Annotated in this window: 45 protein-coding genes, 1 tRNA gene and 1 pseudogene; 30 read left to right on the forward strand and 17 right to left on the reverse strand. The window is 59.8% G+C overall.

Annotation, left to right across the window (positions count from 1 at the left end; genetic code table 11):
* The 3 genes from H7F49_RS13745 to H7F49_RS13755 all read right to left on the reverse strand — a co-directional run.
* Positions 1 to 336, reverse strand: a 336-nt coding sequence (locus H7F49_RS13745) for a transposase (protein WP_407940313.1), incomplete at its 3' end; no start/stop codon positions are given.
* Positions 337 to 398: 62 nt separating this feature from the next.
* Positions 399 to 1,043 carry a thiolase family protein gene (locus H7F49_RS13750; RefSeq protein ID WP_235982167.1) on the reverse strand — a complete coding sequence of 215 codons (645 nt, stop codon included), beginning with the start codon at positions 1,041 to 1,043 and terminating at the stop codon, positions 399 to 401.
* Positions 1,044 to 1,161: 118 nt separating this feature from the next.
* Positions 1,162 to 1,662, reverse strand: a complete 501-nt coding sequence (locus tag H7F49_RS13755) for a TonB-dependent receptor domain-containing protein (protein ID WP_185684156.1) — start codon at positions 1,660 to 1,662, stop codon at positions 1,162 to 1,164.
* Between the two features lie 25 nt (positions 1,663 to 1,687).
* Between H7F49_RS13755 and H7F49_RS13760 the strand changes: the two genes are divergently transcribed.
* Positions 1,688 to 2,065: an AMP-binding enzyme gene (locus H7F49_RS13760; RefSeq protein WP_214647826.1), complete on the forward strand. Its 378-nt coding sequence runs from the start codon at positions 1,688 to 1,690 to the stop codon at positions 2,063 to 2,065.
* 129 nt (positions 2,066 to 2,194) lie between these two features.
* Positions 2,195 to 2,329 (forward strand): annotated as a pseudogene (locus H7F49_RS19975) (cytochrome P450); the annotation flags it as partial.
* A 48-nt stretch (positions 2,330 to 2,377) separates the two neighbouring features.
* Here H7F49_RS19975 and H7F49_RS13765 read toward each other — a convergent pair.
* Positions 2,378 to 2,824 (reverse strand): helix-turn-helix domain-containing protein, encoded by a 447-nt coding sequence (locus H7F49_RS13765; protein WP_185684157.1) that lies wholly within the window; start codon positions 2,822 to 2,824, stop codon positions 2,378 to 2,380.
* Between the two features lie 357 nt (positions 2,825 to 3,181).
* Between H7F49_RS13765 and H7F49_RS13770 the strand changes: the two genes are divergently transcribed.
* From H7F49_RS13770 to fdhA, 8 genes are all read left to right on the forward strand, one after another.
* Entirely contained in the window at positions 3,182 to 3,667 is a 486-nt protein-coding gene (locus tag H7F49_RS13770; RefSeq protein WP_185684158.1) for a prolyl-tRNA synthetase associated domain-containing protein, read from the forward strand.
* 346 nt (positions 3,668 to 4,013) lie between these two features.
* The gene (locus H7F49_RS13775) at positions 4,014 to 5,267 is read left to right on the forward strand and encodes a sarcosine oxidase subunit beta family protein (RefSeq protein WP_185684159.1); all 1,254 of its coding nucleotides are present in this window, start codon (positions 4,014 to 4,016) and stop codon (positions 5,265 to 5,267) included.
* Positions 5,268 to 5,279: 12 nt separating this feature from the next.
* Complete coding sequence (locus H7F49_RS13780) at positions 5,280 to 5,579, forward strand: sarcosine oxidase subunit delta (RefSeq protein WP_185684160.1); 300 nt, start codon at positions 5,280 to 5,282, stop codon at positions 5,577 to 5,579.
* Complete coding sequence (locus tag H7F49_RS13785; protein ID WP_185684161.1) at positions 5,576 to 8,569, forward strand: sarcosine oxidase subunit alpha; 2,994 nt, start codon at positions 5,576 to 5,578, stop codon at positions 8,567 to 8,569. Before H7F49_RS13780 ends, H7F49_RS13785 begins: the two co-directional genes overlap by 4 nt.
* Positions 8,570 to 8,580: 11 nt before the next feature.
* On the forward strand, positions 8,581 to 9,141 hold the full coding sequence (locus H7F49_RS13790) for a sarcosine oxidase subunit gamma family protein (RefSeq protein WP_185684162.1): 561 nt from the start codon (positions 8,581 to 8,583) through the stop codon (positions 9,139 to 9,141).
* 26 nt (positions 9,142 to 9,167) lie between these two features.
* Positions 9,168 to 10,436 (forward strand): serine hydroxymethyltransferase, encoded by a 1,269-nt coding sequence (glyA, locus tag H7F49_RS13795; RefSeq protein ID WP_214647827.1) that lies wholly within the window; start codon positions 9,168 to 9,170, stop codon positions 10,434 to 10,436.
* A gap of 56 nt (positions 10,437 to 10,492) precedes the next feature.
* On the forward strand, positions 10,493 to 11,878 hold the full coding sequence (locus H7F49_RS13800; protein ID WP_185684163.1) for an L-serine ammonia-lyase: 1,386 nt from the start codon (positions 10,493 to 10,495) through the stop codon (positions 11,876 to 11,878).
* A gap of 161 nt (positions 11,879 to 12,039) precedes the next feature.
* Complete coding sequence (fdhA, locus tag H7F49_RS13805) at positions 12,040 to 13,227, forward strand: formaldehyde dehydrogenase, glutathione-independent (RefSeq protein WP_185684164.1); 1,188 nt, start codon at positions 12,040 to 12,042, stop codon at positions 13,225 to 13,227.
* Between the two features lie 72 nt (positions 13,228 to 13,299).
* On the opposite strand, the gene H7F49_RS13810 is transcribed toward fdhA, so the two are convergent.
* On the reverse strand, positions 13,300 to 14,388 hold the full coding sequence (locus H7F49_RS13810) for a GlxA family transcriptional regulator (RefSeq protein WP_185684165.1): 1,089 nt from the start codon (positions 14,386 to 14,388) through the stop codon (positions 13,300 to 13,302).
* Between the two features lie 196 nt (positions 14,389 to 14,584).
* Between H7F49_RS13810 and H7F49_RS13815 the strand changes: the two genes are divergently transcribed.
* The 5 genes from H7F49_RS13815 (at position 14,585) to H7F49_RS13835 (ending at position 21,601) form a co-directional block, all read left to right on the forward strand.
* Positions 14,585 to 15,334: an electron transfer flavoprotein subunit beta/FixA family protein gene (locus H7F49_RS13815; RefSeq protein WP_185684166.1), complete on the forward strand. Its 750-nt coding sequence runs from the start codon at positions 14,585 to 14,587 to the stop codon at positions 15,332 to 15,334.
* A gap of 19 nt (positions 15,335 to 15,353) precedes the next feature.
* Positions 15,354 to 16,283 (forward strand): electron transfer flavoprotein subunit alpha/FixB family protein, encoded by a 930-nt coding sequence (locus H7F49_RS13820; RefSeq protein WP_185684167.1) that lies wholly within the window; start codon positions 15,354 to 15,356, stop codon positions 16,281 to 16,283.
* Between the two features lie 126 nt (positions 16,284 to 16,409).
* Positions 16,410 to 18,971 (forward strand): GcvT family protein, encoded by a 2,562-nt coding sequence (locus H7F49_RS13825; protein ID WP_185684168.1) that lies wholly within the window; start codon positions 16,410 to 16,412, stop codon positions 18,969 to 18,971.
* A 306-nt stretch (positions 18,972 to 19,277) separates the two neighbouring features.
* Positions 19,278 to 20,507: an aromatic ring-hydroxylating oxygenase subunit alpha gene (locus tag H7F49_RS13830; protein ID WP_235982168.1), complete on the forward strand. Its 1,230-nt coding sequence runs from the start codon at positions 19,278 to 19,280 to the stop codon at positions 20,505 to 20,507.
* Complete coding sequence (locus H7F49_RS13835) at positions 20,507 to 21,601, forward strand: hybrid-cluster NAD(P)-dependent oxidoreductase (protein WP_328806760.1); 1,095 nt, start codon at positions 20,507 to 20,509, stop codon at positions 21,599 to 21,601. The genes H7F49_RS13830 and H7F49_RS13835 overlap by 1 nt, the downstream gene beginning before the upstream one ends.
* Positions 21,602 to 21,656: 55 nt before the next feature.
* On the opposite strand, the gene H7F49_RS13840 is transcribed toward H7F49_RS13835, so the two are convergent.
* The 3 genes from H7F49_RS13840 to H7F49_RS13850 form a co-directional block, all read right to left on the reverse strand.
* Entirely contained in the window at positions 21,657 to 23,321 is a 1,665-nt protein-coding gene (locus tag H7F49_RS13840; protein ID WP_185684170.1) for an APC family permease, read from the reverse strand.
* 169 nt (positions 23,322 to 23,490) lie between these two features.
* Complete coding sequence (locus H7F49_RS13845; RefSeq protein WP_185684171.1) at positions 23,491 to 25,122, reverse strand: carboxylesterase/lipase family protein; 1,632 nt, start codon at positions 25,120 to 25,122, stop codon at positions 23,491 to 23,493.
* 36 nt (positions 25,123 to 25,158) lie between these two features.
* The gene (locus H7F49_RS13850) at positions 25,159 to 27,459 is read right to left on the reverse strand and encodes a TonB-dependent receptor (protein ID WP_185684172.1); all 2,301 of its coding nucleotides are present in this window, start codon (positions 27,457 to 27,459) and stop codon (positions 25,159 to 25,161) included.
* Between the two features lie 430 nt (positions 27,460 to 27,889).
* Here H7F49_RS13850 and betI (H7F49_RS13855) point away from each other — a divergent pair, with 430 nt between their 5' ends.
* Both betI (H7F49_RS13855) and H7F49_RS13860 read left to right on the forward strand, forming a co-directional pair.
* Positions 27,890 to 28,483 carry a transcriptional regulator BetI gene (gene betI / locus H7F49_RS13855; protein WP_185684173.1) on the forward strand — a complete coding sequence of 198 codons (594 nt, stop codon included), beginning with the start codon at positions 27,890 to 27,892 and terminating at the stop codon, positions 28,481 to 28,483.
* 104 nt (positions 28,484 to 28,587) lie between these two features.
* Entirely contained in the window at positions 28,588 to 29,751 is a 1,164-nt protein-coding gene (locus tag H7F49_RS13860; protein ID WP_214647828.1) for a GlxA family transcriptional regulator, read from the forward strand.
* Positions 29,752 to 29,976: 225 nt separating this feature from the next.
* Here H7F49_RS13860 and betA read toward each other — a convergent pair whose 3' ends face one another.
* Genes betA through betI (H7F49_RS13875) form a run of 3 tightly spaced genes read right to left on the reverse strand, consistent with a single transcriptional unit; the run spans position 29,977 to position 33,764 of the window.
* The gene (gene betA / locus H7F49_RS13865) at positions 29,977 to 31,632 is read right to left on the reverse strand and encodes a choline dehydrogenase (protein WP_185684174.1); all 1,656 of its coding nucleotides are present in this window, start codon (positions 31,630 to 31,632) and stop codon (positions 29,977 to 29,979) included.
* A 39-nt stretch (positions 31,633 to 31,671) separates the two neighbouring features.
* Positions 31,672 to 33,138: a betaine-aldehyde dehydrogenase gene (gene betB / locus H7F49_RS13870; RefSeq protein ID WP_185684175.1), complete on the reverse strand. Its 1,467-nt coding sequence runs from the start codon at positions 33,136 to 33,138 to the stop codon at positions 31,672 to 31,674.
* A 35-nt stretch (positions 33,139 to 33,173) separates the two neighbouring features.
* Positions 33,174 to 33,764, reverse strand: coding sequence for a transcriptional regulator BetI (gene betI / locus H7F49_RS13875; RefSeq protein WP_185684176.1), 591 nt, complete (start codon positions 33,762 to 33,764; stop codon positions 33,174 to 33,176).
* Between the two features lie 628 nt (positions 33,765 to 34,392).
* Here betI (H7F49_RS13875) and H7F49_RS13880 point away from each other — a divergent pair.
* From H7F49_RS13880 to H7F49_RS13890, 3 genes are all read left to right on the forward strand, one after another.
* A complete protein-coding gene (locus H7F49_RS13880) occupies positions 34,393 to 36,237 on the forward strand; it encodes an AAA family ATPase (RefSeq protein ID WP_185684177.1) in 1,845 nt (614 codons plus the stop codon).
* The gene (locus H7F49_RS13885) at positions 36,230 to 36,874 is read left to right on the forward strand and encodes an ATP-binding protein (RefSeq protein ID WP_185684178.1); all 645 of its coding nucleotides are present in this window, start codon (positions 36,230 to 36,232) and stop codon (positions 36,872 to 36,874) included. Before H7F49_RS13880 ends, H7F49_RS13885 begins: the two co-directional genes overlap by 8 nt.
* A 354-nt stretch (positions 36,875 to 37,228) precedes the next feature.
* Positions 37,229 to 37,597 (forward strand): hypothetical protein, encoded by a 369-nt coding sequence (locus H7F49_RS13890; protein ID WP_214647829.1) that lies wholly within the window; start codon positions 37,229 to 37,231, stop codon positions 37,595 to 37,597.
* 234 nt (positions 37,598 to 37,831) lie between these two features.
* Here H7F49_RS13890 and H7F49_RS13895 read toward each other — a convergent pair whose 3' ends face one another.
* Positions 37,832 to 38,188 (reverse strand): CHC2 zinc finger domain-containing protein, encoded by a 357-nt coding sequence (locus H7F49_RS13895; protein ID WP_185684180.1) that lies wholly within the window; start codon positions 38,186 to 38,188, stop codon positions 37,832 to 37,834.
* Positions 38,189 to 38,692: 504 nt separating this feature from the next.
* Here H7F49_RS13895 and H7F49_RS13900 point away from each other — a divergent pair.
* Both H7F49_RS13900 and H7F49_RS13905 read left to right on the forward strand, forming a co-directional pair.
* Positions 38,693 to 39,418, forward strand: coding sequence for a S24 family peptidase (locus H7F49_RS13900; RefSeq protein ID WP_185684181.1), 726 nt, complete (start codon positions 38,693 to 38,695; stop codon positions 39,416 to 39,418).
* A gap of 119 nt (positions 39,419 to 39,537) precedes the next feature.
* Entirely contained in the window at positions 39,538 to 40,389 is an 852-nt protein-coding gene (locus H7F49_RS13905; RefSeq protein WP_185684182.1) for a CehA/McbA family metallohydrolase domain-containing protein, read from the forward strand.
* A gap of 432 nt (positions 40,390 to 40,821) precedes the next feature.
* Here H7F49_RS13905 and H7F49_RS13910 read toward each other — a convergent pair whose 3' ends face one another.
* Both H7F49_RS13910 and H7F49_RS13915 read right to left on the reverse strand, forming a co-directional pair.
* Entirely contained in the window at positions 40,822 to 41,058 is a 237-nt protein-coding gene (locus H7F49_RS13910) for a thioredoxin family protein (RefSeq protein ID WP_185684183.1), read from the reverse strand.
* 13 nt (positions 41,059 to 41,071) lie between these two features.
* Complete coding sequence (locus H7F49_RS13915; RefSeq protein ID WP_185684196.1) at positions 41,072 to 42,037, reverse strand: permease; 966 nt, start codon at positions 42,035 to 42,037, stop codon at positions 41,072 to 41,074.
* 192 nt (positions 42,038 to 42,229) lie between these two features.
* On the opposite strand from H7F49_RS13915, the gene H7F49_RS13920 reads away from it, so the two are divergent.
* The 6 genes from H7F49_RS13920 (at position 42,230) to arsH (ending at position 46,171) form a co-directional block, all read left to right on the forward strand.
* A complete protein-coding gene (locus H7F49_RS13920) occupies positions 42,230 to 42,901 on the forward strand; it encodes an NADPH-dependent FMN reductase (RefSeq protein ID WP_185684184.1) in 672 nt (223 codons plus the stop codon).
* A gap of 114 nt (positions 42,902 to 43,015) precedes the next feature.
* Positions 43,016 to 43,363: an ArsR/SmtB family transcription factor gene (locus H7F49_RS13925; protein WP_185684185.1), complete on the forward strand. Its 348-nt coding sequence runs from the start codon at positions 43,016 to 43,018 to the stop codon at positions 43,361 to 43,363.
* Positions 43,364 to 43,386: 23 nt separating this feature from the next.
* The gene (locus tag H7F49_RS13930; RefSeq protein ID WP_185684186.1) at positions 43,387 to 43,902 is read left to right on the forward strand and encodes an arsenate reductase ArsC; all 516 of its coding nucleotides are present in this window, start codon (positions 43,387 to 43,389) and stop codon (positions 43,900 to 43,902) included.
* Positions 43,899 to 44,330: an arsenate reductase (glutaredoxin) gene (arsC, locus tag H7F49_RS13935; RefSeq protein ID WP_185684187.1), complete on the forward strand. Its 432-nt coding sequence runs from the start codon at positions 43,899 to 43,901 to the stop codon at positions 44,328 to 44,330. The genes H7F49_RS13930 and arsC overlap by 4 nt, the downstream gene beginning before the upstream one ends.
* A 12-nt stretch (positions 44,331 to 44,342) precedes the next feature.
* The gene (gene arsB, locus H7F49_RS13940) at positions 44,343 to 45,416 is read left to right on the forward strand and encodes an ACR3 family arsenite efflux transporter (RefSeq protein ID WP_185684188.1); all 1,074 of its coding nucleotides are present in this window, start codon (positions 44,343 to 44,345) and stop codon (positions 45,414 to 45,416) included.
* Positions 45,413 to 46,171, forward strand: coding sequence for an arsenical resistance protein ArsH (arsH, locus tag H7F49_RS13945; RefSeq protein ID WP_185684189.1), 759 nt, complete (start codon positions 45,413 to 45,415; stop codon positions 46,169 to 46,171). The genes arsB and arsH overlap by 4 nt, the downstream gene beginning before the upstream one ends.
* Before the next feature lie 55 nt (positions 46,172 to 46,226).
* On the opposite strand, the gene H7F49_RS13950 is transcribed toward arsH, so the two are convergent.
* Both H7F49_RS13950 and H7F49_RS13955 read right to left on the reverse strand, forming a co-directional pair.
* Complete coding sequence (locus H7F49_RS13950) at positions 46,227 to 46,970, reverse strand: sulfite exporter TauE/SafE family protein (protein ID WP_185684190.1); 744 nt, start codon at positions 46,968 to 46,970, stop codon at positions 46,227 to 46,229.
* 341 nt (positions 46,971 to 47,311) lie between these two features.
* Positions 47,312 to 47,401 (reverse strand) — tRNA-Ser (locus H7F49_RS13955).
* A 166-nt stretch (positions 47,402 to 47,567) separates the two neighbouring features.
* Between H7F49_RS13955 and hspQ the strand changes: the two genes are divergently transcribed.
* Positions 47,568 to 47,957: a heat shock protein HspQ gene (hspQ, locus tag H7F49_RS13960; RefSeq protein WP_185684191.1), complete on the forward strand. Its 390-nt coding sequence runs from the start codon at positions 47,568 to 47,570 to the stop codon at positions 47,955 to 47,957.
* A 30-nt stretch (positions 47,958 to 47,987) separates the two neighbouring features.
* On the opposite strand, the gene H7F49_RS13965 is transcribed toward hspQ, so the two are convergent.
* A complete protein-coding gene (locus H7F49_RS13965) occupies positions 47,988 to 48,881 on the reverse strand; it encodes an ABC transporter permease (protein ID WP_185684192.1) in 894 nt (297 codons plus the stop codon).
* Between the two features lie 83 nt (positions 48,882 to 48,964).
* Between H7F49_RS13965 and H7F49_RS13970 the strand changes: the two genes are divergently transcribed.
* Positions 48,965 to 49,260: GcrA family cell cycle regulator (locus H7F49_RS13970; RefSeq protein ID WP_214647832.1), on the forward strand; the 296-nt coding region annotated here is incomplete at its 3' end.

Here is a 49,260-nt window from a genome sequence, read left to right on the forward strand (position 1 = left end):
TTTTTTCAGCAGACGGTTCTCGAGCGTCAGGTCGGCCACGCATTCCTTCAGGGCACGGGCCTCACGGCGCAGATCCTGCACTTCGCCGGTCGTTGCGGCACGGGCGGTGTCGCCGGCCAGGCGGCGCTTGCCGGCCTCCATGAACTCCTTCGACCACACGTAATACAGGCTCTGCGCAATGCCTTCCTTGCGGCACAGCTCGGCGATGCTGTCCTCGCCGCGCAGGCCATCCAGCACAATGCGGATCTTGTCCTCAGCTGAGAAGTGCCGCCGCGTCTGCCGCCGGATGTCCTTCACCACCCGCTCAGCAGGGGCCTTGGCGGGCGATTTTTTCATGGAGGGTTGGGGCTTCATCTTCGTTCCTTCGTCACTGCGACGAAGCCCCAACCCTCCTTAATTCACAACCTCAAATCTGTGCCATTGGTGCTGACGGGGGACACGAAAGTCTGGGCCAGTCCAGTCGCGCCGATCGGATGGCCCTTGCTTTCAAGACCCCCACTAGGGTTGACCGGCGTTCGGCCTCCCAACGCGGTGTGACCTTGTATGGCTGCTAGTCCACCCTCACCGCGAGGTGCCAGGCCAAGGTTCTCGACCTGGATGACTTCGCCGACAGCGGTTGCATCGTGAACTTCGGCCAGATCTATATCGCAAGGACCGATCGAAGCAGCCTCGAATGCTTTCAGGGCGGTAACCCGACCGATGTGCTGCTCAAGATCGTCGGGATGCCGGTGTACCGAGCTTCCAAGGGTACAGGCGCGCAGTTCTACGGCACGGGACTGAACGCCCAGCCGGCGTAGACCGGCCTCAGTGCAAAGTACTGCCGCCGCCGCCCCGTCACTGACCGGGGCGCACATTGGCAAGGTTAGTGGCCAGGCGATTGGGCGGTCGGCCAACACTTCCTCGATCGAATAGGCGCGGCGATACTGAGCGCGTTCATTATGAACCGAATGGGCATGGTTCTTGGCCGCGACAGCAGCAAAGTGCTGAGCAGTCGAGCCATATAGCCGCATGTGCTGACGCGCGAAAGCAGCGTAGATGTCCATGAAGACGCTGCGCCGGTCAGCCGGAGGAGGCAACGTTGTCTCGTCCATCCCTCCGAGTGCTAAAAGGGTGTCCCGGCTCTTTTCGGCTACCGCTACATCCCAGCCTGAATCGAATATGCTAGCCTAGCCGCGTCGAGAGCTCGCCCAAGCCCGTCTTAGTTTCGAAATTGAGTCCAAGCGACAAGGTGCTTTTTGGAGCGCGTTGCATGCGGTTGCCGCTGAAATCGAGCGTTGGGTTGAACACATAGTTTTTGAACTTCGCGTCAAGATAACCATAGCTGAAATCGAGCGACCAGTTGCTGTTGAAGACGGCCCGCCCTTCCATTTCGAAGCCTTTGATCCGGCTGTTCGCAGCATTTGCAGTCAGAACTGCAGTAACGCCGGGAGCGAACTGGATCACACGCAACTGCTGCAGATCACGATAGTTCATGCTGAAGACCGCGGCATTCAAGCGCAGGTGTCGATCAAGCAAAGTCGTGCGCAGGCCAGCTTCATACGAATCGACCGATTCCGGATTGGCAACTTGCTGGGCAACCACAGGCGAAACAGCGATGAACTGAAATGCGCCTGATTTGAAGCCCGAAGTATAAGACGCATACTGGAACAGGCCCGAACTCACCGCGGAGGCTCTGCGAGGTGGCTGGATGCATACTGGCGATGTGGGCTACCTGGATGATGATGGGTACCTTTTCGTCGTCGATCGCCTCAAAGACATGATTATCACCGGCGGGGAGAACGTGTGGTCTCAAGAAGTTGAGAATGCGCTTGCCTCGCATCCCGCTGTTTCCCTGTGCGCGGTTGTCGGCAAGCCCGACCCCCTCTGGGGTGAAACGGTCCATGCAATCGTAAACCTGCGCGAAAACGCCAGCGCCAGTGAAGCAGAGCTGATCGCCCACTGCCGCGACCTGATCGCGCACTACAAGTGTCCGCGCAGCGTCGACATTCGAGCAACACCTTTGCCGCTTAGCGGTGCCAACAAAGTCTTAAAGGCCGATTTGCGTGCCGAGTTCACTCAACCCTAAAGCTATACTGGGCGTCTGGTATCAAAAGCCTCGGCCCGCAAAGGCGGGGTATAGCGAATGCGACAGGAGAACCTGTAGCCCAGCTTCACGACCCGGTGGGGGGATATACCTGCCGCGAAGATGGGGTAAAACGCTCGGCGCCATTTGTCGTTCGGATATAGTATTCACCGCTGCGTGGGCGCGCGTCTCGCCGAATTGCAGATCCAGATCTTGCTAGAAGAGATGATCAAGCGGAACATGCGGGTAAGCTTGGCTGGACCGGTCGTGAACCGTACCCGTTTCTCGCAATTGTAAATTCCGCGCCCGTCGTTGTCAGCTAAAGCCTCGCCCACCTATTTTCGCCTGCAAGCGGGTTCGCGCAGTATTTAGAATTTGAAGTATCTCTGCCCATCTCGCTTCTGGCGTCATATCATCAGGATGCGGCCCGCCAGGCAGCCAGGCTCGATCCGGTTGCGGCTGATAGACATGACGGTTGGCAAAGAGATCCTTCACCAGCGACGGCTTCTTCGCGAGGATCGCCAAGAGGACTTGCGCCGGTCCCGACGGTTCACGGCGGCCCTGCTCCCAATTGAGCAAAGTGCCTTTTGGCACTCCAATGCTCTGGGCGAACTCGAACTGGGACAATCCGGTTTTCGAACGGAGAGCGGCGACATTCACAGGCGGGACTTTCACTCGAGGCTGTCTGCCTTCGCTGTTGCCAGATCCGACATAAGTCACGGTTACTTTCAGCCCATCGAGGGCGCTTTTTCTCTTTGTCATGGGGCTGGCTAAGTTCGGTGCCAAAGTGCGTCAATGGCGCACACTTGGGCCGTCGGCCGGCGGCAATGACAGGCGGCTCAAAAACCGTACTGAACGCAATTCAGTGGAGAGCTTTTTAGGCCTCAAAAATGGCGGATTTGAGCCATTCCGTTATGATTGCACGTTTTTTAGTTCGCGAAACGCTTTTGGGTAGGCGGACAATTTCGCGAAATTCCGAATGATCATCCGGGTGCGAGGCTATCCACTGAAACTACTCGAAAATATCGCAAAGCTACTGAAAGTGCGTCATTTTTTGTAACGTTTGAGTGTCGGGAGCAGTTTCGATGCCGGTCTCTTTCGGCAAATGGCGGAGCGAGAATGACCGAAGACGACATTTATCAGGATTTCACGCAGGCAGGGATCGCCTTCGAGTGCCTGGAGCATCCTGCTGTCCACACTGTGGAGGAAAGCGCCTCCATTCACGAGCAGCTTCCCGCAGCGCATACGAAAAACCTCTTCCTCAAGGACAAGAGCGGGCAATTCTGGCTCGTTACGCTGCCCAGTGACAAGCGCGCCGATTTAAAGGCGTTTGCCGCTCTGCTCGGAGCAGGCAAGTTCTCTTTTGCCAAACCGGACGATATGGAGCGCCTGCTCAAGGTGACGCCAGGATCGGTGACCCCATTAGCGGCGGCGAACGCCGAACCTGGCCATGTTACGCTCGTCTTTGACGCCAGTTTTCGCGAGGCTGAGCGGATCGCGATCCACCCGCTTCGCAATACGGCGACGATCGCCCTCCCCTTTGAGGCCTTGATGTCCTGGCTATCGGGACGAGGCGTCTCCACGGCGGTTGTCGAGCTGCCATGATCGAGAGGCCGCTCGAGGGTTGAATGGATGCCGGACGGGCGGTGAAGCAACGACCTGATCCAGAGAGAGCCTCGGTGAAGATTGCTCCGGCCGGGGAAGATTGGCGACGGAGATGGCGTCATAGACGCTTGCCGTCGAAGACCATGTTTCATGCAAGGGGACATCTGACGCGAGGGCCGGGCAAGCCATCCCGCCACCCTTTTCAGCCGCGCACGGCGCGTCGCTGCCTATCCGATCCGGCACGAACGAGAATATGTCGTTTCGCTGCACCCCTGATGGCGCAAATATCCTGTTCCGCCTTGCCGGTCTCGTCAATGATGAGGTTCGAACCATCGTAAGGCCTGCCATGACCCGTTTTTCCTTCCCGTCTTTGATTGCGAATGCGTTGACGGGGCACAAAAACTGGGAACAGCAGTGGCCAGATGCAGCGCCGAAAGCAGAATATGATGTCGTGATCGTCGGCGCCGGAGGCCATGGGTTGGGCGCCGGTTATTATTTGGCGAAAGAACATGGCATCACGAACGTAGCGGTGATCGACAAAGGTTGGCTTGGAGGCGGCAATACCGGGCGAAATACCACCATCATTCGATCGAATTACCTCTATGACGAGAGCGCAGCACTCTACGAGCATGCGCTGAAACTGTGGGAAGGCTTGTCACAGGAGCTCAATTATAACGTCATGTTTTCGCAGCGCGGCGTCATGATGCTTGCGCACTCGGTGCACGACGTTCAGATTTTCAAGCGCCACATCCATTCCAATCGCCTGAACGGGATCGACAATGAGTGGCTTACGCCGGAGCAGGCGCAGGCCTTCTGCCCACCGCTCAGCATTGCGGCTGACGCGCGCTATCCTGTCATGGGCGCTGCACTTCAGCGGCGCGGAGGCGTCGCCCGCCATGACGCGGTCGCATGGGGCTATGCGCGAGGCGCTGCGGCGCGTGGGGTCGACATCATTCAGAACTGCCCCGTCACGGCGATCCGACGTGATGCCAGCGGGAAAGTGATCGGCGTCGATACGGCGCGCGGCTTTATCAAGGCCAAGAAGGTCGCGGTCGCCGCTGCCGGCAATACGTCCGTCGTGATGGACACGGCGGGTGTCCGCCTGCCGCTTGAAAGCTATCCGCTGCAGGCCCTGGTGTCTGAGCCGGTCAAGCCCGTCTTCCCATGCGTGGTCATGTCCAACACGGTCCACGCCTATATTTCCCAGTCGGACAAGGGCGAGCTCGTCATCGGCTCGGGCACGGATCAATATGTGTCCTACAGTCAGCGCGGCGGGTTGCCGCTCATCGAGCATACTGTCGCCGCGATCTGCGAGATTTTCCCGATTTTCACGCGGATGCGCATGCTGCGAAAATGGGGCGGCATCGTGGATGTCACGCCTGATCGGTCCCCGATCATCGGCAAGACCCCCGTGCCTGGCCTTTACGTCAACTGCGGCTGGGGGACCGGTGGCTTCAAGGCGACGCCGGGTTCGGCACATGTCTTTGCGCACACCATTGCTCGGGGCGAGCCGCACCCGATCAACGCGCCCTTCACGTTGGACCGCTTTAAAACTGGCCGGTTGATCGATGAAGCTGCCGCTGCAGCCGTCGCGCACTGAAGGACTGACGCCATGCTTCTCATTCGTTGCCCCTATTGCAACGCCGAACGCCCTGAAGTCGAGTTTGTCTATGCCGGAGAAGCGCATATCGTCCGCCCGGTCGATCCATCTCAGACCGATGACGATCAGTGGCGGGACCATCTCTATGTGCGGAACAACGCGCGCGGTCTCCACTTCGAGCGGTGGCGTCATATCCATGGCTGCGCGCGCTTCTTCAACGCGCTGCGCGATACGGTCAGCGACAAGTTTGTGACCACATATAAAGCGGGGCTGCCTCGCCCGCGCATCGAAGATATCAAGGAAAGCATGTGACGAAGGCTCATCGCATCGTCGGACGTGGCCGGATCGACGCCAGCCGCCCCGTGCACTTCACCTTCAATGGTGTCGAGTATCAGGGTTATCGAGGAGACACGCTGGCATCCGCGCTGATGGCCAACGGCGTTCATCTCGTCGGGCGCTCATTCAAATATCACCGACCACGCGGCATTTTGGGCGCCGGCTCGGAAGAGCCAAATGCGCTCGTCGGTGTGACGCACGGCCAAGGGCGATTTGAGCCCAACACCCGCGCCACGATGCTGGAGATCTATCCTGGCCTGGCGACCAGGAGCCAGAACCACTGGCCCTCGCTGAAATGGGATGTCGGCGCAATCAATGACGCCCTTTACATGCTGTTCTCCGCGGGCTTCTACTACAAGACGTTCATGTGGCCGAAAGCGTTCTGGACCAAGGTCTATGAACCGTTCATCCGACGCGCAGCAGGACTTGGCACCGCGCCGTTCGAGCCGGATCCGGACAGTTATGCCAGCCGCTTCGCCCACTGCGACATATTGGTGGTCGGCGGCGGTCCCGCCGGCATCGCCGCTGCATTGGCGGCAGGCCGGGCCGGCGCTAAAGTGATCTTGGTCGACGAACATGCGGACCTAGGCGGCTCGCTACTGTCCGAAACCGACGCGACCATTGCCGGCCTGACCGGCCAGCAATGGCTTGACGAGGCCCTTGCCGCCCTTGCCGATCTGCCGAACGTAACCTTGCTGTCTCGCACGACGGCAATTGGCTATTATCACGAGAATTTTGTTGGATTGTGCGAGCGTATTACCGACCATCTGGAGCATAGTTCGGTCGGAACGCCGCGCGAACGGCTGTGGAAAGTTCGGGCCGGGCAAGTGGTGCTCGCCCAGGGATCGATCGAGCGGCCACTGGTGTTCGATGGGAATGATCGCCCCGGTGTCATGCTGGCAGGCGCGGCCCGGACATATCTCAATCGCTATGGCGTCACGGTTGGCGAGCGTGCTGTCGTCGTCACGTCCCATGACAGCGCCTGGCTTGCTGCGTTCGACATGGCGAAAGCCGGCGTCAAGGTGGAAGCCATCGTCGATCTGCGCTCAGACCCTTCGGTGGACCTGCAGGAGCGCGCCCGCGTTTTGGGCATCCAGATACTGGTGGGCTGGACGGTGACGGGAACCCGCGGCCGCTTGCGGATAAAGTCGGTGCGGGTCTGCCCTGTCGATCTGGGCGGAGATGCCCACATCCTGTCGTGCGACGTGCTCCTGATGTGCGGGGGCTGGACCCCGAGCCTTCATCTTTTCTCGCACTCCATGGGAAAATTGCGCTGGGATGAGAGCGAGCAGCGCTTTCTCCCCGGCGACCATGTCGAAGCAAGCCGCACCGTCGGGGCCGGAAACGGCAGCTTCGGGCTGGCAGCGGCCCTTGCGGAAGGCGATCAGGCGGGCGCCGCAGCCGCGCGGGAGCTTGGCTATGACAGCGCGCCAGCGACCTATCAGGTCAATGGTGAATTTGCGCTTTCCGGTCGCTATTTCAATGAATTGCCGACCGATCGCAACCCAGGCAAGGCCAAGGCCTTCGTCGACTTCCAGAATGATGTGACCGCGAAGGACATTCGCCTTGCCGTTCGGGAGGGGTTCCGCTCCATCGAGCATGTAAAGCGCTATACGACCAACGGCATGGCGACGGACCAGGGCAAGACCTCGAACATGAATGGTCTGGCGATCGCCGCAGATGCTGTCGGGCGGCCGATGCCGGAAGTGGGTCTCACGACGTTCAGGCCGCCTTATACGCCCACGACATTCGGTGCCTTTGCGGGCTATGCGCGCAACGGCCTGTTCGAGGTGACCCGCAAGACGCCGATCGATCAATGGGCAGAGAGCGAAGGCGCGATCTTTGAGCCCGTCTCGTTGTGGCGGCGCGCTTGGTATTTCCCCAAGGCCGGCGAGACCATGCATGCGGCCGTCGCCCGCGAGTGCGCAGCAGTGCGCAGCTCCATCGGCATGTTCGACGCGTCGACGCTCGGCAAGATCGAGGTGGTCGGCCCGGACGCGGCCGAATTCATGAACCGCCTCTATACAAATCCCTGGACCAAGCTGGCGCCAGGCCGCTGCAAATATGGCCTCCTGCTGGGTGAGGACGGGTTCATCCGTGACGATGGCGTCATAGGCCGCCTGGCGCAGGATCGCTTCCATGTCACCACCACGACCGGAGGCGCGGCGCGCGTCCTCAACATGATGGAGGATTATCTTCAGACGGAGTGGCCCGATCTGAAAGTCTGGCTCACATCGACGACGGAACAATGGGCGGTCATCGCACTCAATGGTCCCAACAGCCGCAAACTGCTCGAGCCTTTGGTGGAAGGCATTGACCTGTCGGACGAACAACTCCCGCACATGGCCGTTGCCGAAGGCAGCATCTGCGGCATCCCGACCCGCCTGTTCCGCGTCAGCTTCACCGGCGAGCGCGGCTATGAAGTCAATGTTCCTGCGCGTTACGGGCGCGCCGTCTGGGAGACGCTTTACGAGAGCGGCCAGGAGTACGGGATCGTAGCTTACGGCACGGAAACCATGCACGTCCTGCGTGCCGAGAAGGGCTATATCATCATCGGCCAGGATACGGACGGGACGCTGACGCCTAACGATGCCGGTTTGGGTTGGACGATCGGCAAGACGAAACCCGATTTCGTGGGTAAGCGCTCCCTCGCGCGACCGGACATGCTGAAGGATGATCGAAAGCAGCTGGTCGGGCTTCTCACGAGCGATCCCACGGTCATTCTGGAGGAGGGAGCCCAGATCGTTTTCGATCCGGATCAGCCAATCCCCATGAGAATGGTTGGCCATGTCACCTCTTCCTATTGGAGCGAGAGCCTTGGGCGATCAATTGCCTTGGCCGTGATCGAAGCAGGCAGTCGGCGCATTGGCGAGGTCGTTCACATTCCGATGCCAGATCGCACCCATGCGGCCGTGATCAGCCAGACGGTTTTCTTCGATCCGCAAAATTCGCGCATTAACGCATAGGAGCCGGGACGATGACGCAAGCCCGATACCCGCTCAGCGGCGACAAGATCATTTTGACCGGCGAACACCCTGTGACGATCGACGGGCTGGACGATTGTGCCCGATTCAGTCTTCGGATCGCCCCCTCCCAGTCGGCGGCCGCGAGCGCCGCTCTCGGGCTCGATCTCCCTGTCGAGATTGGCGGCATCGCGTCTTCGACCGGCCGCCTCGCACTTTGCCTCGGCCCCGATGAATGGTTCGTTCTTGCCGCCAAAGCCGATGGCGCCGCAATCGTGTCCGCCTTTGCGGAGATTTATGGGCAAGCGCCGCACAGCCTGGTCGATGTGAGTCACCGTGAAACCGGCATCGTGATCGACGGCCCCCTTTCTGCGCTCGTCCTGCAATCCGGCATTGCTTTTGATTTGGCGGCGATGCCTGTCGGCACCGGTTGCCGAACGCTGTTGGACAAGGCGCAGATCATCCTGATGCGAGAGACTGCCAATCGGTTCCGGATCGAGGTCTGGCACTCCTTCTCCGAACATATCTGGAATTTTCTGGCGGCGGTGCGCCGCGAACCAGAATTCAACATCTGACATCACCTTGAAGGAGACCGGTTATCATGTGGCAGGGCGAGTCTTATGCTGCGATGAAGGATCGCGCAGTCGCGGACGCGATCGGGCGCGAACTGAGCCGTCAACAGAATCAAATTGAACTGATTGCGTCCGAAAATATCGTCTCCGAAGACGTGCTGCTCGCTCAGGGATCGGTGCTGACCAACAAATATGCCGAGGGTTATCCCGGCAAGCGCTATTATGGCGGATGCGCCTTCGCGGACGAAATCGAAACGCTGGCCATCGACCGGGTGAAGGCGCTGTTCGGGGCCTCCTATGCGAACGTCCAGCCCCATTCGGGCGCGCAGGCCAATCAGGCCGTCTTCTTTGCGCTGCTGCAGCCCGGTGATCGCATCATGGGCTTGTCGCTTGCGCATGGCGGGCACCTCACCCATGGGTCGCCCGTCACGATGTCGGGAAAATGGTTCGATGTTGTCAGCTATGATGTGGGCGAGACCGATCACCGCATCGATTATCAGCAACTGCGCCTCAAGGCGCTTGAAACGAAGCCCAAGCTGATCATCGCTGGCGGGTCTGCCTATCCACGCGAAATCGATTTTGCGGCTTTTCGAGATATTGCCGACGAGATCGGCGCTTATTTGCTGGTCGATATGGCACATGTGGCTGGCCTCGTGGCTGCGGGCATTTATCCCGATCCACTGCCTCATGCGCACATCGTCACCTCGACCACGCACAAAACACTGCGCGGGCCGCGCGGCGGGATCATCCTGACGAATGACGAAGCCTTGGCGAAAAAGATCAACTCAGCCGTATTCCCCGGCAATCAGGGCGGCCCCTTGATGCACGTCATCGCTGCCAAAGCCGTTGCGTTTGGCGAGGCTCTCAAACCTGATTTCAAGACATATGCGAAGGCGGTGCTGGCCAACGCCCACATGCTGAGCGACACATTGATCGCTGGAGGCCTTGCCATCGTCTCAGGCGGCACCGACAGTCATATCGTGCTCGTCGATCTTCGTCCAAAAGGGGTGAAGGGGCGCGATGCCGAACATGCGCTCGAACGCGCTGGCCTGACCTGCAACAAGAATGCTATTCCTTTTGATCCGGAGAAGCCCGCAGTCACGTCCGGCATACGCCTCGGCACGTCCGCAGGCACCTCACGCGGTTTCGGCGAGATGGAATTTCGCAAGATCGGAGAGCTTATTTCGCGCGTGATCGATGCTTTGGCGCAGAAAGGGCCGGAAGGCGACAACGTCGTCGAGGCTGCGGTGATGACTGAAGTACAGGAGCTATGCCGCCATTTCCCAATCTATAGCTGATCCGAAAATGACGGCCTTGGTCGATCGCGCCCGCGCGACCACAACAGGACGAGCCGATGTTCCTTAGTGTGTTCGACATCTTCAAGATCGGCATCGGGCCATCGTCCTCCCATACGATGGGGCCGATGACGGCCGCTGGCTGGTTCCTTGACCTGCTGAGGCAGTCGCCGGCCGCACAGGATGCGGTTCGGGTGCGCTGTATCCTTCATGGGTCGCTTGCCTTCACGGGCCGGGGTCATGCAACCGACCGATCCATCGCCCTTGGCCTGCTTGGCTGGCGCCCGGCCGATATCGACCTGGACGAAGCGGAGCGACAGCTTGCCCTCTTATCGCAGGAGAAGATGCTGCGTTTAGACGGTCTTCCCCCGCTCTTCTTCGACCCAAATGAAGATATTGTATTCGATTATGGCCCTGCCTTGTCCGGCCATGCAAATGGCCTGATCTTCAACGCGCTCGACAAAACAGATAAGCCGATTGTCTCCGAGACCTACTATTCGATCGGTGGTGGCTTCATTGTGACCGCTGCGGAGAGGACGGCGCCACAAACGAAGGTTGCCGAAGAGGTGGCGACCTGGCCCTTTCCCTTCGATAACGCCGCATCCATGCTGCGGATGGCCGAAGCCAGCGGCCTCAGCATCGCCGCCATGAAACTCCAGAATGAAGCCGTTTCGCAGGACGCCGGCCAGGTGCAGTCAGATCTTTCGCGGATCTGGCGCGCTATGAACGACTGTATCGAACGCGGACTGGCGCAGGAAGGCGAGCTTCCTGGCGGCCTGCATGTCAAGCGTCGGGCAAGACATATTCACGCTCAGCTTGTGGCGGAAAAGCGGTCAAATCTCAGTCAGCCTCATACCGTGTCGGATTGGCTGAGCGTCTACGCGATGGCCGTCAACGAAGAGAATGCAGCGGGCGGCAAGGTCGTAACTTCTCCAACCAATGGCGCGGCCGGGGTCGTGCCAGCGGTCCTGCGTTACTATCTTGACCATTGCACGGGCGCTGATCCGGAAAGGATCAACGACTTTTTGTTGACCGCGGCCGCGATCGGCGGACTCATCAAGCATAATGCGTCGATATCCGGTGCCGAAGCAGGATGTCAGGGCGAAGTCGGATCGGCCGCCGCTATGGCAGCAGCCGGGCTATGCGCCGTGCTGGGCGGCACGCCCGGTCAGGTCGAAAATGCTGCTGAAATCGCTCTGGAACATCATCTGGGCATGACATGCGATCCGGTCGCCGGACTCGTCCAGGTTCCATGCATCGAACGCAATGGCATTGGCGCGACCAAGGCTGTTGCCGCCGCCTCCTTGGCGCTGCGCGGCGATGGATCACATTTCATGCCGCTCGACAATTGCATCGAAGCGATGCGGCAGACCGGGGAAGAAATGAGCGCCAAGTTCAAGGAGACGAGCCTTGGCGGACTCGCGGTCAATCTCCCCGAGTGCTGAACCGCGAACTGCCGCCGCATTCATGGTGCCCCATGTCGCACTCGTGATGGCTTGGACCGCCCCTGCTATGGTTCCATCAGCACGAAGCCAAGACCGTCGCAGGATGACGACGCGCGCCAAGCACTGGAAAGACTGAAAACAACCAAGAGAGGATTGCAGGCATGACGAAGAACAGAGGAGTCGTCTACATCGAGCCCGGCAAGGTCGATGTTCAGGACATTGACGATGCGAAGCTCGAGGCGCCCAATGGCCGCCAGATCGGCCATGGCGTCATCCTCAAAGTGTTATCGACCAACATTTGCGGATCGGACCAGCACATGGTGCGAGGCCGCACGACTGCGCCATCGGGCTTGGTGCTCGGCCATGAAATCACGGGCGAAGTCGTCGAAAAGGGCAGCGATGTCGAAATGCTGGACATTGGCGACATCGTGTCCGTTCCGTTCAATGTCGCCTGCGGTCGTTGCCGCACCTGCAAATCACAGGACACGGGCGTCTGCCTCACAGTCAATCCGGAGCGCGCGGGCGGCGCCTATGGATACGTCGATATGGGCGGCTGGATCGGCGGCCAGGCACGCTACGTCACCGTTCCCTATGCTGACTTCAACCTATTGAAGATACCAGATCGGGACCGTGCGATGGCCAAGATCCGCGACCTGACGATGCTGTCCGACATTCTGCCGACCGGCTTTCATGGCGCAATCAAGGCCGGTGTCGGCGTGGGTTCGACCGTGTATGTCGCCGGCGCCGGTCCCGTCGGGCTCGCGGCCGCTGCGTCGGCCCGCATTCTGGGTGCGGCTGTCGTCATGATCGGAGACTTCAACAAGGATCGTCTGGCACACGCCGCGAAGGTAGGCTTTGAGCCCGTTGACCTGTCCAAGAGCGATCGTCTTGGCGATCTCGTCGCACAGATCATTGGCACGAACGAAGTGGACAGTGCGATTGACGCGGTGGGGTTCGAGGCGCGCGGACATGCCGGCGGCGAGCAGCCAGCCATTGTTCTCAACCAGATGATGGAGATCACGCGCGCGGCGGGGTCGATCGGCATTCCGGGACTTTATGTCACGGAAGATCCCGGCGCCGTGGACAAGGGCGCGAAAGTCGGCAGCCTGTCGCTCCGGTTCGGACTGGGCTGGGCGAAAGCGCAGTCTTTCCACACCGGGCAGACCCCGGTACTGAAATATAATCGCCAGCTCATGCAGGCGATCCTGCATGACAGGCTCCCCATAGCGGACATTGTCAACGCCCGCATCATCTCGCTCGAGGATGCGCCACAGGGCTATGAAACCTTCGATCAAGGTGCGGCAACCAAGTTTGTCCTCGATCCGCATGGATTGCTTCAGGCTGCATAAAACATATCCCGCGGGTCGCATCCCGACCCGCGGGATCTCAACCGCGCTCCCAGGCGAATGCGCGTGAGGCTTTCACGCCATTACGGGTCGCGGCAGTAAGTCAGGCGATGGCACCTTCGACGCCGGTCTGGATGCGGCCGCCCGGCTCTCGAAGGGCGATTGTCCAAATCGTCGGCGGAACATCCGGCTCATATGCGAAGAGTCGCAAAAGCCGCATTCGATGGCGATCATCGTGATCGACTTGTCTGTTGTTTCGAGGAAATGCCGCGCCACGGACAGCCGAACCTCGATGAATGCGACTTGGGGCGAAATGTTGAGCGCCGCTTGGAAGCGCCGTTCAAGCTGCCGCTTGCTAATCCCCATCCTTCGCGCGATCTCGGCCACCGACAACGGCGAGTCGATATTCTGCTGGGTGATGAGCAGCGCCCGGCGAACCAGGGGATCCTGAGTACTAATGCCCAATGGTATGCCGGGCTGTGGTTCCTCTCCCTTCAAAGCATCATCGATGATCATGATGTGGAGGCTTTTGCTCGCCTGCGCACGGCCGATATGCTTTTCCACCAGATAGGCCGCCAGATGGGCTGAACTGGCCCCTCCCGAACAGGTCAACCGATCCCGATCGACAATGAATATCTGGTCCGCAACCGGGTCAAGGCCGTCGAATTGCTCGAGAAAATCACGATGGTGAAACCAGCTTACGCAGCATTTGTAGCCATCTAGGACGCCGGCACGGTGCAATATGAAGGCGCCGGTGCAAATGCCGACCAAGGGTACATCGGCTGCAGCAGCCTTGCGGAGATAAGCAATATAGTCGGACCCAAAGCCGTCTATTTCCCCGACCAATCCGCCCACGACGACGATATAATCAAACTTGGTTGGATCGCCGAGCCGTTCATCTGGCTGCACCGTGATGCCCGCACTGGATGGAATGGACGTCATCGTATCGGACAGGATTTTCCAATCGCATAGGATGTGCCGACTGCGATCCCCCTCGTCCGCTGCGAGCCGAAGCACGTCGATGAAGTTGGCGAACGCGCATAATGTGAAACGCTTCGTAAGGATGACCCCGACGGAGAGCCTTGCCCCACCGACTCTGTGCCGACCAGACGCGCCCGATTTGGCATAGGCCTGGGCATCGCCGACTCGTCTTGTCTGCTCCATCGCCCACCCCTCCTAAAAGCGATCTCATCCCCCGCCATGTCGTACTATTATAGCGGGGATGGCGCAAACGTCCTTTCCGTGAGCAACTTCACGTCGCAAAACTTCTCATATTGAGGGATTGGGCTGCAACTGCGCCGCGAACTGCCGGCACGGAACCACCATTCCCAATTCCTCTCGCTGCTCGAGGATGTTGAGAATGAAAATCTTGGTCGCGATCAAGCGCGTAGTCGATCACAACGTCAAAATCCGGGTCAAGAGCGACGGCTCGGGCGTGGACAATTCCAATGCGAAAATGTCCATGAACCCCTTCGACGAGATCGCGTTGGAGGAAGCGATACGCTTGAAGGAAGCCGGGAAGGCTGACGAGGTTGTCGCCGTGACCGTTGGCGGATTGGCAGCGCAAGACGTGCTGCGCACTGCCCTCGCAATGGGTGCCGACCGCGCGATCCTCATCAAGGCCGACACCATCCCCGAACCGCTGTCGGTCGCGAAGCTTCTTGCTGCTATCGCACGGTCCGAAACGCCGGACCTCATGCTGTTCGGCAAGCAGGCGATCGACGACGATTGCAACCAGACCGGACAGATGACCTCAGCGCTGCTCGGATGGTCGCAGGCGACGTTCGTGTCGCACATCGTGCTGGACGGTGATCGCGCGCGCGCCACGCGCGAAGTCGATGGCGGCCTGCAGGTGATCGAGGTGACGCTTCCGTCGATCATGACGGTTGACCTGCGGCTCAATGAACCTCGCTACGCCTCGCTCCCCAACATCATGAAGGCGAAGAAGAAGCCTCTGGAAGAGATGAACTCTGCCGATCTTGGCATCGACATAGCGCCGAGACTTCGCGTCATCGCGACGGAAGAGCCGAGCGGCCGCAAAAGCGGAATCACATTGTCCGGCATGAGCGAGCTGATCGACAAGCTGAAGGTCGAAGCTGGCGTCCTCTGATCTGGTTGGAGTTACTCAAATGGCAATCCTCCTCTTCGCCGACCATGACAATGATGTCTTGTTCGACCAGACGGCCCGAGCGATGACCGCCGCGCTCCAGATTGGTGGCGAGATAGATGTTCTGATCGTGGGCAAGAATGCCCAGGGCGCTGCCCAGGCCGCGTCTCATCTGACCGGCGTGCGCAAGGTTCTGCTCGCGGAGGGCGACGCGCTCGAGCATCGTCTGGCAGAGGCCTCGGCAGCCCTGCTCGTCTCGCTCGCCCCGCACTATGCCACATTGGTCGCACCCGCCACAACATCGGGAAAAAACATCTTTCCGCGCGTCGCCGCCTTCCTGGACGTGATGCAGGTTTCCGAGATCGTCGAGGTTGTCGCGCCTGACACCTTCAAGCGCCCCATCTATGCCGGTAACGCCATTCAGACGGTGCAAGTAACGGATGCTAAAATCATCGTCACCGTTCGCACCGCAAATTTCACACCCACCGCGCAGGATGGTCATGCGCCGGTGGAGTCGATCGCCATAAGCGATACGCCGCCTCTCTCCACTTTCGTCGAAAATAGATTTGCCTCGTCCGACCGGCCGGAGCTCAGCTCCGCGCGACTGGTGATATCGGGTGGTCGGGCTTTGGGGTCGGAAGAGAATTTTCGCCGGCTCATCCTTCCCGTTGCAGACAAACTTGGAGCAGCAGTTGGCGCGTCACGCGCGGCCGTCGACGCCGGCTATGCACCAAATGATTGGCAGGTCGGCCAGACCGGTAAGATTGTTGCGCCTGATCTCTACCTCGCCTGTGGAATATCTGGTGCCATCCAACATCTGGCCGGCATGAAGGATTCAAAGGTCATTGTCGCGATAAATAAAGATGCTGACGCCCCGATTTTCCAAGTTGCCGACTATGGCGTGGTTGGGGACATTTTCGATATGCTGCCGGAACTTGAAAGCAAACTTTGAGCGACTGCTCTTTGCATCTCGGCGTCTTCCAATTGCTCATCTTTGACTGAGCGCGCGGCGATCGTCCCTGCGAGGGATAGGCCGGACCTTGTCGAAACCAGACTTATCTTTCACGGAGAATGAACCATGGCCTCGCTTCCTGACCGGGCAAATGTCCTCATCGTCGGTGTCGGCGGAATCGTGGGAGCCTCCATCGTCCACCATCTCGTCGAGCGCGGATGGGACGATATTGTCGGGATCGACAAGTCTGGCATTCCCACGGACATCGGCTCGACCGCACACGCTTCTGATTTTTGCTATTCGACCAGTCACGATTATCTGACGACCTGGACGACCCGATATTCGGTCGATTTCTTCGAGAAGATGGGCCATTATTCGCGGATCGGCGGGATTGAGGTTGCGCGTGTCGGAGACGATCAGCGCATGGACGAGATCAGGCGCAAGGTTGCCTCGGGCAAGGCCTTTGGCACGCGCGCACGGCTGATCTCACCTGCCGAGATCAAGGAGAAATTCCCGCTCATCGAGGAAAGCCTGGTGCAGGGTGGCCTGTGGGATCCCGATGCCGGTCTCGTCATCCCCCGGTCGCAGACGGTTGCGGGCAAGCTGGTCGATCAGGCGGTAGACGCCGGCAAGCTCAATGTCTTCGCCAACACCTCTGCCCTGTCGCTGATCGTGGAAGAGGGGCGCATCCGTGGTGTGAAGACCACGCGCGGCACGATCATGGCCGACCATGTCGTCGTCTGCACCGGCCTGTGGGGCCGCCTTATCGCGGAGATGGCTGGCGAGGACCTGCCGGTCTATCCGGTCGATCATCCGCTGACCTTCTTCGGTCCGTACAAGGAGTTCGCGGACACAGGCAAGGAAATCGGCTGGCCGCTCATGCGCGATCAGGGCAATTCCGCCTATATGCGCGACACGGGCGATCCGAAGACGGCCGAGGGCGGCCAGATCGAATGGGGCTATTATGAGGAGAAGGCGCCGCGCCTGGTCCACCCGCGCGAACTCGTGGAGAAGGAGTTTGCTCGCCTCTCCCCTTCTCAGCGCGATCTGGAGATGGAAGAGATTCTCGAGCCGTTGGAGCGCGCCATTGAGCTCACGCCGATCCTCGGCGAATTGGGGTATAATGAGGGCCACAGCTTCAATGGCCTCCTACAGACGACGACCGACGGCGGCCCATCCATCGGGGAAAGCCAGAAGGTGCGCGGCCTGTGGTACGCAGTCGGCATCTGGGTGAAGGACGGTCCTGGCATGGGCAAGCTGGTCGCTGACTGGATGACCGACGGCCGCACCGCCATCGACCATGCGAGCATCGATTATTCCCGCTTCAATGCCTATCAGCTGGAGGAGGAGTTCATCCGGGCGCGCTGTCTGGAGACCGCAGCAAAAATCTACAATCCGCCGGTCCATCCGCGCGAGCCCTTTGCAGGCGGCCGCGGCATCCGCCGTTCACCCTTCCATGAGCGAGAGATGGAGCTGGGGGGCTATTTCATGGAGCTGGGCGGTTGGGAACGCGCCCATGGCTATGCCGCCAACGAGCATCTGCTGGAGAAATATGGCGACCGCGTGCCCGTGCGCGCCAATGAGTGGGACAATCGCCATTTCTGGCGGGTTTCCAATGCCGAGCATCTGGAACTGAGCGAGAATTGCGGGATCATCAACCTCTCGCACTTCCACATCACCGATATCGAGGGGCCAGACCATGTCGCGCTGCTCGAATGGCTGTGCGCGGCCAAGATTGGTGGCGACGCCAATATCGGCAAGGGCATCTACACACACTTCCTCGATGATGAAGGCAATGTCCGCGCCGATTTCACCGTCATCCGCATGACCGACCGGGGTCGGCTCATCAACGGCGCCGATGCGGGGCCGCGCGACCTCCACTATATGCGCCGCGTCGCGCAGGATCGCGGCCTCGACGTCACCATCACCGATGTGACGGAGACGTTCATCACCATCGGCATCTGGGGTCCAAATGCCCGCGTAAACCTGCAGAAAGTCGTCGATGAGCCGGACGCGCTGCTTGCAGAGAATTTCCCCTTCGCCGCCATCAGGCCAATCCGCATCGCCGGCAAAGATGTGACGGCATTCCGCATCTCCTATGTCGGTGAACAGGGTTGGGAACTGCATATGGCCTATGAGGATGGCCTTGCGGTCTGGGACGCGCTGCGCTCGACGGGCGTCATCGCCGTCGGCGTGGAGACTTATGCCAATTCGCGACGCATGGAGAAAAGCCTGCGCCTGCAAAATGCAGACCTGCTGACCCACTATAATCTGCTGGAAGCGGATCTGGCCCGCCCCAAATGCAAGGAGGCGGATTTCCGCGGCAAAGCCAAGCATTTGGAGCATAGGGCGCGCGCCAACCAGCCTGCTAAGCTTTGCACGCTCGTGCTGACGGACCCGGTCGACAGCAAGGGTGTTGCGCGTTTCCCCGTCGGCATTCTCCCGGTCCTGGACCCCGAGACGGGCGAGACCCTGGTCGATGAGCTCGGGCGCCGCTCTTATACGAGTTCGATCGCTTATGGTCCGACCATCGGCAAGAATATCGCGCTTGCCTATCTCCCTTGGTCCTACTGCCAGGACGGTCGTAAACTGGCCGTCGAATATTTTGGGGAGGTCTATTCGGCTGAAGTCGTCTCGATAGGCTATCAGCCTATCTACGATCCGCAGAATACGAAACCCAGGAGCTGAAGCGTCGCCAGCGTCAAACCGGCGCCACCGCGGCAGGTGACTTGCGTGAACAGCGTGCTTTACCATGGGCTAAAACACGCACCGGGCTAAGATGGCTGCCATTTTCGATGTCGCCAAAGCACCGAAAATTGTCGCCTTCATCCTATGTCGGTGGATGAGCCAGCGATAGCGGTTTGGCTGAAAAAATCACCCTGCAGGCAGTTTGGCAGGCGAGGTTTCGGCTAGGCCATCTCTTGCTCGCCACGTCACTCTGACAGCTAAATTCGCATAGTTGTAGAAAGGTCAGACATGAACGTCCGTAACGAGATGCTGAATCTGATCCGGACACGAAAATCCGGCCACGCCCTGCCACAGCCATTCTATACTGATCTCGACTTCTTCAATCTGGACATGGAGTTGATCTGGTACAGGGATTGGCTGTTCGCCGGACATAATTGCGAACTTCCTAAGACGGGAAGTTATTTCACCTTGCAGATCGGTTCATATCCGGTCGTCGTGCTGCGCGACAAGGAAGGCGAAATCCGCGCGTTCCACAATAGCTGCCGACATCGCGGGAGCCGCATCTGCGCGCAGGAAAAAGGCACGACGCCCAAGCTGGTATGTCCTTACCATCAGTGGACCTATAATCTCGACGGGAAACTGGCGTTCGCACGCCAGATGGGCGCCGATTTTGACCCGAACGAGCATGCGCTCAAGCCGGTCGCCTGCGAGACTGCGGGCGGATATATCTTCATCAACCTTGCCGTCGAGCCGGTCGATTTCGCACCGTTCCGCGCGCTTATGGCGCCGTATTTCACACCCCATAATCTTGTGGACGCGAAAGTCGCCCATGAATCGACGATCATCGAGAAGGGCAATTGGAAGCTCGTCTGGGAGAATAATCGCGAATGCTATCATTGCGCTGGCAGCCATCCGGAGCTGTGCAAGACATATTCGGAATCGCCGAACGTCACGGGCGTAAGCGGCGGCGGCGAAGATCCGGATATGGCCGCGCATTGGCAACGTTGCGAAGCGGCTGGTTTGCCGTCCCGCTTTAACATGCATGATAGCGGCCAGTTCCGCGCCATCCGGGCGCCGCTGTTGCGCGATGCGGACAGCTATACGATGACCGGCCGAAGCGCCGTGCAACGCAATCTGTCGGATGCCTTCAGGGCCGAGCGCATTGGCGCGTTGATGATGTTCCATTATCCGTCGACATGGAATCATGTGCTGATCGATCATGCGGTCACATTCCGCGTCACCCCGATCGGGCCGAACGAAACGGCCGTCACGACGAAATGGCTCGTTCACAAGGATGCTGTCGAAGGCGTCGATTATCAGCGCGATGAGCTGACCCATGTCTGGAATCAAACAAATGATCAGGACCGTCGGATCGTCGAGGAAAACGCCTTTGGCATTCGCTCGCCTGCTTATGAGCCTGGTCCTTATTCCGAATTGCAGGAAGGCGGCGTGCTTCAGTTCGTCAATTGGTACACCAATTACATCGAACCTCGCTTGCTGGATGCGGAGCCGAACCGACTGAGGAAAATTGCGTAGTGACGTTCGCCGGACAGGAGATGCCTCACGCCCTGTTGAGCGACATGGCGTGGGACGCACGCCGGCAGATGCTCCAGCTCATCGCTGTTGTTGAAGAGGCGGCGAACGTAAAGACATTCACGTTCCGGGCCGCACCGGGTACATGGTTTCGCTACAAGCCAGGGCAGTTCATCACCCTTGAACTTCCGGTCGAGAACGGTCCCGTCCTGCGAACCTATACCCTCTCCTCCTCGCCGTCCCGCCCCTTCGCAATTTCGGTGACGGTCAAGGCGCAGCCCGGCAGCGTCGGCACGCGCTGGATGTTCGATCATCTTCGTCTGGGCGACCAGCTTCGCGCGCATGGGCCTTCCGGCCACTTCACCCATTTCGGCCATGGCGCAGCGAAATATCTTTTCCTGTCGGCAGGCTCGGGCGTGACGCCGATGATGTCCATGCTGCGGTGGTTCGCTGACTGTGCGCCGGACACGGATGTCGCGTTCGTCAGTTGCGCGCGCCTGCCGGAAGACATCCTCTTCCGCCGTGAATTGGAGTTGGCCTATCAGCAAATGCCGGCGTTGACGCTCGATTTTCTGGTTGAAGCCCGTTCTGCGCAAGCGGCCTGGGCGGGTCATAAGGGGCGCATCGATGCCGATCGCCTGCATGTGCTTGTCCCTGACCTAAGTGAGCGCGAAGTCTTTTGCTGTGGGCCCGAGCCATTCATGCGCCTGGTGCGTGACCTGCTTCAAGGCGCCGGGTTCGACATGGGCCATTATCACCAGGAAAGCTTCGGGGTAGAGGTCGCCAGTGCCCCGCCCGAGCACCAGCAAGACGATGCGGCCGCCCCACAGACTGAGCCCCTGGCGATCTCCTTCACGCTTTCGCGCGTGGAGGGTCACAGCCAGCTCGGCCACACCGTTCTACAAACCGCGCGCGCTTTGGGCGTTCGGATCCCGGCCGCATGCGAAGCGGGGATTTGCGGCACGTGCAAAGTGCGCCTGCTGTCGGGATCGGTGGCCATGACCCATTCTGGCGGCATTTTCGAGGAGGATGTGGAGGACGGCTACATCCTCGCATGCTGCTCCCGGCCGACGAACCCGATCTCGATAGAGGCCTGACAGCCACCGGTTTCAGCATGGGCACGCATGTCACGGCATGCGTGCCCATGCCTTCTCAGCCTCCGGGTGGGGCAGAGAAATGATGGCTGACGAAAATCACGCCCGCCGCTGCGATGATCGCCAGATAAGGCAGGAAGCCGGCACGTTTGGCCGTCCCGTGCGCGCGGTCGAGCGCATCGGCATCGGCCGGAAACACGCCGCCATCCTGGATGTGGTGCCGATAAAGATACAGCGGAACGATGAGCAGGCTGGCAATCAGCCCATTGCGCAACGTGCCCTCCCCCCAAACATCCGCACCCGCCCCCATGAAAGCGAGGTTCACAAAGCCAAGTCCGGAGGCGGCAGCCAGGAGCGGCGTGGGGCAGCGATAAGGCCGCTTCCAGTTCTTCCGATCGATGCGATGAATCCACCCGGCCTGCAGGTTTAGAAAGTTGAAGATCAAATAACAGACGTTGGAAATCATGAGCACGGCAAAATAATCGGAGAAGAGCAACAACAGGAGGTTGAAGATCAGATCCGTCCACATTGCTGCCGTGGGCGCGCCACGGTCATTCACTCTCGAAAGATATTTGGGGAGCCAACCGTCTATGGAGGCCTGGTACAAGGTGCGCGACGACCCCATCATCGAGGTCATGACAATGAGCAGGAGCGACAGGATGAGCGCTGCGACCATCGCATTCGCGACGATCTGCCCGCCACCCACGATCTTCGCCATGGCCAGGGCCACGCCCGATCCATCATTGATATGAGGATCCAGCATTGCCTCAAGTCCCAGCGAACTTTGAAAGGCAAGCGGGACGAGAGTGAAGATCACGAGGCAAAGCGCTCCGGAGGCGAAGATGGCCTTCGGCGTATCGCGTGCCGGGTTCTTGAATTCGCGGGTATAGCAGACGGCCGTCTCGAATCCGTAGGTTGACCAGGCCGCCGCGAACATCGCCCCCATCAGCAGCGTCAGCCCCGTCTGGTCCCAGCTGCCGAAGCTGATGGCACCTGCCGCATCGCGGATCATCGGCAGCAGAGGGAAGAGATTTTTTGACGGCAGGTCTCCGGTGACGAGCGGCACCAAACCGACAAGAAGCAGCGGGGACAGCGACAGGAGCGCCAGGATCTTCTGCGTCGATGCGGCCCGCGCAGCACCATTATGCTGCAGAAAGAACGTCACGAGCAGAAATGCCGAGGCGATGAGGGAGACGAAGTTCACCCTCAGGCTCAACCCCGACCGCACCATACCAAGATCCAGAAGGTGGATCTGCCACCCGTTCACCGCCGCATCGGGGGCAAAAAGGCTCGCCATGACGTAACCGGCCCCAACGCTCGTCCCAAGCGCGAGCACGGGCGACCAGGCCAGCCAGTTGCACCACACCGATATAGGGGCGAGTAAATTGCTGTAGGGCAGCCAGGCTGCGGCCCCATAGACCGATGCTCCGCCTGACTTGTTCGGATATAATCCAGCAATTTCGGCATAGACGAACGCCTGGATCAGGCCGATCGAAATCGACACGATCCAGCAAACCCAAGAGGGCTGTCCAATCGTGGCGGCAATGCCACCAATTGTCAGCAAGACACCGGCGGGCACGCCGCTTGCGGCCCAAAATGCACCTTTCCAATCAAGCTGGCGATGTAGGCCAGCACTTGTCGCGACCTCCTGATCGCCCAGCAGTGGCGTGCTCACAGGAAATAACCGGCTGGTCTCGAATGAGGACTCAATTTCTTTTGCCATCGGAGCCTTGGTGTCTTTGACTGAATTAAGTCTCGTGCCGAGCCAATGTTTCAAGCGCGCCGGCAGGAAAGATCATGGACCATCAGCGCACTGAGACGTCGCCGAGCGCGCATGTGAGGCTGCGATGCTGCTGCGAGAGAGCATGAAGGCCCTCCCGCAGCGATCACTCTTACCACGCCGATTGGAATGTCTGGGCAAAGACGCGCCGGTCATGGTGCAGATCGTCCACGACCTTGATTTCGCGATCCAGCACCAACGTCGCTCTGCGCTGAAGATCAAATGCCGGCCAAGGAATTTCCGGCGTGGACGGGTTGCCGCTATGGGCGAATGCCGCCCAGGCGCTCATGGTTTGGGCAGCGAGCCGGAACCGATCGCGCTTGGGATCGGCTGCCGCGCGCGACGCCTCGCTATCTTCGCCATCCCACGCGACGCCATAGTCAAGATTGCCGAACACGAATGGAATCTCGATGCCGTGAAGTGACCAACTGCCGCCGAAGCAGGGAGTCTTCCAGCCAAACTCGTAAACGAACACAGGCGCCCCGCCCTGTTTGACCTTTTTCTCGGCTTGGTTCTGCGCGGAACTGCGCATCCAGAAGTCAGAACTCATGGCGACGAGCAGGTCGAGCCGCGACGCATTCGGGAGAAGAGCCCGATAACGCTGAATGACCCTCCCCCACTCCTCGTCGGTGAAGGCCTTGCCGCCCATCGAGCCGGCAAACCGGGCTCTCATTTCGGCGTCGTCCTTCGGTTCCTTACGCATGTCAGGCAGGAACGCCACGGACTCGTCGGCATTGACGCCGATCATCATCGGCACGGCGAGGCTCTCCGGCGGGGCGGCATCTTGCCACGTCTGATGCGGCATGAATGCGCCGTCCACCACCGGCTGGAATGCCAGCCCCGGAAGCTTTCCGACCGCGAGCATCATCGTCCAGAGCGCGCTGTTCGGCAGGGCGCTGAGGGCAGCGGCAGTCGGCGTTTTCAGATCGACAGCAGACAGCGCAATCTTCGTGATCTCTGACGCTTCCGCGCGGGTATAGACTTTCTGTTGAGATCCGCTTTGAACGATCGCCTTGTGGAATAATCCCTTGGCCGACGGCGTGGCGAGCAGGGCGCTTACCTTGCCGCCGCCGCCGGATTCACCGAAGATCGTGACGTTGTTGGGATCGCCGCCAAACGCGGCAATATTGTCTCTCACCCACTTGAGCGATGCCACGAGATCTTGCTGCCCAGGGGTGGAGTCCGACGCGTAGGACGGATCGACATCGCCCAGCCACAAATAGCCCATCAGACTAAGGCGATGATTGACCGTGACGACCACCACATCACCATGGTCGGCAAGCGCCGCTCCATTATAGAGGGGCAGTCCGCCAGAACCGGACTCATACCCACCGCCGTGAAACCATACCATGACGGGCTTGTTGGGGGATTTGCCGTCAGGGACCCAGACATTGAGATACAGACAGTCTTCCGAACCCGGCAGGGGATCGACCCAGGCCTTGTGATCCCTGTTGTTCTGGATCGAAGGTGGACCGTAAGTCACGGCGTCGCGGACACCACGCCAGGATTTGGGCGGCTGCGGCGCGCGAAAGCGCAAGGGGCCGACAGGGGGAGCCGCATAGGGCACCCCCAGAAAGGCCTTCGTCTTACCCTCATGTTTTCCGCGCAGGCGCCCCTGCGCCGTTTGAACTTCCAGACCTTTCGATCCGCCGGCAGCCTTGGCCAGAAGCGGGGCATTGGTGGCCATCGCCGTCGCCCCCATGGCAGCGACCAGTGCCCGGCGAGTCAGATGCAGATCAATCATAATTTCTCCCGCTCAAATCCGAACTGAATCCGACTGTCAGAACCCATATTTGACCTGCAGGCCAACTTGCCGCGGCGTCAGGATGGCGATGCGCGGAATGGGCGTTCCAGTCGCATCCAGCCGCACATAGGAGACCGGATTGATATCGCCCAGATTTGCGCGAACATCGGCGAGGTTTCGAACATAGACGCTCAATTCGGCAGTGCCACGGCGTACACCAATTCTCGCATTCACCACGCTATAGGCCGGCCTGACCGGCACACCGCCGGAGAAGCGTGTCGTTCCGGACAGGCTATCACCGGTGTAGCTGTAATCTGCCGAGAGGAAGCCCTCTTTGTCGCCAGAGAAAGAATGGGTGTATGTGCCTGCGGCGGTCAGTGTGACTTCCGGGGTCTGAAAAACTCTCGATCCGACAGCCTGGCCGGACAAGCCAGCCTTTGTGATCTTCGCATCATTATAACCCAGGCCCAATCTCACATCAAAACCTGGCAGCACCTCTCCGGTCAGCTCGAGTTCCAGGCCACGGACGCGCGCAGCGCCTGCATTTGCCGTCAGCGTGATGAAGCAAATTGGAATGGTGAGCGTCTGCTGGATATTCTCCCAGTCCATCTGGAAGGCAGCGCCGGTCAAAGTCATGCGGCGAATACGCGCCTTGGCGCCCACCTCATAGTTCCAGACCGTGTCGGGTTGCGTCGATGCCAGGCTATCGGCCGTCACGCCAAGCTGCGATATGCCGGCTGAGCAAATATCACCCGGCCTGGCATTGGGCCCACCGGCGCGGAACCCCTTGCTCGCCGATACATATATTTCGCCTTTGTCATCAAATCGATAGCTCAAAGCAGCTTTCGGGTTCAGGCCTTGCGAGTTGCTCCGAAGACCGTAGGATTCCACCAGGCCTCCGTTGAAGAGGCCATCAGCTGATTGACTGGCGTTCTGCTTGAGCCAGAACTGCCGCAGGCCGAGCGTCAATTCGAAACCCCCGGCCCTCAGATAGGCCTCGCCGAATATCGAGAAGTCGCGGGTCGAATTCGTATTATAGGATCTCCAGCCGAGGTCCGTCGGATAGCTTCCGGATGCCGCGAGCCCGGCAATGAAGAACGGGCCGATGGGCGCGCCGATGGAATTGTCGGCATAGCGAGCGCCGACAACACCGCTGATCCAGTCATTTCCCTGAAAACTGGCTCGGATTTCCTGGTTCCATCTTTTCTCTTTTCGCGAGGTCGTCCACACATGACCGTTCGCGCTCAGGCTGGCAGGAACCCCGTAGAATCCGAGGATTGACGCGGTTCCCTCGGTGCCATCCTCGACATCGCTGGACTTTCGGAAAAAGTAGCTGGTCGATGATGTGACGGTAACGACATCGGGAACGTCCAAAGCGACTTCGAGTGAGGGCAGGAACCAATCCTCTTTCGAGCTTTCCGCGATATTGGACGCGCGATTCTGGACCAATGATGCAGGTCGGAAGGCGGGGAGCGGCGCATAGGCGACGGGCAGGCCATCGAGCTTCGTATGCTGGCCCATGATCCGCGCGTTGAATGTCAGATTTTCGCTGGCCTTGACCAGGACGGACGCAGAGCCGCCATAGGAAAGCCTCGCTCCCTGATCGTCCACACTGGTGCGCGCGCCCCCTGTGCCGGGGAATGTGCGTGTGATGAAACCGGCATCATGATTGAGAAAGCCGACAAGGCGCGCCGCCACGATTCCATCGACTGGGACGAAATTGGCAACGGCCGTTGCTGCATAATCAGCGCTGCCGCCGCCGCGAGTCACCCCGCCTTCCGCCACGACGCGAAGCTCGCTGCCCTTCAGGGAGGGGCGATTGGTCACCATGCGGACGTTGCCGCCCAGTGAGCCCTCTCCGAACAATGTGCCGCGCGGCCCTTTAAGGACTTCGATTCGTTGGATGTCCACGACCTGCGGGTCGAGACTCGCCGGCACTGGGGTATCATCGATGTAGAAAGCCGTGGTGCCACCCCCGGAGATGCCGCGGATCGCTATGGTGCGCGATGCACCGAAACCCAGAGCGCTGCCGCCATAGGTGAAGGACAGGTTCGGAACCTTGGTGGCATAATCCGTGAAGGACTGGATGTTGAGCTTGGACAGCGACGCCTCGCCGAAGGCCGTGATCGATTCCGGCACGGTGACGACCGTCTCGGCTTGGCGCCTCGCCGTGACCATGATTTCGCCAATCGCATCGGCATCGCCAGAGCTCTGCGGCGTGGTTGTTGACGATGCTTGCTGCGCAGCGGCAGGCACGACGCAAATTCCCGAAATCAATGCGGAAATGCAAACACTACCCGTCAGCGTGAGCCGCGTTAAAGACGAACTTTTCTTCATGTCATCCAGCCCCTTTTCGATGATTTCGCCAACAACATTTTGCCGGCGTCACAAAGTGTATATTTTTTTCTTTGTGCGCTTGAGACGTAATTTTGTAATTGGCGTGCAATATTATTATGTTCAATGCCTGAACATTGGCGGGATGATACGTTCAGCGCTGAGTTGTCATTGAACAAACGCGCCATGATTCTATAATCGTTTGGACATGCGGCCGCGGCACGGCGGCGCGCTCCCCTCAAAAGCAACAGCCTGCCAGGATTGACGGCCGGGATTGCGTCTCTCCGCCCTTATGTCGCATGTAGCCGGGGATGGTGGCAGAGCTGACGACAGGGCCATCCAAGGAGCTGGGCGGGGAGATATGACAGCATTGTCAAAACTATCTGGCGTTGAGAGCACGGCTATCGTTCGTGAACATCGGTCCAGGCGAAGCGTGGCCGCGCGGCGCGCCGCAATTATCAGCGCAACGTTGGACAGTATCAGCGAACAGGGTTTTGCGAGCACCACGATCAAGGTGGTGGCAAGCCGCGCCGGCATCACCGGCGGCCTGGTGATCCACTATTTCGGGGGCCGGGAAGGACTGATGGAGGCGGTGTTCAGATCCATGCTGAAAACGCTCAGCGAGCGGATGATCCTGCGGCTGAGGGAAGCGACCACCGCCCGGCAGCGTCTTCAGGCCATTATTGACTGCAATCTTGACCCCCAGGAGTTCGACAACATGCGAGAAGGCAATGCCTGGCTCGCCTTTTGGGGGCAGGTCCGATACGTCGCGTGCCTTCGCCGGATTCAACGGATTTATCAGAAGCGACTTCTGTCAAATCTTCGTCATGAGCTACGCTGTCTAATCGATGCCGATAACGTGCAATGCGCGGCGGTCATGGTCGCAGCTATGATCGACGGCATATGGCTTCGCGCTGCCCTCTCGGACTGGACGGAACTGAGCAGCTCTGCTGCCAGAAGCATGGTGCGATCCCTGGTCGCGTCAATCACCGATCAGCATCAAGCGAACATCACTCTGAATATTTAGCGCGCTGGGCGCGCGCTACCTCCAAGATTTCTCATTGTTTTTAAGCCACGACGAGCAGCGATCCGGCGTCAACCTCGCCTGTAGAGCCCATCTGCCTGCGCGGGATGTTTCATATTGACTGCACGTTCAATCAGTTTACTTTTTCAACCGTTGAGGACACGCTTTTGGGTTGGGGAATGTTGATGATTGATCCGCCGCGACGTCCGATATCGATCGGCTTCCTCTTAGCCTCAGACTTCACCTTGTCGGCCTTTTCGCTGTTCCTCGACCATTTCCGCCTCGCTGCGGACGAGGGCGACGGCAGTCGACCTATCAATGTCACCTGGGACGTCCTTTCGAGCAATCTCCGCGCGATCCGCGCGAGCAGCGGAATAGCGATCAACCCGACTAGCCGGCTTGGGAATGCCAGAAATTACGATTATATTGTCGTGGTCGGCGGCCTGTTACGCAACGGGGCGGACGCGATCGGGGATGAAGAGGCAAGCTTCCTCCAGCGGGCGGCAGATGCCGGCGTCACATTGGTCGGCCTGTGCACCGGCAGCTTCATCCTGTGCCGGCTCGGCCTTATGAAAAGTCGACGGGTCTGCGTGAGCTGGTATCACAAGAATGATTTTGTTGCCGAATTTCCCCACCACCATGCAGTCGCTGACCAGCTTTTCGTTGAGGATGGCGGACGCATAACCTGTGCAGGTGGCGCCAGCACGGCTGATCTGGCCGTTTATCTGATCGAGCGTCATCTAGGTCATTGCACCGCTCAAAAGGCAAATCAGGTTCTAATGTTCGACCGGTCGCGGCAAGGTCATGCAAATCAACCCCACCCACCGGTCGGGCAGGATTTTACGCACCCCAAGATCGCGCGCGCCCTTCTGATCATGGAGCAACACCTCTCGGCGCCTTTAAGTATTTCACTTATAGCCAGGCAAATAGGTATGTCCGTTCGGCAGTTTGAGCGGCTATTCCATAATATCGTTGGAGAAACTCCTGCCATAATCTATCGCGATATTCGAATTCGATATGCTCATTGGCTTCTCCACACTACCGATCGCTCAATAACTGAAATAGCCTATGACGCAGGATTTTCCGATTGCTCGCATTTCTCTCGACACTTTAAGATTAAATTTGGCCAATCTCCCTCGCAAGAGCGGGAATCATTGTCGATGGAAAAGAGTATTCTCGATATAGATCGAAAAATATTTCACCATTCGTTTAGAGATGTTCTCGCGGCGCGCGGCACCAATAGCAACGGCTCTTTTCAAGCATTGCCGTGACGCCAACCAATTCTTTATGTATTTGACTTGGTTACACTTATTTTTAAGTCGCACAAAAGCCGTCTGTTGGTGGCATAAGTCGATTGCGAAACAGGCCCGAATAGCCCCTGACCACGTCGTTCAAGGGATATCGGGCTGGCCGCTTCAACCCGAAGGGAGCGCCCAGCCCGATCCTTCGGCCCCTTGCTGGAGAGGATGCATGGGACCGAGGGTTGAAGACTTTCCTTATTTTTCCGCTACATAATAAGGGGCTTCGGATGGAGCCAACGGCGCGCGGCAGCGCATGAGATCCGCAATTTTTTCCGCCATCATGATTGTCGGTGCGTTGAGGTTACCCGTCGGTATCAAAGGCATGATCGACGCATCGACAACGCGCAGTCCCTCCATTTCATGGACCCGACCTTGCTGATCGACGACAGCCATGTCGTCATATCCCATTTTGAGAGAACAGGATGGGTGATAGGCCGTCTCTGCATGTTGCCGCACGAACTCATCGATTTCACGATCGGTGGAGATATCTTGCCCAGGCGAAATTTCTCTACCTCGATATGAATCGAGCGCAGGCTGGGAAAATATGTCTCGCGTGATCCGGACTGCCGACCGAAATTCACGTTTATCCTGTTCATGAGACATGTAGTTGAACAATATCCTCGGATGCACTCGGGGATCATTGGACCGAGCCGCTATGCGTCCCCGACTTGGGGAGCGCATGGAACCGACATGCATCTGGAAGCCATGCTCCTTTACCGCGCCCGTTCCATTATAACTTATAGCCACCGGCAAGAAGTGATATTGGAGGTTAGGCCAGAGAAATGACGGTTCAGAGCGTATGAACCCGCCCCCTTCAAAGTGATTACTGGCTCCGATGCCAGACCCTGCGAATAACCACTGCGCGCCAATCGCAGGCTGATTGTGCAGCTTTAAAGCAGGCGCCAACGAAACAGGCTTGGAACAGGCATATTGAATGTACATCTCCAGATGGTCTTGAAGATTTTCTCCAACCCCCGGGAGAGCGTTCACAATTTCTACATCCAGCTCTCGCAGCAAATCGGCTGGCCCCACGCCCGATCGCTGCAGCAATTGCGGCGAGGCGATTGCGCCACTGCAGACGACAACTTCGCGCGCAGCCCGCGCTTCACACGGCACGTCGCGTCGCAACCATCGCAGACCGACCGCGCGCTTGCCGGCAAAGAGAATCCGATCAGCCAGAGCATGAGTGACAATGCTCAGATTAGGGCGTCTGCGCGCGACATCCAGATATCCCCTTGCCGTGCTCGATCGCCGACCATTGTGGGTCACGGTTCGATCCATCGGGCCAAAGCCCTCCTGCCGGAAACCATTGAGATCGTCGGTCCGATGGTAGCCCGCCTGCACGCCAGCCTCGATCATTGCTTCAAACAGGATGTTGTTACCCGCTTTTGGCGTCGTCACGAAAACAGGGCCAGAGTCTCCGTGATAGTCATCCCCACCAATATCGCGCGTCTCGGCCTTCTTGAAGTAGGGCAGGCACGCCCGATACGCCCAGTCTGAGAGACCGGGCAATTGGGCCCAGCCGTCATAATCCAGCGCGTTCCCACGGATGTAACACATGCCGTTGATCAGCGAAGAGCCGCCCAACCCCTTGCCTCGCCCGCATTCCATGCGTCGGCCGTTCATGAACGGCTCGGGGTCGGTCAGATATCCCCAATTGTAACGACGGCCCTGCAATGGAAAAGCAAGCGCGGCCGGCATCTGGGTGCGAAAGTCGAAACGATAGTCAGGACCGCCCGCCTCAAGAAGCAGAACAGTCGTACCAGGATCTTCTGTTAGTCGCGCGGCAAGGACACTGCCCGCAGAACCGGCGCCGACGATGATATAATCATATTCCCTGATGGCGGTCATCGTTATTCCAAAAAGTCTAGGCGATACAGATTAGACGGATCAAAAAACTGAGGCGAATTCACCTAGCTCCACCTGAATGGACTTCACCTGAGTGTATGACAGCAGGGTCTGGAGTCCGTTTTCCCGTCCGATACCCGACTGTTTATACCCGCCCACCGGCATTTGAGCGGGGCTTTCCCCCCATGTATTGATCCAACAAATCCCGGCTTTTAATTGATGGATGATCCGATGTGCGGCGGCGACATCATGCGTCACGACACCCGCGGCGAGGCCGAACACACTGTCGTTCGCGCGAGCAACGGCTTCATCTTCATCGCGATAGGGCAATATGCTCATGACGGGGCCGAAGATTTCCTCTCGGACGATCGCCATGTCATCGGAACAATCGGTGAAGACCGTTGGTGCGACGAATGCTCCCTTGTCGAACGGTTCTCCAGATAGGCGATGCCCTCCGGCGAGCAATTTGGCGCCGTCCGCCTTGCCACTTTCGATCAGTGTGAGGACCTTCTCCATATGGGAAAAGCTCGCCAGCGGACCGAAATTCGTGGCCTCGTCCATTGGATCTCCAACTCTGATACGATTGACGCGGACCAGCACAGCCTCTTCGAACGCTTCCTTGATGGCAACAGGTACAAAGACCCGGGTTCCGTTGGTACAGACTTGGCCGGAGCTGTAAAAATTAGCCATGACCGCGATGTCAGCAGCCCGCTCGATGTCAGCATCTTCAAGAATGATGAGAGCGGATTTTCCTCCCAATTCCATCGTGACATCTTTCAATGTCGATGCGGCGGCATTGGACATCACCTTCTTTCCGGTTTCGACGCTACCGGTGAATGAGACCTTGTCTATTCGAGAGCTTTCGGTCAGCAATTGGCCGATCTCGCGTCCGGACCCTGGGACAACATTGAAGACGCCATCGGGCAAGCCAGCCTCGGTATAGATTTCGGCAAGCTTCATCGCGGAAAGAGGGGTCAACTCGCTGGGTTTGAAGATCATCGCATTGCCGGCAGCGAGGGCAGGTGCTGATTTCCAGAGTGCGATTTGAATGGGATAGTTCCAGGCGCCGATCGCCGCGACAATGCCTAAAGGCTCGCGGCGCGTATAAAAGAAGCTCGTCTCTCGGAGCGGGACTTGGATCCCCTCGATCGCCGGTGCAAGTCCGGCATAATATTCCAGAACGTCGGCACCAGTCGCGATATCCACGCTCGAGGTCTCGGAATAGGGTTTACCGGTATCGCTTGTCTCAAGCCGCGCCAGATCGTCGTTTCGTTCGCGCAAGATATGAACGGCTTTATTTAGAACGCGCGACCGCTCCACAGCCGTAAACGCAGCCCAAATCTTCTGGCCGGCTTCGGCGCTGTCAATTGCTTTCTCAAGATCTTCGGGCGACGCAATCTGGACGCGCCCGATAAGCGCACCGTTCGCAGGATTGATGCTGTCAATTGTCTTGCCGCTCGTGGCATCGACATATTTGCCGTGAATGAAGAGTTTTTGAGTAACAACCATTTAACGGCGCCCTTTGTTGGGTGAACCACGAGCAATTATCGGCGGTGAGAGAGGTAGAGATCTATAATTTCATAGGTTAGCGCTCGTGCATGCGCTGGGTCGAACAGCTGGTTCGAGAGGCTCCCGCGCAACCATAGCCCGTCGATCATCGCAGCAAGTCCGGTTGCCGCGTCGCGTGCGTCCGCGCGTGGTATCAAGCGCGAGAATTGATATGCGAGGTTCGAATGAAGTCGCCTGTCATTTGCGCGCTGGAGCCGTGCCAGCTCAGGCTTGTGCCGGCTGGCTGCCCAGAAAGACAGCCAGACGCGCATTGCCGTTGGATTGGTCTGGCTAGGATCGAAATTTCCGTCCACGATCGCGCGCAAATGGGCCCTTGGATCGTCGGATTTGGCTTGAGCCCTATGCGTGGCCACTGCATCCCGAAGATCGCGCAGGACCTGTCGCATCGCGGCCTCAAGCAGGCCGTCCTTACTTCCGAAATAGTGGGACACAATTCCCGTAGACATGCCCGCCGCGTTGGCGACGGCAGCCATGGTTGCGTCCTCAACGCCATTCACCACGATCACGTCAAAGGCCGCCTTTATCAGTTGCTGGCGGCGGATAGGTTGCATCCCGACTTTCGGCATAGGATAGCCTTGTCCTTGGAATTTGATTGATCAGTCAATAAAGAATATGGAACGCCTGTTCAAGTCCCTCGGCTGCCTTTCGTTTCCGATTTCCGAAATATCTGTTTTTCCTCGATAAATGGCGCGTGAGCCACGGAAAAGCCGACGAACTTAGGGCAAACCGGAAGGCCATGACGCGCCGCCAACAGCTTTGCGGCGTCCAGATAGGCGCTTTGCCCGGGGTGCATCGCGCTGGCGCGCGCCGGGCGTGATCCGCCTCATCGAACCAAGTAACCTCCCCGCCATTCTCCCACGGAGTGGCACGTCAGCCCGAGGCCATTATCTGGACAGAGAAGTCTTCGCTGATCGACCGCCCGGAAACGTCCCTATGCGGCTTTTCCGTCTTGAAATGGCCACGAGGGCCGCGCGCGATCAGCGCCGCCGATGACGCAAGCCACCATGCGGTTTGGAAGCTGAGGACAAGCCGGTCGAGGCGCGCGACGTCGAGCTTTGCTCCGTCATGATATGAACTGGGACATTCCTGCCGATTGGCGCCGCGATCGGGAACGTCGGCTTTCGATGGCTTCCGGCACGCCCATAAGGACGCTACACCGGGGTAGGTTCGTTAAAACGGGGAAGGCGTTCGGGAGTGTGGATCGAGTCCATCAGAATAGAGGGGGGATCGCTCGATGGATTCCAGCAAAGCCTTAGTCCTGGCCTGAACGTCCTGATCGGCGGTCGCGGCACGGGCAAAAGCTCCGTAATCGAGTTGATCCGCTTCTGCCTGGGCGCTCCTTCGTCCTCGGATGCCATCGGCAAAGACGCGCTTGAGCACGCGCTGGGGGTGCTGGGCGACGGCAAGGTCGTGATCACCCTCACAAACGGAAGCGATCGGATTGAGGTGTCTCGGATCGCTACCGACGCCGACGACAATTGTCCGATGGAAATCTCGCCGCCGTTAGTGTTCTCGCAAAAGGAGGTCGAGCAGATTGGTGCGCGATCACAGTCACGCATGCGCTTGGTCGACGGCTTTTTCTCTGGGCGAGGCGCGACTTCGGCCAGGCGCGGGCCGCTGCATGCGCGGATCAAATCCGCATCGACCGAAATCCGGACCCTTTTGGTTGAAGTAGCGGACATCGGTGAAAAGCTACTGGCGCTGCCAAAATTGCAGGAGCGCCTTGCCGACCTTCAGAAGCAGGGCGCCGCTCAACGCGCCCGCAGCGCTGAACTGGATGGACTGCGCAAGCAGCTTGATGAACTGACCCCTCTTACGAGCGCGGCCACCGTTCGTGCCGGATCAATCGGCCGGTCGGCCGACGACTTGAGCGAATGGACGGACGATCTCGACCTCGTCGCGGGCCGCCAGCCCCCTATTGAGTCCTGGCCAGCCCAAGCGATGACGCCTGATCAGCTTCAGCCACATCGCAAGCGCCTGCAAACGGCGCATGAGCGTCTGACCGCCGCCATCCAGGAATATCGTTCGGTAATTGACGATCTGGAGGTGCTTCGCCGGGCGTCGAGCGAGGAGAAGTCCGCGCTTGAGGCCAAGGGCCGCGAGGTTCGCCAGAAGATCGAGGAGCAGCAAAAGGGCGCGAGCGTTCTCGACCGCCAGATTGCAGACCTAAGCCAGGAAATCGCCGCGCTTAATGCGCTGGCCGACCTACGAGCGGAAAGGCTGGGCCGTATCGATCGGCTGCACGTGCAGCGACAAACAGCTCTCGATGAGATGCACGCTCACAATCTTGCGCTGACAGCAGGTCGCGAGCAGACCGCCGCCCGCCTGACTGCGGGGCTGGCGCCGTCGATCCGCGTCACTGTGAAGCCGCTCGCCGACTACCGCGCCTACGTGAGTGTGCTGAATGCCGCGCTGCGCGGCAGCGGCCTGAGGTATCGCGAGCTGGCTGAACGCATCGCCGATACGTTCAGTCCGCAAGAAATTGCGGTCCTCGCCGAGCGGGGTGAGGTCTCAGTCATCAGCAAAGCCCTTGAGATCAACGAGGAGCGGGCTTTGCGCCTTGCCGAGGGGCTGCGGGGCGATGCCGGCGCTGAACTTCTGGTCACCGAGGTCGGCGACGAGGTGGTCATCGAGCTGCTCGACGGCACCAGCTTCAAGAGCACAGATTTCTTGTCGATGGGCCAACGTTGCACGGCGGTGTTGCCGATCATCCTGCAACACAATGAGCGCATCATTGTTCTCGACCAGCCAGAGGATCATCTCGACAACGCTTTTGTCGTCGGGACATTGGTCAAGGCCATTCGCACGCGGGGCGGTTCGGCGCAGACGATCATCGCTACGCACAATCCGAACATTCCGGTTCTGGGCAGCGCCGACTTCGTCGCGCACCTCGAGTCCGATGGTGATCGGTGCTTCGTACACGTCGCAGGCGCACTCGACGATGTTGCCGTGGTGAACTCGATAACGAATATCATGGAGGGCGGTCGAGAAGCGTTCCAGCGACGGGCCGCGTTCTATGCCGAGAGCGGCAGTGAGTAATGAGCTGGCGCGCAAGCTGGGGTCTACGGATCCACGCGAGCGGCTCGATGCAGCGCGCCATCTGGCCGAACATGCCGACGCCAAGCAGATCGGGCTGATTGAAGGCGCCCTTGCCGTAGAGACTGTGGCCTGGGTCAGCAGTGCATTGAAGCGGGCGCTCCAGCGGGCCCGGCCGACGGACAGCGTTACGTCCGGCACTGAGCGCGTCGAGCTTTCTTCCGACCAGACCGCCCAAATCTATTCGGATGCATTGGAAACCACTGCCAAACAGATCATCCACGAGATCGAGCCAATCCTCGGCGCGCTTCGCCTATCGGCCGAAACGGAGATGGCAAACTTCGAGGGGTCGGATACCAAGCGCGGCCTTGAAAGGATGGAAGCCCTAGTCGCTGGTCTCGCACGGCTGCGTCAGGCCGCCAGCGCGCCGAAGCTTGAGGACTTTGCGCTCGACCAATGCATTTTCGCGTGGATCGCCGAGGAGGTGGGCCAGAAGCCGGTCGGCGTCCTGCGCGCCGGCCCACAGGAGACAGTGGTTGAAGGCGACAAGGGCCTAGTGTGCTTGGCCTTCGTGAACGGGCTTCGCAACGCCATCGACGCGACCCTTGGGATTGGCTTTCCCAGTTTCAGGAAGTGCTGAGCGACTTTCGCAACGTCTTCAGGTTCCACGTGCATAGGGTGCGGCGCCGGCTTACCGAACCTAGCTTCATACCGGTTCAGGATTTTGAAGGTATGATCTGCGTCCAAGTCGCACCTCAGTTAGCGGAATGCTACGAGGGTAACCCCGAGGGTCGCTTGCGCGCAACATAATTAGCCTGAACGGGGGGCGGCTCGAAAGTCTGGGGCCTCGGCGGGGGACACCGCGCTTGGTCCAAACTTTACGCAACCGCGAAACTCGGACCGGGGGGCAAAAAGCAGAAAGTCCCAGAATCCGGTCGAATTGACTGGATAGTCGCCGCGATAAGAGCGGTAGTCGCTTCACGAACACGGAGCGATGCAGATGATCAACTCGGCCTTGCCGACTTCCAACGAAGCCTGGGGTTTTTACGGCACTAGCGGCGCATTCGCAGATGCCGATGCAGTATGGGCGATTGTCTTTCCGGCGGTGCTGGCGGCAACTGAAGGCACGCCAGAAGGGGTTCGGGATTTTCTCGACAGTCGCCACGGCCGCCACTTCGCTGACGACGTCCACAACGGCATCCACGCGGGGCTCGACCTGACCGCCGCAATCGAAGCGGCAATCACCCGCTGGATGGGTTGGACCATCAACCGGGAAACTGCCCACGAGATCGCGATGCCCAAGGGACTGCCCTACCTGAAGGGCTTTGTCCTTTACTTCAGCCTGCAGGCTCAGGCGGCCTAAGCGTTGTTAGGATGAGCATCCATGCCACTACCGACTACTGGACCTATTTCGCTCAGCGCCGTGGCTGCTGAGATCGGTCGCGCTGCTGGCAGTGCCATTTCTCTAGGTGAGGCAGCAGTCCGTAATTTGGCCGGCGTTGCAACCGGGGCGATTTCATTATCTCAGCTTTACGGAAAATCCTCGGTCAGCTTCTCACCTGGTGGTGGGACAAGTAGTGCCTCCCCTGTCTTACTGTCAGACTGGAGAGCGGGCGGTGGAACAGCGCAGGTAACCATAAGCTGTACCCAAGCTGCGGTCTGGGTGCAGGCGCTCAGCGGCGGCACGAATATCGAGCCTGGACTGGCGGTAGAGAAAATCGAAAATGTCGCCGTGGGCATCGCAGCCAAAGCAATGGAAGCGCGCTTCCTGGGGATAGACGGTGAAGGATGGCGTGCGTTCCATATGAAACGGGCACAGGCCCACCAGCGTCGTGCCGCGAGGCTTCAGCGATAGATGCCGGCGTACCTCGTTAGCCAGCGGATACTGGTCCTTGATCGCATCGATATCGATTTGGCCTGTTTCAATACGCGGCGCCATAGCGACCAGGGTCACTTTCTGAGGGAGGAAAAACGATGGTTGAGAGGGATGCCGGGCCGTAAGATGCGACCCGGCACCGCCCTTGCGTCAGAACAGGGGCGCACCTGACGGTGCCGGTACAGATGCTGCAGGCGGCGGCATGTGTGCGGCGGTTGCGGCGGTGGGGGGCGCCGGGGATGCAGAAGCAGGATTTGCAGTCGCAGCTAGCCCATCTGCTACCATCGCCTCCGGCCGGTCGGTCCAGCCCACGATCTCGAAGCGCGGTTGATAATTGGTCCCATGCTTGTTGGTGACGGGCGTAACGCCCGTGCAGCGCACTACAGGTAGTTTGCCAGTTACCGCTTCGGGTGCGGCCAAAGTAGCTCTCGGCCATTTTGTGGGCCTTGAGGAACGAATCAATCTCGGGAACTATGGGATGTGTCATACATCCTTTATTCCGAGATCAATCCAACATCACAAGTAGGGCGGAATCCCACAATTAAGATTGCGGGAAGCATCCCACAGTGTTACCCACAACACATGACCCAGCCATCCGCCTTCAACATCGCCTATCTCCGCAAAATCCTGGAGGAGGCGACTGCGCCTGACGCCAAGTGGAACTCGCGCTCGCTGTCCCTAGCGGCAACCTCGGGAAAGAACCCGTATCTCGTGCGCGACATCGTGAAGGGTAAAAGCACTAACCCAACGCTTGATACGCTGGTTGGGCTCGCCAAGGCGCTCGAAATGGATATCTCGCAGATGATCCCGGCAGCCGCCTCGGTGATGCATCGGGTAGGCGGAGCACAGTCATACGAGATGCTCGAAGTTGTCGGCGCCGTCGCCGCCGGCGTGTGGCGCGAACAGACCGAGTGGAGCCAGGAGGATCGCTATTCCATCGAGGTAGGCCCTAATCCGTTTCCGGGAAGCGAGCGCCTTGCCCTCAAGATGGAAGGCCTGTCGATGGACAAAGTCATCCCGCCGGGTTCTGACCTTGAGTGCCTACGTGTCGCTTACGGCTACGTCGAGCCGCAACCTGGCGACATCGTCATCGTCCAGCGCGACAAGCACGACCTGCACGAACTCACCTGCAAGCGCCTCGACCATGACGGGCAAAATTACATCCTGCGGGCCGAGTCCACGCGGGCTGAGTTCCAGGAGCCGATCGTGATCGGCCGCCCCGATGAGAACAGCATCAGCGACGATGGCATTACAATCATTGCTATCGTCTTGCGCGCCCACCAGAGTCTTTACGCTCGGCGCAGGTGATCAGACCCCTTTGTCAAGGGGGTATGTGATCAGAGACGGTTTGTTATTGGATTTGTCCATCATTATTCCATGAAGGATCAAAACTGGGAAACCCGAGCTTCGGGCAACCCTTTTCCCTCATGGATGGCCGCTATGACCCGGCCGAGTTCCGCAACTGGAACGACGCCGCCCCAAAGGTCGCAGTCGGCATGGAAGGTGCCCCCGGGCACCAGGCTGGAGCGATCAATCCTGATGGCAGCCTTGATCTCGAGGGACGGCGCGGCGGGTACAGCAAGGTGCCGACCATGGGCGGTTTCGATCCGATGACGGCGCGGCTTGGCGGCCTATGGGATTCGATGCTCTCCGAAGGGCGGCGCTGGTGGGTAACGGCAACTTCGGATTCCCACCGGCACTGGCGCGAGGGCGGTAGTGACTTCTGGCCGGGTGAATATTCCAAGACCTATGTGCTCGCCCGGCGTGACCACACTGACATCATGGATGGATTGCGCCACGGGCGCATCTTCGTGACGACCGGGGACCTCGTGTCCGCCGTCGATGTCAAGGTGACCGGTTCCCGTTCGCGCCGCAAGGCTGCCGGGCTTGGGCAGGAACTGGTGATCCGTCCGGGCGAGAATGTCACGGTCGAGATCCGGGTGCGCGATCCGCAAGCCGCTAACAGCGCCGGCCAGAACCCCCAGGTCTCCCGGATCGACCTGATTTCCGGCTCCGTAACTGGCCCTGTGGCCGATCGCGGCACGGATCGGGCCCCAGAGACCAAGGTGCTTCGCCGCTTCACGGCTGCGGATTGGCGGCGAGATGGTGACGATCTGATCATGCGCCATCGCATTGGGAAAGTGCGATCTGGTCTTTACCTTCGCGTACGCGGCACCAACACGGCAGAACTGGAGCCATCGGAAGATCCGGCTGGCGAAAACCCCTGGGGCGACTTGTGGTTCTACGCAAATCCGACGTTCGTCACACCGCGCCTTTGATTGTCCAAGTTTGGAGATGGGGCTGACTGGAACACCTGCCTCAGTTCCCTTGCCCCGTTCCAAAGACAACCATCAATGCGGCGTTCGAGACTTGGACTGTCGGTCGCATCCGACCTCGCACTCTGCCTTGTTCAATCGGCGTGGACGCAAGACGCTGCGGTGACCCTGAAAACGAGTCCGAGGCGGTCGTAGAAATTGTTTGGGGGAAGCTGGAGAGCAGGGAGGCAGCGACGATCCAGGGTTTCGCTCAAGCTGACGATGTAACCCCGGCCTAGGCCGCCCGGATGCTCAACCTGGCCTAACTGGCGCCGCCCGTGCTGGAGAAGCTACTGATTGCGCGCGTCCCGCCGACGGTGTCAGTGAAAGAACTGGCCACAGCGGCCGAGTTGCCGTGGGTCGAGCAAGAAGCGGCTGTGTTTGGGTAATCCTGCGTCAGGCGGTCCCGAGCTTCTCGGCCACTTCCGAAACGGTCAGCACCTTGCCGGTCGACACAACCTTGTCGTCAATAACGAGCGCAGGCGTCGACATCACGCCGTAAGCCGCGATCTGTGCGTAGTCGGTGACCTTCACGATCTCCGCCGGGATCCCGGCGGCATCGGCGGCCGCCTTCGCATTCTCGCCGAGGGCTATGCACTTCTTGCAGCCTGAACCAAGGATCTTGATGATCATGCGTGTCTCCAATTCAAAGTAACATGGGGCCAAAGGCATTGAACACATAGCCAATCACGATGATGCCGGTCGCGACGATTCCCACAAAGAGCAGCAGCAGTGGCAATTTGACGACCCGCTTGAGCATGATCATGGACGGCAGGGACAGGGCAGTCACGGCCATCATGAAAGCCAGAGCGGTTCCGATGCCCACACCTTTGCCGACCAAGGCCTCTGCAATAGGAAGCGTGCCGAAAATGTCGGCGTACATAGGCATCCCGACCACCGTCGCGACGAGGACAGACCACCATTTGTCCTGCCCCAGAAGTGCGGAAATAAAGGCTTCCGGCACCCAGTTGTGAATGGCAGCGCCAATGCCCACGCCGATCAGCACATAGAGCCAGACCTTGCCGAAAATCTCGGCAACCTGATCCCGGGCGAAGTCGAAGCGTTGGCGCCGGGTCAAATGGCCATCATCGCTTTCCATGACCGGGCTATTGAACACGAATGCCTCAACCTGCCCCTCCATCTTCATCCGGCTGATCAGCGTCCCTCCCAGCACGGCCAGAACAAGGCCCACCGCAACATAAGCCAGCGCGATCGTCCAGTTGAACACGCTGGCCAGCAGGATGATCGACGCGAGGTCGACCAGAGGCGAGGAAATCAGAAAGGCAAAAGTTACGCCAAGCGGCAATCCAGCGCTCGTGAAGCCGATGAACAGAGGGATCGACGAGCATGAGCAGAATGGCGTGATGGTGCCCAGCAGAGCCGCCATGATGTTGGCACCAAGACCCTGACGCTGTCCCAGGATACGGCGCGTCCGCTCTGGCGGAAAATAGCTTTGCACCCATGAGATCGTGAAGATCAGCACCCCGAGCAGGATGAAGATCTTGATGACGTCATAGATGAAGAAGTGGATGCTGCCACCAAGCCGTCCGGCAGGGTCAAGGCCGAATCCGTCCCGAACGAGCCAGGCGACCAGATCAGACAGCCACTGCATGCGCAGCAACTGATCATTCAACCATGTGAAAATCTCGGAGATGGCCTGCCCCCATGGCGTGAGTGAACGCGTGCGGAGGCCGCGTCGATACTGGATGCGCCCACTATACGCATCGAGCGCCTCGATTATAAAGCGGGAATACTGGCAGGGGTCGGGAGCGCTTCAAGTTGTGGATCGCCGGGACCGTCGTCCATGGAGCTTGGTGACGTGCAGAAATTCCTCGTATTCCTCGGGTCAGCCCGTGACAGCACGCCTCCACGCCCGGCTCGGCTTGGCCTGCGGGTTGCCCGGCAATGCGAGAAGCATCTTCAGGAAATGGGTCATGACGTTGAATTGATCGATCCATTGTCGATCGAGCTTCCGGCCGCGTTCAAGCCCCACTTTGCCTATGCGAAGAGCGCAGTTCCGGAGGCTCTGGACGCTTTGGCTGCGAAGATCGAAGCGGCAGATGGCTATGTAATGGTCAGCCCCGAATACAACCACTCCATGAGCCCGGCATTGGCGCATCTGCTCAACCATTTCGGCAGCTCGCTCTTTTCCTACAAGCCCAGCGCCATCGTGACCTATTCGGCCGGACAGTGGGGAGGCGCCCGTGCAGCGGTGGGGATGCGCACATTCCTGTCGGAACTGGGTTGCCTGCCAGTATCGGCAATGATCCACCTGCCGAAAGCACAGGATATCCTGACCGAAACCGGCGACTTTGCCGAAGGTGTCGATACCGCGGCCTGGCAGGGCTATTTTGAACGCACCCTTGCCCAGTTGGCGTGGTGGGCTGCGGCCGCCCGGGCGCAGCGGACAATTGAAGGCATACCAGCCGCAGCGCCAGCGTTCAGCCGCGATCCCTCGCAGCGGAATGCGCCCTGAAGAAATCGGGCTCCTGCCTTCAGGCCCTGCCTTCCATTCGATGATGCTGGAAATATCAATTGACGGCACAGCACTACCGTCATTATTCGAAAGAACTGGAAGGATAGAATCACGATGACTGATGTGAACGCTCAAGTGTGGGCGGTCGATGCGCTTGGCGCGTTGGCGCACGAAACACGTTTGTCGGTATTCCGCCTGCTGGTGAAGGCAGGCCCGGAAGGCATGATCGCTGGCGCTATCGCTGAACATCAAGGCGTTCCGCCGTCCACCATGTCGCATCATCTGGCTACGCTGGAACGGGCCGGCCTCGTTCAGTCCGAGCGTGAGAGCCGCCTGATCCATTACCGCGCCGATTTCGCAGGCATGCGCCGTTTGCTCGCCTTCCTGATGCAGGACTGCTGCCAAGGCGCCCCTGAAATGTGCTCTGACCTTCTCGGCGACCTCGCCTGCAATGCCGCTTAACCTCTGACCGCCTGAGGCCTCACATGTCCGACAAGATCTACAACGTCCTCTTCCTTTGTACCGGCAACAGCGCCCGCTCGATTCTGGGCGAAGCGGTGATGAACAAGCTCGGCGCGGGGCGCTTCAAAGCCTACAGTGCAGGAAGCCAGCCCAAGGGCGAAGTTCACCCGATGGCGCTCTCGGTGCTGAACGGGATGGGTTATGACACCACCGGGATGTACTCGAAGAGCTGGAGCGAGTTCTCGAAGCCCGGCTCGCCAGAGTTCGATTTCATCTTCACGGTTTGCGACAGCGCCGCGGGTGAAACTTGTCCAGTCTGGATCGGCCATCCGATGACGGCGCACTGGGGCATCGAGGATCCGGCAGCCGTTGAAGGTGACGGCCAGCGCGACGCTTTCCTTCAGGCCCTGCGCTACCTGACGAACCGCATCTCGCTGTTTCTGACGCTGCCGCATTCCAGCATCGACGAGATGGCGATGAAGCAGAAGCTCAAGGAAATTGGCCAGGCCGAAGGTGCCAGCGCTGGGGCAAGCAAATGAACACCGACATCATCATCTACCATAACCCGGAATGCGGCACGTCGCGCAACGCCTTGGCCATGATCCGCAATGCCGGGATTGAGCCGCATGTCGTGGAATATCTGAAGACGCCGCCCTCGCGTGCCTTGCTCGAAAGCCTGATCGAACGTGCCGGTATCTCGCCGCGCGCCCTGCTGCGTGAAAAGGGCACACCCTATGCCGAACTGGGCCTCGACAATCCGGACCTCTCCGATGCGCAGCTTGTCGATGCGATGATGGCGCATCCGATCCTGATCAACCGGCCGCTCGTCGTCTCTCCGCTCGGCGTGAAGCTGTGCCGGCCCTCGGAAGAGGTGCTCGATCTGATCCCGGCGCAGCAGCGCGGTGCCTTTGCCAAGGAAGATGGCGAACAGGTCATCGATGCCGCCGGTAACCGTATCCCTGGCTGAAGAGGAAAGACCGTGACCGCACAGTCCAAGCGCGAACGCCTGTCGTTCCTCGATCGTTATCTGACCCTGTGGATCTTCCTGGCGATGGCGCTGGGCGTTGCCTTGGGGTCGACTTTCGATTGGCTCCCCAGAGCGATCGACAGCCTCTCCTGGGGGACGACGAACATTCCCATCGCGATCGGCCTGATCCTGATGATGTACCCGCCGCTGGCGCGGGTGCGCTACGAGGAGCTTCCACGCGTATTCCAGGACAAGCGGGTGCTGGCCATCTCGCTGATCCAGAACTGGATCATCGGGCCGGTGCTGATGTTCGCGCTGGCAGTCATTTTTCTCAGCGACAAGCCGGAATACATGACCGGCCTGATCCTGATCGGCCTTGCCCGCTGCATCGCCATGGTGATCGTCTGGAACCAGCTGGCGAAGGGCGACAACCAGTATGTCGCGGCACTCGTTGCGTTCAACTCGATCTTCCAGATCCTGTTCTTCAGCGTCTACGCCTGGTTCTTCCTTGCTTTCCTGCCGCCGCTGTTCGGGCTGGAGGGCAGCGTCATCCACGTCAGCTTCTGGACCATCGCCGAGGCCGTGCTGATCTATCTCGGCATTCCTTTCCTCGCCGGATTCCTGACCCGCAAGTGGCTCGCCAAGGCCAAGGGCCATGAATGGTACGAGAAGACATTCCTGCCCAGGATCGGCCCGGTGACGCTCATCGCGCTGCTGTTCACCATCGTCGCCATGTTCAGCCTCAAGGGCAACGAGATCGTCACGCTGCCAGGGGACACGATCCGGATTGCCATCCCGCTCACCATCTACTTCGTGGTCCAGTTCTCCATCAGCTTCTTCATGGGCAAGCTTATTGCCAGCGATTACCCGCGCACGACCGCCGTGGCGTTCACCGCAGCGGGCAACAATTTCGAGCTGGCGATTGCCGTTGCCATCGCGGCCTTCGGGCTGGCCTCGCCGGTTGCCTTTGCGGCCGTCATCGGTCCGCTGGTCGAAGTGCCGGTGCTGATCCTGCTGGTCAACGTCGCCTTCTGGTTCGGACGCCGCTGGTTTCCTGAATCTGTCCCGACTGAGGCTCGCGCATGACCAAGCCGGTTTATCCGCGCCTGCGCCCACTTGTCGATCCGGAGCATCTGCCGGCCCTCAGGCCGGAATATATCCATCGGCGCCCAGCGCTGGGTCTGGGCAAACTCGATCAGCCACCGCGCGTCCTGCTTCTCTACGGCTCCTTGCGCGAGCGGTCCTATTCGCGGCTCGCCGTCGAGGAAGCCGCGCGGCTCCTGCAGTTCTTCGGATGCGAGACACGCATCTTTGATCCCAGCGATTTGCCGCTACCCGACCAAGTGAAGGATGATGACCACCCGGCCGTGCATGAACTGCGCGAGCATTCTCTGTGGTCGGAAGCTCAGGTCTGGTGCAGCCCGGAGCGGCATGGCCAGATAACGGGGATCATGAAAACTCAGATCGACCACCTCCCGCTCGCCTATAAAGGCCTGCGGCCGACCCAGGGGCGCACCCTTGCGGTCATGCAGGTCTGTGCGGGATCGCAAAGCTTCAACAGCGTCAACACGCTACGGATTCTTGGCCGCTGGATGCGGATGTTCACTATCCCCAACCAGTCGAGTGTCGCAAAGGCCTACGAGGAGTTCGACGAAGCCGGCCGAATGAAACCGTCGAGCTACTACGACCGGATCGTAGATGTCATGGAGGAGCTGGTGCGATTCACCGTTCTCCTACGCCCGCATGCTGCCCAGCTCGTCGACCGCTATTCGGAGCGCAAGGATCGCAACGAGCCCGTTGATACGCCTGTGGAGGCCGCAGGATTGGCTAATGCCACATGATGCAACGCTGAATAAGTCTGCACGCTACCGATTGTACGGAGGCAAGATCGGTGCCTCACGTCAAAATCATCTTCCCCCCTGCCACGACCAGGACCAGTCCCAAAGCGTAGCGGACCCCCGGTACGGGGAGCGTGCGCGTTCCGAGTTGGGTTCCAATCAACCCGCCGATCAGGGCGGCGATCGCCCAGAGCGGAAGCGCGGCGGGCAGCGACCCGACAGAGAAGGTCGTCCCGGCCAGTCCAGCGATTGAGTTAAGGAGGATGAAGGACGCGGCAACCCCCGATGCCGGGCGGGTACCGGCCCAGCCCATGAACAGCAGAAGCGGGCTCAGGAAAATGCCCCCGCCTGTGCCGGTCAGACCTGAGAGGATGCCCAAGCCAGCGCCAGACGCCAGTGCAGCCGGGACTGGGGGGCGCTTCACCGCGGCGTCAATGCCCTCCGAGCGCCGTGCCGTGCGAACAAGATGGAATGCAGAGAACAGCAGCACTACGCCCACCAGCGGGCGGTACAGCCACGGGGGGATCTCGATCAGCCCACCGAGGAACGCGGCAGGGACCGAGGCAATAGCGAAGGGAAGCAATAGCCGCCAGTCGTTCTGCCCAGCGCGGGAGTAGCGATAGACGGCTAGCAAGGCGACGAGGATGTTCAGCGCCAATGCGGTGGGCCGCATCACCTCCGGCGAGAGACCGAATAGGGCCATTGCGGCTAAGTATCCCGACGCCCCGGCGTGGCCCACCGAGGAGTAGAGCGCAGCGGCAATCAGTATCAGGGCAGCGAGGATCAGGTCCGCTTCGCTCATGGGGTGTCAGAATCCAAGATCTAAGGGCACACGCTCTAGCGAAACGTGGCTGGGGCATCACCCTATTTTGCGGATACCTCGGATTCTCATATTGTCTTGACTGCCGGTTTCACGCCGAAAAGGTATCGATGTGCACGGGTTAGAAAAGCCCGGAAATCCGACACTTTCCAGTCCTATACCTTCCGCGCCAAGGTTTAGGTGAAAAGAGACGAAAGCCGATCAGAGACTGATTTTGGCGTGTCTGGCAGTCTCTTGGGTTTAGGCGCCAACGGCAAAACGGCGCGGAAGCTGGGGATTTTCTGGCCCCGTAAGGCCCATCTCATTGATTCGCATTGAGATGTTGGCGGAGAGGGTGGGATTCGAACCCACGGTACGGTTGCCCGTACACCGCATTTCGAGTGCGGCGCATTCGACCACTCTGCCACCTCTCCGCGAAGTGTCGGGAGCGGCCGTGTGGGCCGTCCGGTCGAGGAACGGCGCCGTTAGCGGATGGCAGGCCCCTTGCCAAGCCCCTGCGTGGCGCGCGTCTGCGGAAAACCGCGACCGGGGCCGGGGGCGGTGCTTGTTTCGCACCCGCAACAACCTATATTCCTGCTCATGGAACCGTTCGAGCGCGCCAGCTTCTTCTCGCCTCAGGCCGGTCGGCTGATCGAGGCGCCCCGCCATGCCCATGCCCGCTTCGGGATCGGCGACGTGGTCCGGCACCGCCACTTCGATTTTCGCGGGGTGGTGTTCGATATCGATCCGGTCTTCGCCAACACCGAGGAATGGTACGAGGCGATCCCGCAGGACATCCGCCCCGAGCGCGAGCAGCCCTATTACCACCTGCTCGCCGAAAACGGCGAGAACAGCTACGTGGCCTATGTCAGCCAGCAGAACCTGGTCAGCGATCCCGAGGGCGGCCCGGTCGAGCATCCCGCGCTGAGCCAGTTGTTCGACGGGTTCGCCGGCGGCCGCTATCGCCTGCGTCGCGGCGTCACGCACTGATCCGGCGGCAGCGATCGGGCGTTGGCGCGCTCAGCTCTTCAGCTTCCAGCCCGATCGCAGCAGCACATAGGTCGCGATCCCCAGCACCAGGTTGAGCAGACCCAGCCCGATCGCGCCCTGCAGCACGTGCAGGTTGGTGTCGCCGATGTCGCTGCGCCCCAGGAAGCCGAAGCGGAAGCCCGAGATCACGTAGAAGAACGGGTTGAGCCGGCTGGCGGTCTGGAACGCCGGGGCCAGGTTGTCGATCACGTAGAACGTGCCCGAAAGCATGGTCAGCGGCGTGATGACGAAGTTCGTGACCGCTGCGTTGTGATCGAACTTCTCCGCCCAGAGCGAGGTCAGCAGGCCGATGAAGGCCAGCATGACCGAGCCCATCAGCCCGAACCAGACGATCGCCCAGGGATGCGGCGCGGCCAGGTGGACCCCGGGCCACAGCATGATCGCGCCGGCCAGGGCCAGCCCGACCAGCACCGCCCGCGTCACCGCCGCGCCGATCAGCGCCAGCATCAGCTCGATCTCCGAAAACGGGGGCATCAGGTAGTCGATGATGGTCCCCTGGATCTTGCCCGCCAGGAAGTTGAAGCTGGAATTGGCGAAGGCGTTGTTCATCATCCCCATGGCGATCAGGCCCGGCGCGACGAAGGCGGCGAAGGACACGCCCAGCACCATGCGGTTGCCCCCGCCCAGGGCCAGGGTAAAAATCATCAGGTACAGCAGCGTGGTCACCGCCGGAGCCCAGATCGTCTGGGTCTGAACCTTGAAAAAGCGGCGGACCTCCTTGATATAGAGGGTCCACAGGCCGAGGCCGTTGATCTGGTGAATCAGCGGCACCCCAGGCTCCGGAAAGGCCCGCTGGACCCGGTTCGCGCCGGTATCGTTGCGGGGCGGGACGGAAGCGAACTTATCCTGGGGTTGATCGGCCATAGCGTGGCGACTATCGGCACCCATTGGCATTGGCAAGCGTCGGCGCACCCGCCCGGCGCATGGCACGGAAAGAACAGGCTGGAATGAGCTGGACCGACGAACGCATCGAGAAGCTGACCAAGATGTGGGAAGGCGGCGCCACCGCCAGCCAGATCGCCGAGGAGCTGGGCGGGGTGAGCCGCAATGCCGTGATCGGCAAGGCGCACCGCCTGGGGCTGAAGGCGCGCCCCTCCCCGGTCAAGCCCAACGAGGAGAAGGCGGCCCCCGCCCCGGCCCCCAAGCCGGCCAAGGCCGAGGCTCCGGCCCGGCCCGCTCCCGCGCCGCGACCCGAGCCCGTCCGCAGCGAAGCCCCGGCCGCCCCGGCCCCGCGCGCCGCGCC

Origin of the sequence: Novosphingobium aerophilum (assembly GCF_014230305.1) — a bacterium.
Taxonomy (GTDB): Bacteria; Pseudomonadota; Alphaproteobacteria; order Sphingomonadales; family Sphingomonadaceae; genus Novosphingobium; species Novosphingobium aerophilum.

Coding starts and splice junctions, on each gene's coding strand:
- H7F49_RS13750 (WP_235982167.1), bottom strand. CDS start 1,043: ATGGACATCTACGCTGCTTTCGCGCGTCAGCACATGCGGCTATATGGC.
- H7F49_RS13760 (WP_214647826.1), top strand. CDS start 1,688: ATGCATACTGGCGATGTGGGCTACCTGGATGATGATGGGTACCTTTTC.
- H7F49_RS13765 (WP_185684157.1), bottom strand. CDS start 2,824: ATGACAAAGAGAAAAAGCGCCCTCGATGGGCTGAAAGTAACCGTGACT.
- H7F49_RS13770 (WP_185684158.1), top strand. CDS start 3,182: ATGACCGAAGACGACATTTATCAGGATTTCACGCAGGCAGGGATCGCC.
- H7F49_RS13775 (WP_185684159.1), top strand. CDS start 4,014: ATGACCCGTTTTTCCTTCCCGTCTTTGATTGCGAATGCGTTGACGGGG.
- H7F49_RS13780 (WP_185684160.1), top strand. CDS start 5,280: ATGCTTCTCATTCGTTGCCCCTATTGCAACGCCGAACGCCCTGAAGTC.
- H7F49_RS13790 (WP_185684162.1), top strand. CDS start 8,581: ATGACGCAAGCCCGATACCCGCTCAGCGGCGACAAGATCATTTTGACC.
- glyA (WP_214647827.1), top strand. CDS start 9,168: ATGTGGCAGGGCGAGTCTTATGCTGCGATGAAGGATCGCGCAGTCGCG.
- H7F49_RS13800 (WP_185684163.1), top strand. CDS start 10,493: ATGTTCCTTAGTGTGTTCGACATCTTCAAGATCGGCATCGGGCCATCG.
- fdhA (WP_185684164.1), top strand. CDS start 12,040: ATGACGAAGAACAGAGGAGTCGTCTACATCGAGCCCGGCAAGGTCGAT.
- H7F49_RS13810 (WP_185684165.1), bottom strand. CDS start 14,388: ATGGAGCAGACAAGACGAGTCGGCGATGCCCAGGCCTATGCCAAATCG.
- H7F49_RS13815 (WP_185684166.1), top strand. CDS start 14,585: ATGAAAATCTTGGTCGCGATCAAGCGCGTAGTCGATCACAACGTCAAA.
- H7F49_RS13820 (WP_185684167.1), top strand. CDS start 15,354: ATGGCAATCCTCCTCTTCGCCGACCATGACAATGATGTCTTGTTCGAC.
- H7F49_RS13825 (WP_185684168.1), top strand. CDS start 16,410: ATGGCCTCGCTTCCTGACCGGGCAAATGTCCTCATCGTCGGTGTCGGC.
- H7F49_RS13830 (WP_235982168.1), top strand. CDS start 19,278: ATGCTGAATCTGATCCGGACACGAAAATCCGGCCACGCCCTGCCACAG.
- H7F49_RS13840 (WP_185684170.1), bottom strand. CDS start 23,321: ATGGCAAAAGAAATTGAGTCCTCATTCGAGACCAGCCGGTTATTTCCT.
- H7F49_RS13845 (WP_185684171.1), bottom strand. CDS start 25,122: ATGATTGATCTGCATCTGACTCGCCGGGCACTGGTCGCTGCCATGGGG.
- H7F49_RS13850 (WP_185684172.1), bottom strand. CDS start 27,459: ATGAAGAAAAGTTCGTCTTTAACGCGGCTCACGCTGACGGGTAGTGTT.
- H7F49_RS13860 (WP_214647828.1), top strand. CDS start 28,588: ATGTTTCATATTGACTGCACGTTCAATCAGTTTACTTTTTCAACCGTT.
- betA (WP_185684174.1), bottom strand. CDS start 31,632: ATGACCGCCATCAGGGAATATGATTATATCATCGTCGGCGCCGGTTCT.
- betB (WP_185684175.1), bottom strand. CDS start 33,138: ATGGTTGTTACTCAAAAACTCTTCATTCACGGCAAATATGTCGATGCC.
- betI (WP_185684176.1), bottom strand. CDS start 33,764: ATGCCGAAAGTCGGGATGCAACCTATCCGCCGCCAGCAACTGATAAAG.
- H7F49_RS13890 (WP_214647829.1), top strand. CDS start 37,229: ATGCAGATGATCAACTCGGCCTTGCCGACTTCCAACGAAGCCTGGGGT.
- H7F49_RS13900 (WP_185684181.1), top strand. CDS start 38,693: ATGACCCAGCCATCCGCCTTCAACATCGCCTATCTCCGCAAAATCCTG.
- H7F49_RS13905 (WP_185684182.1), top strand. CDS start 39,538: ATGGATGGCCGCTATGACCCGGCCGAGTTCCGCAACTGGAACGACGCC.
- H7F49_RS13910 (WP_185684183.1), bottom strand. CDS start 41,058: ATGATCATCAAGATCCTTGGTTCAGGCTGCAAGAAGTGCATAGCCCTC.
- H7F49_RS13915 (WP_185684196.1), bottom strand. CDS start 42,037: ATGCAGTGGCTGTCTGATCTGGTCGCCTGGCTCGTTCGGGACGGATTC.
- H7F49_RS13920 (WP_185684184.1), top strand. CDS start 42,230: ATGGAGCTTGGTGACGTGCAGAAATTCCTCGTATTCCTCGGGTCAGCC.
- H7F49_RS13925 (WP_185684185.1), top strand. CDS start 43,016: ATGACTGATGTGAACGCTCAAGTGTGGGCGGTCGATGCGCTTGGCGCG.
- H7F49_RS13930 (WP_185684186.1), top strand. CDS start 43,387: ATGTCCGACAAGATCTACAACGTCCTCTTCCTTTGTACCGGCAACAGC.
- arsC (WP_185684187.1), top strand. CDS start 43,899: ATGAACACCGACATCATCATCTACCATAACCCGGAATGCGGCACGTCG.
- arsH (WP_185684189.1), top strand. CDS start 45,413: ATGACCAAGCCGGTTTATCCGCGCCTGCGCCCACTTGTCGATCCGGAG.
- H7F49_RS13950 (WP_185684190.1), bottom strand. CDS start 46,970: ATGAGCGAAGCGGACCTGATCCTCGCTGCCCTGATACTGATTGCCGCT.
- hspQ (WP_185684191.1), top strand. CDS start 47,568: ATGGAACCGTTCGAGCGCGCCAGCTTCTTCTCGCCTCAGGCCGGTCGG.
- H7F49_RS13965 (WP_185684192.1), bottom strand. CDS start 48,881: ATGGCCGATCAACCCCAGGATAAGTTCGCTTCCGTCCCGCCCCGCAAC.